At 72.3% G+C, this 54895-nt stretch carries 55 protein-coding genes and 3 pseudogenes (1 of these 58 cut by a window edge); 31 read left to right on the top strand and 27 right to left on the bottom strand.

The window, feature by feature from the left end:
* Positions 1-1734: the 5' portion of a substrate-binding and VWA domain-containing protein gene (locus LN251_RS00290; RefSeq protein WP_458242571.1), read on the bottom strand. It extends 39 nt beyond the left edge of the window; the window shows 1734 of its 1773 coding nt (coding positions 1-1734); its start codon is at positions 1732-1734; the stop codon falls past the left edge of the window.
* A gap of 185 nt (positions 1735-1919) precedes the next feature.
* Between LN251_RS00290 and LN251_RS00285 the strand changes: the two genes are divergently transcribed.
* Positions 1920-2720: a CPBP family intramembrane glutamic endopeptidase gene (locus LN251_RS00285; RefSeq protein ID WP_058926628.1), complete on the top strand. Its 801-nt coding sequence runs from the start codon at positions 1920-1922 to the stop codon at positions 2718-2720.
* A gap of 3 nt (positions 2721-2723) precedes the next feature.
* Here LN251_RS00285 and LN251_RS00280 read toward each other — a convergent pair whose 3' ends face one another.
* Entirely contained in the window at positions 2724-3533 is an 810-nt protein-coding gene (locus LN251_RS00280; protein ID WP_458242570.1) for a PhzF family phenazine biosynthesis protein, read from the bottom strand.
* 151 nt (positions 3534-3684) lie between these two features.
* Between LN251_RS00280 and LN251_RS00275 the strand changes: the two genes are divergently transcribed.
* The 4 genes from LN251_RS00275 (at position 3685) to LN251_RS00260 (ending at position 7255) form a co-directional block, all read left to right on the top strand.
* A complete protein-coding gene (locus LN251_RS00275; RefSeq protein WP_458242569.1) occupies positions 3685-4470 on the top strand; it encodes a cyclase family protein in 786 nt (261 codons plus the stop codon).
* A complete protein-coding gene (locus LN251_RS00270) occupies positions 4467-6107 on the top strand; it encodes a thiamine pyrophosphate-binding protein (RefSeq protein ID WP_458242568.1) in 1641 nt (546 codons plus the stop codon). The genes LN251_RS00275 and LN251_RS00270 overlap by 4 nt, the downstream gene beginning before the upstream one ends.
* Before the next feature lie 83 nt (positions 6108-6190).
* Positions 6191-6517, top strand: a complete 327-nt coding sequence (locus LN251_RS00265) for a hypothetical protein (protein WP_458242567.1) — start codon at positions 6191-6193, stop codon at positions 6515-6517.
* Between the two features lie 99 nt (positions 6518-6616).
* Complete coding sequence (locus LN251_RS00260) at positions 6617-7255, top strand: PadR family transcriptional regulator (RefSeq protein WP_458242566.1); 639 nt, start codon at positions 6617-6619, stop codon at positions 7253-7255.
* Positions 7256-7321: 66 nt separating this feature from the next.
* Here LN251_RS00260 and LN251_RS00255 read toward each other — a convergent pair whose 3' ends face one another.
* Together LN251_RS00255 and LN251_RS00250 are read right to left on the bottom strand one after the other, a co-directional pair.
* Complete coding sequence (locus LN251_RS00255; RefSeq protein WP_458242565.1) at positions 7322-7750, bottom strand: type II toxin-antitoxin system Rv0910 family toxin; 429 nt, start codon at positions 7748-7750, stop codon at positions 7322-7324.
* Between the two features lie 118 nt (positions 7751-7868).
* Positions 7869-8054 (bottom strand): annotated as a pseudogene (locus tag LN251_RS00250) (hypothetical protein); the annotation flags it as partial.
* A gap of 198 nt (positions 8055-8252) precedes the next feature.
* On the opposite strand from LN251_RS00250, the gene LN251_RS00245 reads away from it, so the two are divergent.
* Together LN251_RS00245 and LN251_RS00240 are read left to right on the top strand one after the other, a co-directional pair.
* Positions 8253-8786 carry a Clp protease N-terminal domain-containing protein gene (locus LN251_RS00245; protein WP_458242564.1) on the top strand — a complete coding sequence of 178 codons (534 nt, stop codon included), beginning with the start codon at positions 8253-8255 and terminating at the stop codon, positions 8784-8786.
* A 99-nt stretch (positions 8787-8885) separates the two neighbouring features.
* Positions 8886-9896, top strand: coding sequence for an EamA family transporter (locus tag LN251_RS00240; RefSeq protein WP_458242563.1), 1011 nt, complete (start codon positions 8886-8888; stop codon positions 9894-9896).
* Between the two features lie 82 nt (positions 9897-9978).
* Here LN251_RS00240 and LN251_RS00235 read toward each other — a convergent pair whose 3' ends face one another.
* Both LN251_RS00235 and LN251_RS00230 read right to left on the bottom strand, forming a co-directional pair.
* Positions 9979-10608, bottom strand: a complete 630-nt coding sequence (locus tag LN251_RS00235) for an FMN-binding negative transcriptional regulator (protein WP_458242562.1) — start codon at positions 10606-10608, stop codon at positions 9979-9981.
* Positions 10608-11291: a pyridoxamine 5'-phosphate oxidase family protein gene (locus LN251_RS00230; RefSeq protein WP_458242561.1), complete on the bottom strand. Its 684-nt coding sequence runs from the start codon at positions 11289-11291 to the stop codon at positions 10608-10610. Before LN251_RS00230 ends, LN251_RS00235 begins: the two co-directional genes overlap by 1 nt.
* Before the next feature lie 60 nt (positions 11292-11351).
* Between LN251_RS00230 and LN251_RS00225 the strand changes: the two genes are divergently transcribed.
* Positions 11352-12683: an aminotransferase class I/II-fold pyridoxal phosphate-dependent enzyme gene (locus LN251_RS00225; protein ID WP_458242560.1), complete on the top strand. Its 1332-nt coding sequence runs from the start codon at positions 11352-11354 to the stop codon at positions 12681-12683.
* A 177-nt stretch (positions 12684-12860) separates the two neighbouring features.
* Here the strand turns inward: LN251_RS00225 and LN251_RS00220 are convergent, their stop codons facing one another.
* Positions 12861-13790 (bottom strand): DMT family transporter, encoded by a 930-nt coding sequence (locus LN251_RS00220; protein ID WP_458242559.1) that lies wholly within the window; start codon positions 13788-13790, stop codon positions 12861-12863.
* 74 nt (positions 13791-13864) lie between these two features.
* Between LN251_RS00220 and LN251_RS00215 the strand changes: the two genes are divergently transcribed.
* The gene (locus LN251_RS00215) at positions 13865-14767 is read left to right on the top strand and encodes a LysR family transcriptional regulator (protein WP_458242558.1); all 903 of its coding nucleotides are present in this window, start codon (positions 13865-13867) and stop codon (positions 14765-14767) included.
* Between the two features lie 12 nt (positions 14768-14779).
* On the opposite strand, the gene LN251_RS00210 is transcribed toward LN251_RS00215, so the two are convergent.
* The gene (locus tag LN251_RS00210) at positions 14780-15247 is read right to left on the bottom strand and encodes a pyridoxamine 5'-phosphate oxidase family protein (protein ID WP_058926642.1); all 468 of its coding nucleotides are present in this window, start codon (positions 15245-15247) and stop codon (positions 14780-14782) included.
* 146 nt (positions 15248-15393) lie between these two features.
* Between LN251_RS00210 and LN251_RS00205 the strand changes: the two genes are divergently transcribed.
* Positions 15394-16050: a cysteine hydrolase gene (locus tag LN251_RS00205; RefSeq protein ID WP_458242557.1), complete on the top strand. Its 657-nt coding sequence runs from the start codon at positions 15394-15396 to the stop codon at positions 16048-16050.
* On the opposite strand, the gene LN251_RS00200 is transcribed toward LN251_RS00205, so the two are convergent.
* Positions 16037-16540 carry a Rieske (2Fe-2S) protein gene (locus tag LN251_RS00200; protein WP_458242556.1) on the bottom strand — a complete coding sequence of 168 codons (504 nt, stop codon included), beginning with the start codon at positions 16538-16540 and terminating at the stop codon, positions 16037-16039. The two genes, LN251_RS00205 and LN251_RS00200, sit on opposite strands and share 14 nt — an antisense overlap.
* A 163-nt stretch (positions 16541-16703) precedes the next feature.
* On the opposite strand from LN251_RS00200, the gene LN251_RS00195 reads away from it, so the two are divergent.
* From LN251_RS00195 to LN251_RS00165, 7 genes are all read left to right on the top strand, one after another.
* Positions 16704-17468, top strand: a complete 765-nt coding sequence (locus tag LN251_RS00195) for a HipA family kinase (protein WP_458242555.1) — start codon at positions 16704-16706, stop codon at positions 17466-17468.
* A complete protein-coding gene (locus LN251_RS00190) occupies positions 17465-17914 on the top strand; it encodes a DUF3037 domain-containing protein (protein ID WP_458242554.1) in 450 nt (149 codons plus the stop codon). The genes LN251_RS00195 and LN251_RS00190 overlap by 4 nt, the downstream gene beginning before the upstream one ends.
* Positions 17915-18039: 125 nt before the next feature.
* Positions 18040-18801 carry a 3-oxoacyl-ACP reductase FabG gene (gene fabG / locus LN251_RS00185; RefSeq protein WP_058926647.1) on the top strand — a complete coding sequence of 254 codons (762 nt, stop codon included), beginning with the start codon at positions 18040-18042 and terminating at the stop codon, positions 18799-18801.
* Positions 18802-18815: 14 nt separating this feature from the next.
* On the top strand, positions 18816-19577 hold the full coding sequence (locus LN251_RS00180) for an SDR family oxidoreductase (RefSeq protein ID WP_458242553.1): 762 nt from the start codon (positions 18816-18818) through the stop codon (positions 19575-19577).
* 212 nt (positions 19578-19789) lie between these two features.
* Complete coding sequence (locus LN251_RS00175; protein WP_458242552.1) at positions 19790-21373, top strand: ABC transporter substrate-binding protein; 1584 nt, start codon at positions 19790-19792, stop codon at positions 21371-21373.
* 106 nt (positions 21374-21479) lie between these two features.
* Positions 21480-22163, top strand: coding sequence for a uracil-DNA glycosylase (gene ung / locus LN251_RS00170; RefSeq protein ID WP_058926650.1), 684 nt, complete (start codon positions 21480-21482; stop codon positions 22161-22163).
* A 111-nt stretch (positions 22164-22274) separates the two neighbouring features.
* Positions 22275-22796, top strand: coding sequence for a hypothetical protein (locus tag LN251_RS00165; RefSeq protein WP_458242551.1), 522 nt, complete (start codon positions 22275-22277; stop codon positions 22794-22796).
* Positions 22797-22873: 77 nt separating this feature from the next.
* On the opposite strand, the gene LN251_RS00160 is transcribed toward LN251_RS00165, so the two are convergent.
* The 3 genes from LN251_RS00160 to LN251_RS00150 all read right to left on the bottom strand — a co-directional run bounded on the left by LN251_RS00160 (position 22874) and on the right by LN251_RS00150 (position 24596).
* Positions 22874-23344 (bottom strand): hypothetical protein, encoded by a 471-nt coding sequence (locus LN251_RS00160; RefSeq protein WP_458242550.1) that lies wholly within the window; start codon positions 23342-23344, stop codon positions 22874-22876.
* Positions 23345-23456: 112 nt separating this feature from the next.
* On the bottom strand, positions 23457-23969 hold the full coding sequence (locus LN251_RS00155; protein ID WP_458242549.1) for a DinB family protein: 513 nt from the start codon (positions 23967-23969) through the stop codon (positions 23457-23459).
* A gap of 39 nt (positions 23970-24008) precedes the next feature.
* Positions 24009-24596, bottom strand: a complete 588-nt coding sequence (locus LN251_RS00150; RefSeq protein WP_458242548.1) for a TetR/AcrR family transcriptional regulator — start codon at positions 24594-24596, stop codon at positions 24009-24011.
* 94 nt (positions 24597-24690) lie between these two features.
* Between LN251_RS00150 and LN251_RS00145 the strand changes: the two genes are divergently transcribed.
* Together LN251_RS00145 and LN251_RS00140 are read left to right on the top strand one after the other, a co-directional pair.
* A complete protein-coding gene (locus LN251_RS00145; protein WP_458242547.1) occupies positions 24691-25872 on the top strand; it encodes an FAD-dependent monooxygenase in 1182 nt (393 codons plus the stop codon).
* A gap of 13 nt (positions 25873-25885) precedes the next feature.
* Positions 25886-26791 (top strand): Gfo/Idh/MocA family protein, encoded by a 906-nt coding sequence (locus LN251_RS00140; RefSeq protein ID WP_458242546.1) that lies wholly within the window; start codon positions 25886-25888, stop codon positions 26789-26791.
* Here the strand turns inward: LN251_RS00140 and lnt are convergent.
* Together lnt and LN251_RS00130 are read right to left on the bottom strand one after the other, a co-directional pair.
* A complete protein-coding gene (gene lnt / locus LN251_RS00135; protein ID WP_458242545.1) occupies positions 26715-28280 on the bottom strand; it encodes an apolipoprotein N-acyltransferase in 1566 nt (521 codons plus the stop codon). The two genes, LN251_RS00140 and lnt, sit on opposite strands and share 77 nt — an antisense overlap.
* A gap of 70 nt (positions 28281-28350) precedes the next feature.
* The gene (locus LN251_RS00130) at positions 28351-28827 is read right to left on the bottom strand and encodes a nuclear transport factor 2 family protein (protein ID WP_458242544.1); all 477 of its coding nucleotides are present in this window, start codon (positions 28825-28827) and stop codon (positions 28351-28353) included.
* A 183-nt stretch (positions 28828-29010) separates the two neighbouring features.
* On the opposite strand from LN251_RS00130, the gene LN251_RS00125 reads away from it, so the two are divergent.
* Positions 29011-29985 carry an LLM class flavin-dependent oxidoreductase gene (locus LN251_RS00125; RefSeq protein WP_458242543.1) on the top strand — a complete coding sequence of 325 codons (975 nt, stop codon included), beginning with the start codon at positions 29011-29013 and terminating at the stop codon, positions 29983-29985.
* Between the two features lie 99 nt (positions 29986-30084).
* The gene (locus LN251_RS00120; RefSeq protein WP_458242542.1) at positions 30085-30825 is read left to right on the top strand and encodes an SDR family NAD(P)-dependent oxidoreductase; all 741 of its coding nucleotides are present in this window, start codon (positions 30085-30087) and stop codon (positions 30823-30825) included.
* A 13-nt stretch (positions 30826-30838) separates the two neighbouring features.
* On the opposite strand, the gene LN251_RS00115 is transcribed toward LN251_RS00120, so the two are convergent.
* The 5 genes from LN251_RS00115 to LN251_RS00095 form a co-directional block, all read right to left on the bottom strand.
* A complete protein-coding gene (locus LN251_RS00115) occupies positions 30839-31018 on the bottom strand; it encodes a hypothetical protein (RefSeq protein ID WP_458242541.1) in 180 nt (59 codons plus the stop codon).
* A gap of 191 nt (positions 31019-31209) precedes the next feature.
* Positions 31210-31959, bottom strand: coding sequence for an SDR family NAD(P)-dependent oxidoreductase (locus LN251_RS00110; RefSeq protein WP_458242540.1), 750 nt, complete (start codon positions 31957-31959; stop codon positions 31210-31212).
* A gap of 217 nt (positions 31960-32176) precedes the next feature.
* Positions 32177-33199 carry an LLM class flavin-dependent oxidoreductase gene (locus tag LN251_RS00105; RefSeq protein WP_458242539.1) on the bottom strand — a complete coding sequence of 341 codons (1023 nt, stop codon included), beginning with the start codon at positions 33197-33199 and terminating at the stop codon, positions 32177-32179.
* Positions 33200-33305: 106 nt separating this feature from the next.
* Complete coding sequence (locus LN251_RS00100; protein ID WP_458242538.1) at positions 33306-33767, bottom strand: MarR family winged helix-turn-helix transcriptional regulator; 462 nt, start codon at positions 33765-33767, stop codon at positions 33306-33308.
* 127 nt (positions 33768-33894) lie between these two features.
* On the bottom strand, positions 33895-34770 hold the full coding sequence (locus LN251_RS00095; protein WP_458242537.1) for an undecaprenyl-diphosphate phosphatase: 876 nt from the start codon (positions 34768-34770) through the stop codon (positions 33895-33897).
* Between the two features lie 262 nt (positions 34771-35032).
* Between LN251_RS00095 and LN251_RS00090 the strand changes: the two genes are divergently transcribed.
* Genes LN251_RS00090 through LN251_RS00080 form a run of 3 tightly spaced genes read left to right on the top strand, consistent with a single transcriptional unit; the run spans position 35033 to position 37868 of the window.
* Complete coding sequence (locus LN251_RS00090; protein WP_458242536.1) at positions 35033-36229, top strand: Gfo/Idh/MocA family protein; 1197 nt, start codon at positions 35033-35035, stop codon at positions 36227-36229.
* The gene (locus LN251_RS00085) at positions 36226-37152 is read left to right on the top strand and encodes a DUF6807 domain-containing protein (protein ID WP_458242535.1); all 927 of its coding nucleotides are present in this window, start codon (positions 36226-36228) and stop codon (positions 37150-37152) included. The genes LN251_RS00090 and LN251_RS00085 overlap by 4 nt, the downstream gene beginning before the upstream one ends.
* On the top strand, positions 37146-37868 hold the full coding sequence (locus tag LN251_RS00080) for a cupin domain-containing protein (RefSeq protein WP_458242534.1): 723 nt from the start codon (positions 37146-37148) through the stop codon (positions 37866-37868). Before LN251_RS00085 ends, LN251_RS00080 begins: the two co-directional genes overlap by 7 nt.
* A gap of 12 nt (positions 37869-37880) precedes the next feature.
* On the opposite strand, the gene LN251_RS00075 is transcribed toward LN251_RS00080, so the two are convergent.
* A complete protein-coding gene (locus LN251_RS00075) occupies positions 37881-38351 on the bottom strand; it encodes a winged helix-turn-helix transcriptional regulator (RefSeq protein ID WP_458242533.1) in 471 nt (156 codons plus the stop codon).
* Positions 38352-38492: 141 nt separating this feature from the next.
* Here LN251_RS00075 and LN251_RS00070 point away from each other — a divergent pair, with 141 nt between their 5' ends.
* Entirely contained in the window at positions 38493-39665 is a 1173-nt protein-coding gene (locus tag LN251_RS00070) for a thiolase family protein (RefSeq protein WP_458242532.1), read from the top strand.
* Between the two features lie 16 nt (positions 39666-39681).
* Here the strand turns inward: LN251_RS00070 and LN251_RS00065 are convergent, their stop codons facing one another.
* On the bottom strand, positions 39682-40455 hold the full coding sequence (locus tag LN251_RS00065) for a TVP38/TMEM64 family protein (protein WP_458242531.1): 774 nt from the start codon (positions 40453-40455) through the stop codon (positions 39682-39684).
* Between the two features lie 49 nt (positions 40456-40504).
* Here LN251_RS00065 and LN251_RS00060 point away from each other — a divergent pair, with 49 nt between their 5' ends.
* Entirely contained in the window at positions 40505-41227 is a 723-nt protein-coding gene (locus LN251_RS00060) for a DNA alkylation repair protein (RefSeq protein WP_458242530.1), read from the top strand.
* Positions 41228-41232: 5 nt separating this feature from the next.
* Here the strand turns inward: LN251_RS00060 and LN251_RS00055 are convergent, their stop codons facing one another.
* Positions 41233-41637 (bottom strand): hypothetical protein, encoded by a 405-nt coding sequence (locus tag LN251_RS00055; protein WP_458242529.1) that lies wholly within the window; start codon positions 41635-41637, stop codon positions 41233-41235.
* A gap of 265 nt (positions 41638-41902) precedes the next feature.
* On the opposite strand from LN251_RS00055, the gene tuf reads away from it, so the two are divergent.
* On the top strand, positions 41903-43072 hold the full coding sequence (tuf, locus tag LN251_RS00050) for an elongation factor Tu (RefSeq protein ID WP_458242528.1): 1170 nt from the start codon (positions 41903-41905) through the stop codon (positions 43070-43072).
* Positions 43073-43210: 138 nt separating this feature from the next.
* A complete protein-coding gene (locus LN251_RS00045; RefSeq protein WP_458242527.1) occupies positions 43211-44056 on the top strand; it encodes a spermidine synthase in 846 nt (281 codons plus the stop codon).
* On the opposite strand, the gene LN251_RS00040 is transcribed toward LN251_RS00045, so the two are convergent.
* Entirely contained in the window at positions 44018-45304 is a 1287-nt protein-coding gene (locus LN251_RS00040) for an MFS transporter (RefSeq protein ID WP_458242526.1), read from the bottom strand. The two genes, LN251_RS00045 and LN251_RS00040, sit on opposite strands and share 39 nt — an antisense overlap.
* A 169-nt stretch (positions 45305-45473) precedes the next feature.
* Here LN251_RS00040 and LN251_RS00035 point away from each other — a divergent pair, with 169 nt between their 5' ends.
* Entirely contained in the window at positions 45474-45911 is a 438-nt protein-coding gene (locus tag LN251_RS00035) for a DUF4442 domain-containing protein (RefSeq protein ID WP_458243232.1), read from the top strand.
* A gap of 531 nt (positions 45912-46442) precedes the next feature.
* On the opposite strand, the gene galU is transcribed toward LN251_RS00035, so the two are convergent.
* Positions 46443-47393: a UTP--glucose-1-phosphate uridylyltransferase GalU gene (galU, locus tag LN251_RS00030; protein ID WP_458242525.1), complete on the bottom strand. Its 951-nt coding sequence runs from the start codon at positions 47391-47393 to the stop codon at positions 46443-46445.
* Between the two features lie 375 nt (positions 47394-47768).
* Between galU and LN251_RS00025 the strand changes: the two are divergent.
* Both LN251_RS00025 and LN251_RS00020 read left to right on the top strand, forming a co-directional pair.
* A pseudogene (locus LN251_RS00025) lies at positions 47769-48791 on the top strand (hydrolase); the annotation flags it as partial.
* A gap of 240 nt (positions 48792-49031) precedes the next feature.
* The gene (locus LN251_RS00020; RefSeq protein ID WP_458242524.1) at positions 49032-49679 is read left to right on the top strand and encodes a DedA family protein; all 648 of its coding nucleotides are present in this window, start codon (positions 49032-49034) and stop codon (positions 49677-49679) included.
* Positions 49680-49682: 3 nt separating this feature from the next.
* Here LN251_RS00020 and LN251_RS00015 read toward each other — a convergent pair whose 3' ends face one another.
* The 3 genes and pseudogenes from LN251_RS00015 to LN251_RS00005 all read right to left on the bottom strand — a co-directional run bounded on the left by LN251_RS00015 (position 49683) and on the right by LN251_RS00005 (position 54834).
* Positions 49683-50216, bottom strand: a complete 534-nt coding sequence (locus LN251_RS00015) for a gamma carbonic anhydrase family protein (protein WP_058926678.1) — start codon at positions 50214-50216, stop codon at positions 49683-49685.
* Positions 50217-50339: 123 nt separating this feature from the next.
* The gene (locus LN251_RS00010; RefSeq protein WP_458242523.1) at positions 50340-52148 is read right to left on the bottom strand and encodes a SulP family inorganic anion transporter; all 1809 of its coding nucleotides are present in this window, start codon (positions 52146-52148) and stop codon (positions 50340-50342) included.
* Positions 52149-52175: 27 nt separating this feature from the next.
* Positions 52176-54834, bottom strand: a pseudogene (locus LN251_RS00005) (cation-translocating P-type ATPase).
* Between the last annotated feature and the right edge of the window lie 61 nt (positions 54835-54895).

The raw sequence follows: 54895 nt of genomic DNA, 5'->3' as shown, positions 1-54895 counted from the left end.
CGCCTTCAGCATCACCGACTGGATCTGTGAGGGGTTGTTCACCGACTGGCCCGAGCCGCCGGTCGCGGCGGCGATCTCCGCGGCCTCCTCCTTGTCGGCGTCGGGTCCGACCGCGATCATGATCAGCGGCACCGGGCGCTCGGGGTCCACGAGCTTCTGCAGCTCGCTGATCAGTTCGGCGCGGGAGATGCTGCCGGGGTCCTGGTTGACGCCGTCGGTGAGGACGACGAGCGCGTTGAACTTCCCCTTGGCGTACGACGACGTGGCCGCCCGGTAGGCGGCGAGCGTGGTGTCGTACAGGCCCGTCGCCCCGTTCGCGACCGGCTTCAGCGCGCCGAAGGCGCCCGACAGCCGCTCCCGCTGGGTGCGGCCGCCGCTGCGGTCGCCGAGCCGCGCGGTCGGCACCAGGACCCGGTAGTCCTTGTCGCCGTCCAGCTTGGTGGAGAACTCCCACAGGCCGATCTCGTCCTCCTGCGTGAAGGTGGCCAGCGCCTGCAGCAGCGACGCCTTCGTCACCTCCATGCGGGACTGACCGCCCGTGCCCGGCACCGGCTCGGACATCGAGGAGGAGGCGTCCACGACCGTGGTCAGCCGGGCGCTCTGCACCGTGATCGTCCAGGTGCCGAGGGCCTCCTGCAACGCTTCGTCCGTGGCGGGCTGGACGGCCGGCTCCGTGTACGGCTGCGGGCTGCTGCCGCCCGCCCCGGCGACCACCGCCTCCGGCGCCTCCTCGTCGGAGGTGCGGAAGCCGTACTTCTGCAGCAGCCGCAGCTGGGCCGGCTGGCGCAGATAGTTCATGAACCGCAGTGCGGCCCGGCTCTGGTCGGTCGTGAGCTGCCCGACCATCGCGTAGGGGTGTTCCAGCTGCGGCGAGCCGTCCTTGGGATAGAACATGTCCAGGCCGTCGCCGCCGTCCGCCGAGGTGTTGTACGTGTACGCCGCCTGTTCGCTGAGGATCAGCGCCTGGTTGCGTACCGGGTTGCCCTGCTCGGTACCCGAGGCGTTCCTGGGCAGGGTGTCCAGGACCTGGCCGTCGCTGTCCGAGGTGCGCTGCGACAGCGTCTTCATCATCGCCGCGGCCTGGGTGTCCCCGCCCTTGAGCCCGGCCGCCGCGGTGGTCAGCCGGGTCAGCGCGAGCAGCCCGGTGGCACTGCGCGAGGGGTCGGCCGCGCCGAGCCGGAGCGCGTCGTCCCGCAGGGTCGCGCCGGCCAGCTCGATCCAGCTGTACGTCTTCTTCGGCCAGCCCATCGCCTTGGCCGCCTCGGGCACCATCGCCACGCCGACGGGCGTGGAGGCCACCGCGCCCGCCGGGGTCACCTCGGTGGCGGCGCTGTCGTTCGTGATCCGGTCGACCCACAGATCGGAGTCCGCCACCCACACCTGGACGTCGCTCTTCCGGCCCGCGGCGAGGGTGTCCGCCACCTTGTAGGAGTCCCGGGCGGTCACCGAGACCGCGACACAGCGCCCGTCGGAGGTGATGTTCTCGTGCCGGGCCCGCCCGGCCGCGGCCGTCAGGGCGGGCGCGATGTCCGGCGAGGCGGCCAGCCTCAGCCGCACGGCGTCGTCCTGGCAGGACGATCCGAAGGAGAGCAGCCCGCTCCGCACGGCGACGGCCGTCCCCCCGGCCACCGTCAGGACCAGCACCGTGGCGACGGCCGTCGTGCGGCGGCGTGCGCGGGGGCGGGGGTCGCTGGCGCCCGCCCCATAATGATCGGGCAAGCTGTGACGTCCCATGACGGTGGTGCCCCTCCCTGTCGAACCTCGTGCCGGCAAGCGGCCGTACGGCATGCGGAGGGGAGGTACGCCCCGTACGGCGTCCGTCCCCCCTGACGGCCAAGCGCACGATCTTCGTAAGTTCTTTCGAGACCCTAGCGGGGCGGGGATGGGGATGAGGCGGGATTACTGAATTGGAGTCAGGTGTGCAGGCGGAGACGGGTGCGGTGGCCGATTCTGTTCCTCCCGAGCGGCTCTCGCGGCGGATCCTCCGTGACGAGACGCTGCTGGTTCTGGCGCTTTCGCTCGGTGCGAGCGGAGTGTCCGCCCTGATCAGCTTTGTCGGGTCGGTCACGAAACCGGGAGGGCTCAAGGACCAGGCGGCGACCCTCAACGCCTCTGCCGCGCCGGGCAGGCCATGGCTGGATCTCGCCTGGCAGCTGTTCGGGATCGCGACCGCCCTGGTGCCGGTCGCGCTCGTCGCCCACCTGCTGCTGCGCGAGGGCGGGAGCCTGCGCACCCTCGGCTTCGACCGCACCCGGCCCTGGCCCGACCTCGGCCGCGGCGCCGCCGTCGCGGCCGTGATCGGCAGCACCGGAATCGCCTTCTACCTGGCCGCGCGGGGCTTCGGCGCCAATCTCACGGTGGTGCCCGAGGCCCTGCCCGACGTGTGGTGGAAGTATCCGGTGCTGATCCTCTCGGCGATCCAGAACGCGATCCTCGAAGAGGTCATCGTCGTCGGCTATCTGCTGCGCCGGCTCGGGCAGCTGGGCTGGACCCCGGGGACCGCGCTGGTGGCCAGTTCCGTGCTGCGCGGCAGCTACCACCTCTACCAGGGCATCGGCGGCTTCGTCGGCAACATGGTGATGGGCGTGGTCTTCGTCTGGCTGTACCGGCGCTGGGGACGCGTGGGACCCCTGGTGGTGGCGCATTCCCTCCTCGACATCGGGGCGTTCGTCGGTTACGCGCTGCTCGCCGGGAAGGTGGGCTGGCTGCCGACGGCGTAGGCCCTATGCCAGCAGCTCGCCGTCGATCACCGTCACCGCGTGTCCGCTCAGCAGGGTGCGGTCGCCGCGCAGCTCGGTACGGACCCGGCCGGAGCGCGGTGAGGCCTGCAGCCCGGTCAGGATCGTGCCGCCCAGACGTTCCGACCAGAACGGGGCGAGCGCGGTGTGGGCGCTGCCGGTGACCGGGTCCTCGTCGATGCCCACGTTCGGGAAGAAGCAGCGGGAGACGAAGTCGTAGCCCTGGGCGGGGTCCGCGGCGCGGGCGGTGGCGATGATGCCGCGCCGCGAGTAGGCGCCGAGCGCCCTGAGGTCGGGGGAGAGGGCGTGGACCGTCTTCTCGTCGGCGAGTTCCACCAGCAGGTCGCCGACGTTCGGCCCGGTGTCGAAGGTGCTGCGCGGCTCTGCGCCCAGCGCCTCGGCGACCCCGGCGGGCGCCTCGACCGCGGTGAGCGGCGCGGTCGGGAAGTCCAGGGTGATCGAGCCGTCCTCGCGGGGCGTGGCCACCAGGACGCCGCTGCGGGTGGCGAAGCGCACCGCGCCCTCGTGGGCGCCGGTGGTGTGCAGCACGTGGGCGGTGGCGAGCGTGGCGTGGCCGCACATGGCCACCTCGGCCGCGGGCGTGAACCAGCGCAGTGCCCAGTCCGCCTCCCCGCCCCCGGGCAGCCGGTGCGCGAACGCCGTCTCGGCGTGGTTGACCTCCAGCGCGATCTTCCGCAGCCGGTCGTCGTCGGGGAAGGAGTCGAGGAGCAGCACGCCAGCCGGGTTGCCGGCGAACGCGCGGTCGGTGAAGGCGTCGACGATTCGGATTCGCATGGTCCGACGCTAGAGGGGCGTGGCCTGCGTGACCAAGTCCAATTCGCGGCCGGTGGACCGTTTTCCGGAGCGTGTACCAGGGAGAACCGGTCATCGGCTGACACCCTGTACAGACAGGCGTTGACAGTTCAGCCCCGCCCAGGAGGCCGTCATGTCCCAGCCGTCCGTGCTCGCCGCCCTTCTCGCCGGGCTGCGCAGCGGCGCCGTCGAGGTCGTCGACCTCACCTCGCCGCTCTCCTCGACCACTCCGGTGATCCAGCTGCCGCCCCCCTTCGGCCAGACCCAGACCTTCGAACTGGAGGAGATCAGCCGCTACGACGACCGCGGGCCCGCCTGGTACTGGAACAACTTCCGCAGTGGTGAGCACACCGGCACCCACTTCGACGCCCCCGTCCACTGGGTCACCGGCAAGGACCTCGCCGACGTGGCCTCCGTGCCCGCGGACCACCTCATCGCCCCGGCGGCCGTGCTCGACTTCTCCGAGCAGGCCGCCGAGGACCCCGACTTCCTCGTCGAGGTGGACCACATCAGGGCCTGGGAGACCGCCAACGGGCCACTTCCCGAAGGTGGTTGGCTGTTCGTCCGGACCGGGTGGGACACGCGCTCGCACTCCCAGGAGGAGTTCCTCAACGCCGACGACAGCGGCCCGCACACCCCCGGCCTGTCGCCGGAGTGCGCGCGCTGGGTCGCCGAGGAGTCTCCGGTGATCGGCCTCGGCACGGAGACCGTGGGGACGGACGCGGGCCGCGCCCACTCCTTCGACCCGCCGTTCCCCTGCCACTCCCATCTGTTGGGCGCCGGCAAGTACGGCCTGACCCAGTTGCAGAACCTCGCCGCACTGCCCGCGACCGGCGCCCTCGTCGTCGCCGGGCCCCTGCCCATCGTGTCCGGTTCCGGCGCCCCCGCCCGGGTGCTCGCCCTGGTGGAGCGGTCGTGAAGGTCGCCGAAGCCGTCGGACGGGCGCTTGTCGCGGCCGGGGTCGAACACGTCTTCGGGGTGGTCGGCTCGGGCAACTTCCACCTCACCAACGCCATGGTGGCCGCGGGCGCCCGGTTCGTCGCCGCCCGGCACGAGGGCGGCGCGGCGACCATGGCCGACGCCTACGCCCGCACGAGCGGCACCCTCGCCGCACTCAGCGTCCACCAGGGCCCCGGCCTGACCAACGCCCTGACCGGCATCACCGAGGCCGCCAAGAGCCGTACGCCGCTGCTGGTGCTGGCCGCGGAGGCGACCGCCCAGCGCTCCAACTTCCGGGTCGAGCAGGCCGTGCTGGCCCATTCCGTGGGCGCCGTCACCGCCCGCCTGACCACCGCCCACGACGCGGTCGAGCAGGCCGCGGCGGCCCTGCGCCGGGCCCGGCACGAGCGCCGTACCGTGCTGCTCAACCTTCCGCTGGAGGTGCAGGCCCTGGACGTCCCCGAGGGCGTCCCGCTCGGTGCCCTGCCGCCTGCGGCGCCGGAGCCGGTGGAGCCGTCGCGGCGAGCGGTGACCGATCTCGTACGGGCCCTGGAACGCGCCCGGCGCCCGGTCTTCGTGGCCGGCCGCGGCGCCCGCACCCCCGCCGCCCGGGACGCCCTGACGGCGCTCGCCGAGCGGTACGGCGCCCTGCTGGCGACCTCGGCGGTGGCCCGCGGCCTCTTCCACGCCAGCCCCTGGTCACTGGACGTCTCGGGCGGCTTCGCCTCGCCGCTGGCCACCGAACTGATCCGGGGCGCCGACCTGATCGTGGGCTGGGGCTGCGCGCTGAACATGTGGACCATGCGGCACGGCACCCTCATCGGCCCCGGCGCGGCCGTCGTACAGGTCGACGACGACCCGGAGGCCCTCGGCGCCCATCGTGAGGTGGACCTCGGCGTCGTGGGCGACGTGGCCCGCACGGCCCGGCGCGCCCTGGCGGCCGCCGATGAGGGCCGCGAGGGCTACCGGACGGCGGGCGTCGCCGCCGCCCTCGCCGAGCGGGCGCGCTGGCGGGACGTGCCCTACGAGGACGAGGGCACCCGGGATCGGATCGACCCGCGGACGCTGAGCATCGCGCTCGACGAGATCCTGCCCGCCGAGCGGGTCGTCGGCGTGGACTCGGGCAACTTCATGGGCTACCCGAGCGCGTACCTCTCCGTCCCGGACGAGAACGGCTTCTGTTTCACGCAGGCCTTCCAGTCCATCGGCCTGGGCCTTGCGACCACGATCGGCGCGGCGCTCGCCCGGCCGGACCGGATTCCCGTGGCCGCCCTGGGGGACGGCGGTGCGCTGATGAGCGCCGTGGAGCTGGACACCGTGCGCCGGCTCGGGCTGCCGATGGTGGTGGTCGTCTACAACGACGAGGCCTACGGCGCCGAGGTGCACCACTTCGGCCCGGACGGCTTCCCGCTGGACACGGTCACCTTCCCGGAGACCGACATCGCCGCCGTGGCGCGCGGCTACGGCTTCGAGGCGGTGACCGTGCGCACCCCCGCCGCCCTGAAGGCGGTGGCGGACTGGGTCGCCGGCCCCCGCGCCGCACCCCTGCTCGTCGACGCGAAGGTCACCCGCGACCACGGGGCCTGGTGGCTGGAGGAGGCGTTCCGGGGCCATTGACGCCCGCAAAGGCGGGCCGCGTTCCGCGCGCGGAGCGAGCGGCGGACTGTTCGCGGCCAGGCGTCGAGGGGGAGAAGGGGACCATGACACCACGGTGGCCCGAGGGCCCCGCCGCCGATCCGGAAGCGGCGCGGGAGCGGTACGACTCCGACCTGCGGGCGGCGCGCAGGACGCTGCGCGAGCTGATCAGGGCCGACCTGCCCGCCGCGCACCTCGGCCTGGGCATCGTCGTCGTGGCGAGCGTGCTCGTGGGCCTGTCCGCGGGGCCGGCCACCGGAGCCCTCGTGGCCGGAGCCTTCGCCCTGCTCTTCCTCGCCGCGCTCGCCGTCATGTTCCTTCACGGCCGGCGTGGCCGGGAGGCGGGGCGCCGCGCTTATCTCTTCACCTTCGGCTGGGCCAACTGGCTCTAGCCCCCTGGGCACGGCCTTTCTCCGGGTCTTGTCATCCGAACAGTTCCGATATATCGTTGACGCATCGCGACAGATCAACGATGGAATGGAGTGATGGCGATGCGTTCCCACGGATTCGAACGTGGACACGGTGGACGGGGCTCTCGTGGCCGAGGTGGTCCGGAGGGCCGTCGTGGCGCCTTCGGCCCCTTCGGGCCTGGCGGCCCCGGCGGCCCGGGTGGTCCGGGCTTCGGTTTCGGCGGACCCGGCTTCGGCCCGGGCCCCTGGGGGCCGCGAGGACGCGGCGGACCGAGGGGGAGGGCGCGGCGCGGCGACGTACGGGCATCGATCCTCGCCCTGCTCAGGGACCGGCCGATGCACGGCTACGAGATGATCCAGGAGATCGCCGAGCGCAGTGGCGGGGCGTGGAAGCCCAGTCCCGGCTCGGTGTACCCCACCCTCCAGTTGCTGGAGGACGAGGGTCTGATCACCAGCGCGAGCGAGGGCGGCAAGAAGCTCTTCTCGCTCACCGATTCCGGCCGCACCGCGGCCGACGAGGGCCCGGACGCGCCCTGGGAGGAAGCCTCCCGCGGCATCGACTTCGAGGCGCTCGGTGAGATCCGCCAGGCCGGCTTCGGCCTGATGGAGGCCTTCGGCCAGGTCTGGAAGACGGGCAGCAAGGAGCAGCGCGAGAAGGCGGTGGCCGTCATCAACGAGGCCCGCAAGAAGCTGTACCTGATCCTCGCCGACGAGGACTGAGGGTCGTACGGCGACGAAGGCGCCCCGCGGAGCACTCCGCGGGGCGCCTTCCCGTGTCCGCGCCGGTCAGGACACCAGCCCGGCGAGCTTGCGCAGCGACTCGTTGAGGGCGGCCGTGCCAGAGTCCTTCAGCCTGCCCGCCATCAGCGTGACCGCGGCGCCCGTGAACTCGCCGTCGATACGGACCTTCGTGGCGTCGCCGTCGGGGGCCAGGGTGTAGCGGGTGGCCACGGTCACCGCCATCGGGCCCTTGCCCCTGATGGCGAGGACCCGGGCCGGTTCCAGCTCCGTGACGGTCCACTCGACCTCGGCCGGGAAGCCCATCAGCTTCATGTTCTCCTGGAAGGTCCCGCCCACCTCGAGGGAGGCCGGGCCGCCCTGTGGAAAGCTCGTGTGCGTGGCGTTCCACTCGCCGTAGGCGGGCCAGTCGGTGAGCTGTGCCCAGACCTTCTCGGCCGGCGCCTCGATCCGTGCCTCCGCGCTGATTTCGGGCATGCGACCACCTCTTCGTGTCGGGCTGTGGTGTCGCGGAAAGTAACCGCAGAGGTCGCAACATTCAATACTGATGAACCGTCAGGAATTGTGGAGGGCGACCGCCCGCCCCCGGCGGTCGGCCGACCCGTTCGATCACCGCGGCGTCGAACACGTCGCACGCGCGCGGGAGGGCGCTCTCGTCGTGGCAGTGCCAGGCGTCCCAGAACAGGTCGGCGGGCAGCGCGTCGTCCGGGGCGTACACCCGGTACACGTACTGCTTGCCGGCGACGGCCGGCAGGGCGACCAGCCAGCTCCCGCGCGCCATGCACCTGTCGGACGTGAGAGGGGGCATTCCGGTTGCGTGCCGGGCGCGCGGCGCGAACCGACACGTCCCTCGGGGCACCTCGGCCTGATCTCCTCCGTAAGGAGGAGATTCCCGCGCCCCGGGTCCACTCTGTGTGGGACGCCGAAATGCTTCCCCTCGGGGATGACCGGAGGCGGAGAGGCTGATGGGGTGAGGGGTGTGCAACCCCGTATCCCCCGGCAGCAGGTCGGCGAGCAGCCCGCCGGACCGCGCCCGGACAACGACGCCCGTCTCAGCGCCGAGCTGGCGGCGGTCGTCACCGGTGCCCGCCGCCGGGCGCTGCGCGACGGGGACCGGCAGATCGACACGGCTCACCTGCTGCACTCGCTGCTCGAGCACGACCCCCAGGCGCGCGCCGTCTTCGGCGAGGGGCACGGTCTGGCCCGGCTGCTCGGCTACCTGGTGCAGCGCAGTATCGGCTACGGACTGCGCTGGCAGGGCTCGGTCGAGGACTCCGGGGCCGTGCCCGTGGTGACGGCGGCGGACGGGATGTCACCGCTGGCCGCGGGCGCCATGGCGTACGCCCGCGAGCGCGCCGCCGCCCGGGGTGACGGCGCCGCGCTGGGCACCGACCTGCTGGCCGCGCTCGTCGTCGACCGGCAGGCCCGGGCCGTGGAGGTCCTGGATCGCGCCGGGATCGGCAGCGACCAGATCCTCGCCCGCGTCGAGCGGCCGCCGGCCGACTCCCGGTGACGTCCGGCCGCCGAGTCCCGCCCCCGCGACCGCACGGCACGTCCAGTCGGTGAGACAGGTGTCAACGGGGGTGACGCTCATGTCGCCGCCTGTCATCATGTGCCCGTGCACAGGTCTGAGAACAGTCGGGGAAGCCACGGCAAGGGAGCCGGGCTCGGGCTGGCGCTGGCGTCCGCCGTCGCCTTCGGCGGGTCGGGTGTCGCGGCCAAGCCGCTGATCGAGGCCGGGCTCGACCCGCTGCACGTGGTCTGGCTGCGGGTGGCGGGCGCGGCCCTGGTGATGCTGCCGGTCGCCGTGCGGCACCGCGCCCTGCTGCGCCGCCGTCCGGTCCTGCTCGTGGGCTTCGGTCTGCTGGCGGTGGCCGGTGTGCAGGCCTGCTACTTCGCCGCCCTGTCCCGTATCCCCGTCGGGGTCGCGCTGCTCGTCGAGTACCTCGCGCCCGGCCTGGTGCTGGGCTGGGTGCGGTTCGTGCAGCGGCGTCCGGTCACCCGTGCCGCCGCGCTCGGCGTGGTCCTCGCGGTCGGCGGCCTGGCGTGCGTCGTCGAGATCTGGGCGGGCCTGGGCTTCGACGCGCTGGGCCTGCTGCTGGCGCTCGGTGCCGCCTGCTGCCAGGTCGGCTACTTCGTCCTGTCCGACCAGGGCAGCGACGCGGGCGAGGACGCGCCGGACCCGCTCGGTGTCATCGCGTACGGCCTGCTGATCGGCGCCCTCGTCCTGACCGCCGTGGCCCGTCCGTGGACCATGGACTGGACGGTGCTGACCGGTACCGCCCGCATGGACGGCGACCCGGTCCCCGCCGCTCTGCTGCTGGCCTGGATCGTCCTCGTCGCCACCGTCCTGGCCTACGTCACGGGGGTGCTGTCGGTGCGGCGCCTGTCCCCGCAGGTCGCGGGGGTCGTGGCCTGCCTCGAGGCGGTCATCGCCACCGTCCTGGCCTGGGTGCTGCTCGGCGAGCACCTCTCGGCACCCCAGATCGTCGGCGGCGTGATCGTCCTGGTGGGCGCGTTCATCGCCCAGTCGTCGGCGCCGGCGAAGGGCTCGGGCGCGCCGGTGGCCGGTGGCCGGGCCGCCGCGGAGAGCGGCGTGCCGGCCCGCGAGACCGCCGCCTAGCGAGCCGGGGCGAGGGTCGGAGAGGGACCCTCCCCCGTGAGGTCCCTCTCCTCAGTGATCTGCGTCGGCGAGGCCGTTCGTGTCACACCCCGCGCCGGCGCAGCAGATGCTCGCGTGCGGCGGCGTCCCGCGGGCCGTCCCGCTCGGCCAGCCCCGCCAGCACCCGTTCCTGCACCTGGGGCTTGCGGCCCGCGTACTTGAACTTGGCCCGCACGTCGACGACTTCGAGCCGCAGCCCGCGCAGACCGGACAGCAGCCTGCCGTAGGGCACCTCTCCCACCGCGACCTCCGCCGAGCCGCCCTCCGGCTGGAAGTGCCCGAGCTGACGGTTGAGCAGTGCGGCCTTCTCGGTGGGGTCGTCCACCACGTGGGCGCGGCAGCGGAGTTGCACGGCCGCGTAGTAGCTCGTCGGCGTGCCGTGCTCGGCCGGCTCGTCCGGCGCGACCTGCCAGTACCCGGGTGCGTAGACGTAGTCGTCGACCACGCTCAGCAGCACCTCGGGTCCCGCCTCCAGGACGGCCCACAGCGGGTTGGGCCGGGCGAGATGGGTGAGGACCTCGGCGCGCTCGGCGTCGTAGAGGAAGTGCAGCGGCTGGACGTACGGCGCCTCACCCGGTGGACCGTTCACGGCGAGCTGCCCGAAGTCGTGCACGGCGAGCCACCGTTGCCACTCGGCGTCGTCGTGTGCCGCGTCCCAGGGATGGATGAGCATCACGGCACCGCCAGGTAGTCGGGGAGGCCGATGCCGGGGGCCAGGTCGCCGTCGGCGACGGGGGTCTCGTAGCCCTTGCGCAGCGGGACGACGCCCGCCCAGTGGGGGAGGGCCAGGTCCTCGGGCTCGTCGTTCACCCCGCCGGTGCGGAGCTTGGCGGAGACCTCGTCCAGGTCCAGCCGGATCACGGCGGTCGCGGCCAGCTCCTTCTTGCTCGCGGGCCGGGAGTCCGCCGCCCGCCCGGGCACGACGTGGTCGACCAGCGCGTCCAGCGCCGCCCGCTTCTCCTCGGGGTCGGTCACGTCGTGGGCGATCCCGTGCACCACGACCGAGCGGTAGTTGATCGAGTGGTGGAAGGCGGAACGGGCCAGGATCAGCGCGTCCACGTGCGTGACGGTCAGGCACACCGGCAGCCCCGGGTCGGCCTGGCCGGTCATCCGCAGCGGGCGCGACCCGGTCGAGCCGTGCACGTACAGCCGGTCGCCGACCCGCCCGTACAGCGTCGGCAGCACCACCGGGGCCCCGTCCCGCACGAAGCCCAGATGGCACACGTACCCCTCGTCGAGTATCGCGTGCACCAGTTCCTTGTCGTACGAGGCCCGTTCCGCGGAACGGGTGGGGACGGTGCGGTCGGTCGGCGTGTAGGCGGCGGCCTGCGATGTCGGCTGGGCGGTCCCCTGCATGGCGGTCTCCGTGGTTCCTCGGCTTGCGAAGCGATATTGCACTAGTGCATAATCTCGTTTGTGCTAGGAGGATATCGGATCGAGGGTCGGGGCGCAGCCGGGATTGCGGCGAGCGTCGAGCGCGCGGTGGGCGCGGGGGAGCTGGACCCTGGCGAACTGCTCCCTCCGATGCGGGAGTTGGCAGCGGATCTGGGAGTGAATCCCAATACGGTCGCGGCCGCCTACCGCATCCTGCGCGAGCGCGGGGTGATCGAGACCGCCGGGCGCCGGGGCAGCCGGGTGCGCGCCAAGCCGGCCACCACGGGCCGCGAGTACGTGCGGATGGACGTGCCCGACGGGGTGCGGGACGTGGCGAACGGCAACCCGGATCCGGCCCTGCTGCCACCGCTGGGCAGGGCCTTCGCGGCGGCGGCCGACGAGCACGACCGGCAGCCCGTGCTGTACGGCGAGGCCCTGGTCGACCCGGAGCTGGCAAGAATCGCGCGGGCCCGACTCGACGCCGACGCGGTGCCGGACGGCCCGGTGGCCGTGCTCTCCGGCTCGCTGGACGCCATCGAGCGGGTCCTCGCCGCCCACCTCAAGCCGGGCGACACGGTCGCCGTGGAGGACCCGGGCTGGGGCAGCCTCCTCGACCTGGTCCCCGCCCTCGGCCTGCGCACGGCCCCGGTCGGCGTCGACGACGACGGGCCGCGCCCCGCCGACGTCCGGCGCGCCCTCGACGCCGGCGCCCGGGCGCTCGTCGTCACGGACCGCGCCCAGAACCCGACCGGCGCCGCGGTGACCGCCACGCGCGCGCGTGCCTTGCGCGCCGTCCTTCGTGACCACCCGGAGGTTCTCCTGATCGAGGACGACCACGGCCACGGCATCGTCGACCTCCCCCTGCATCCCCTCGCCGCCGTCACCCGCCACTGGGCGTTCGTCCGCTCGGTCGCCAAGGCCTACGGCCCCGACCTCCGCCTGGCCGTCCTCACCGGCGACGCCACCACGGTCGACCGGGTCACGGGCCGCCACCGTCTGGGCCCCGGCTGGGTCAGCCGCGTCACCCAGCGCGCCGTGGTCGGCCTGTGGAACGACGGCACGTTCGACCCGCGGGCGGTGGCGGCGGCGTACCGCGACCGGCGTGACCTGCTGATCGAGGCGCTGGCGGACCGGGGCGTGGAGGCCCACGGCCGCAGCGGCATGAACGTCTGGATCCCGGTCCCCGACGAGACGGGCGCCGTCGCCCGCCTCCTGCACGCGGGCTGGGCGGTGGCCCCGGGCGCCCGCTTCCGCCTGAACGCCCCACCGGGCATCCGCATCACGATCTCGACCCTGCCCCCCGAAGAGGTCCCCTCACTGGCAGAAGCGGTGGCAAGAGCAGTGAACCCCTCACCCACCCGAAATTACGTATAGGCGGCGACCGTCACCCCCTCAGGGGCGCGGGGAACTGCGCGCCAAGCCCCCTGGCACCCGCACCCGCGTTCCGGCAATTACGTACAGGGGGGCGACCGCCACCCCCTAGGGGCGCGGGGAACTGCGCGACCAGCCCCCTCCCACCCGCACCCGCCAATGCACCCCACCCCCACCTCCCTACGCGCCCCTGCCCCGCACCTGCGTCAACGCCGCCCCCGCCAGCACGATCACCGCCCCCACCGGCGTGGACCACCTCAGCGACTCCCCGAGGATCGCGACCCCCGCCCCCGTGGCGATGACCGGAATGAAGTACGTGACCATCTGAGCCGTCGTCGGTCCGACCTCGGCGACCAGCCCGTACTGGATGAGAACGGCCAACCCGGTGCCCAACGCCCCCAACGCGGCGACGGCGAGCAAGGGCACCACAGCGATCCGCCCCGGCACCGTCGTGAACAAGGGCGTCACCACAGCCAGTTGCACCGTCGCCACCAGCAACTGCGCGCCGGTCAGCGACAGATGCGAGTACCCGGACCCGGCGAGCGTGCGGCGGACGTAGATCCATCCGACCGGATAGCTCAGCGAGGCCAGCAGCGCCATCGCCGTCCCCCTGCCGTCCAGCCCGTGGAACCCCTGCCAGGCACCGAGGACGGTCAGCACCCCCAGGAACCCGATCCCCAGCCCCGCCACCCGCACCCGGGACGGCCGGTCCTCGGACAGTGCGACCAGGGACAGCGCCATGCCCCACAACGGCGAGGTCGCGTTGCAGATCCCCGCCAGCGTGGACGGGATCGTCAGCTCCGAGTACGCGAACAACGAGAACGGCAGCGCGTTCAGCAGGAACGCGGCCACCGCCAGATGCCCCCACGTCCGCAGCCCGCGGGGCAGCCGGGCCCGCTTGACCGCCATCGCCAGCGCGAGCACCCCCGTCCCGAACACCAGCCGGCCCAGCGTGACCTGGAACGGCGCGTACCCGTCCGTCCCGACCTTGATCAGCAGGAAGCTGAAGCCCCAGATCAGGGACAGGGCGCCGAAGCGCAGCCGCCAGTCGAGGGCGGGGCGGCGGACGGGGGCGGGCGCGGAGGTCCGGGCCGTGGTCGCGGTGGTCATGAGCGTAACCATGCGGCACGGCCATCTCGTAGCACAAGCGACATCTGCTCCGGGTATCTCGTAGCATCGCTTACATGTTGAACCTGGAGCGCCTGCGCACCCTCGACGCCCTCGCCCGGCACGGCTCGGTCAGTGGCGCGGCCGAGGGCATGCACGTGACGACGTCGGCCGTCTCGCAGCAACTGTCCAAGCTGGAAAGGGAGGTGGGTCAGCAGCTCGTCGCCAAGAACGGCCGGGGCGTACGGCTCACCGACGCCGGCCGGCTGCTCGCGGAGCACGCGGCCCGCATCCTCTCCCAGGTCGAGCTCGCCCAGTCCGACCTGGAGGCGCACCGCGGGGAGGTGGTCGGCGAACTCCGCCTGGCCGCGTTCCCGACCGCCGCGCGCGGCCTGTTCCCCCTCGCCCTCGCGCAGCTGCGCAAGGCGCACCCGGGCCTGCGCACCACCTCGCGTGAGATGGAGCCCGAGCCGGCCGTGCTCGCCGTGATGCGCGGCGACTTCGACCTCGCCGTCGTCCTGGACTGGTACAACAGGCCGCTGCCGATGCCGGAGGGACTGGTCAAGGCCGTCATCCTCGACGACACCGCCGACGTGGCCATGCCCGCCGGCCACCGGCACGCGGACCGCGCGGAGGTGGACCTGGAGGACTTCGCCGACGACGACTGGGTCACCTGGAACGAGAACGAGTTCTGCCACGAGTGGCTGATCCACACCCTGCGCTCCAAGGGCATCGAACCGCGCGTCGCCCACCGCGCCGAGGAGCACCCCACCCAACTCGCGCTCGTCGGAGCGGGGTTGGGAGTGTGCGTGGCGCCGAGACTGGGGCGCGGACCGGTCCCGGAGGGCGTGCGCACCGTGCCCGTACGGCAGCCGGTACGGCGCCAGATCTACGCCGTCTGGCGCGCGGACGCCGACCGCCGCCCGTCGATCCGGGCGGCGGTGGAGGCGTTGCAGGAGGCGGGACGGACCGTCGGCTAGGCGGACCCTGGGCTAGGCAGGCCCCAGCTTGCGGAAGTCCCAGGAGACGATCTTGTCCGGGGTCAGCCGCACCCAGGCGTGCCGGCCGTCGTGCGGCATCTCCTCCAGGCCGAAGTTCTTGCGCGCGAACAGCGTCTCGGGGACGTCGAGTTCGGCGCACAGCTCGCCGGTGCGCGGGAACTCGCCGACGAACTCGACCGATCCCGACAGCTCGACGCCGCGCAGCTCCTCGTACTCCTCGCCCGTGTCCACCACGATCGCGACCCGCGGGTCGCGGCGCAGGTCGGTCCACCGCTTGCTGCGCACGACGGAGTACAGCCACAGCGACGTGCCGTCCCAGGCGAACCACAGGGTGCTGACGTGCGGAGCACCGTCCTTGGACACGGTGGCGACCCGGCAGGTGCGCTGGCTCACGAGGAACTCGTCCAGCTCGCCGGGCGTCATCATGATCTTCCGGCCCCGACGCTGAGTGACGGTCATGTGTCCCCCTCTTCTCTCACGTCGTGTCAGAGGAACTCGGATGATCCTCTGACATCACGTCAGAAAAGGATGGGTCGTCTTCCGTCCTCGCGCAATGGTGGCTACTCTCGCGCCCGCTGGGAACCCGCAGGCGACCAGGGGGAACCGTGCCGTCGTACGAAAAGCTCAGCCAACTCCTCGACCCCGCCACGACCGTGCTGCTCACCGTGGAGTGCCAGCAGGGTGTCGTCGGCCCCGACAGCGCCTTGCCCGAACTCGCCCGTGAGGCACGCGCGTCCGGCGTCCTCGCCAACATCGCACGCCTGGTCGCCGCGGCGCACGCCGGCGGTGTCCAGGTCCTGCACGCCGTCGCCGAACGGCGTCCGGACGGCCGCGGCGCGAGCCGCAACGCCCGCCTCTTCCGGGCCGCCGAGCGCCTCCCCGTCCAGCAGCTGACCGGCAGCGCGGCGGTCCGGGTGGCCGCCCCGATCGAGGTGGCCGAGGAGGACCTCGTCGTACGACGGCTGCACGGACTGTCCCCGATCCAGGGCACCGACGTCGACGCGCTGCTGCGCAACCTGGGCTGCCGCACGCTCGTCGTCACCGGCGTCTCGGCCAACGTGGCGATCCCCAACGCCGTCTTCGACGCGGTCAACCGCGGCTACACCGCCGTGGTGCCGTCCGACGCCGTCGCGGGGGTCCCCTCCGACTACACCCCCGCGATGATCCGGCACACCCTCGCCCTGGTCGCCACGGTCGCGACCACGGACGAGGTGCTGGACTGCCTGCGACGGCCCGGGCGCGGCCGGGTCAGGACAGCGTGATCGAGTCCCCGCTCACGGTCACCTTCTCGGCCGTCAGCCCCGAGGTCGCCGGGCCCTTCTTCACGCTGCCGTCCTCGACGGAGAACTGACTGCCGTGGCACGGGCAGACGATGACGCCGTTCGCGATGCTGCTCACCGCGCACCCCGCGTGCGGGCACTTGGTGGAGAACGCCTTGAAGGTGCCCGAGGCCGGCTGGGTGACCACCACGGCCTTGTCCTTGAAGATCTTGCCGCCGCCCTCGGGGATGTCGGCGGTCTTCGCCACGGCCTCGCCGCCGCCCGAGCCGGCCGAGGCGCTCGCGCCGGTGTCGCCGGTGGTGCCGCCGGTCGTGTTCGCGCCGGCCTGGGTGTTCGAGCCGGACGAGGCGGAGTCGTCGTCGGAGGAGCCGCACGCGGTCAGCGCGACGGCGAGCCCGGCCGCGCCGACCGCCGCCACGACGGTCCGGCGGCCGGGCGCCGCGGTGGGGGGAAGCGATTCGCTGGTCGTCATGCCGACGTCCCTTCATAGCAAGCTTCGTAGATCTGGACAGGGGTACGGGCCGGAGCCGTTGGTTGTTCAGCCGATGTAGACGATGTCGAGATCTAAACGCGTTCGAGTTCAGGTCGGGGTAAACCTGAGCTGTCGGTTCGCTGTCGGCCAGTAACCTGGGGCGATGCTCAAGGAAGTCATCGCGACCCGGTACATCACGCCCCTGCGCGAGGGCGGCTCGCTGCCGGGGCTCGTCGAGGCGGACGACTTCGGGACGTACGTCATGAAGTTCACCGGCGCCGGACAGGGCCGCAAGACCCTGGTCGCCGAGGTCGTCTGCGGCGAACTGGCCCGTCGGCTGGGCTTCCGGATGCCCCGCCTGGTGACGCTCGACCTCGACCCGGTGGTGGGCCTCGGCGAGCCGGACCAGCAGGTGCAGGAGCTGCTGCGGTCCAGCGGCGGCACCAACCTCGGCATGGACTTCCTCCCGGGCGCCCTCGGCTTCGACCCGCTCGCCTTCGAGGTGAGCCCCGAGGAGGCCGGCCGGGTCCTGTGGTTCGACGCGCTGATCAACAACGTCGACCGCTCCTGGCGCAACCCCAACCTGCTGATGTGGCGCGGCGAGCTGTGGCTCATCGACCACGGCGCCACCATGATCTGGCACCACAACTGGCCCGGGGCCGAGGCCTCCGCCGCCCGCCCGTACGACGCCTCCGACCACGCCCTGAAGCCCTTCGCGCCGGACGTCGCCCGGGCCGCCGCCGAGCTGGCCCCGCAGATCACCGAGGACCTCCTCGCCGAGGTCACCGCCGAGGTCCCGGACGTCTGGCTGGCCGGCGAGCCCGGCTTCGACACGCCGGACGACCTCCGGCGCGCCTACGCCCGGCCGCTGCTGGCCCGGGCCACGTCCGTCCACGAGCGCATCACGGGAATCGAGGCAGGCAAGTGAGCGAGCGCCACATCCACATGGCCGGCTCCGTGGTCGAGCGGCACATCATCCGGGGCAGCGAGGCCAACGACCGGGACGTCTTCGAGTACGCGCTGCTGCGCGTCGTGCCCCGCGCCGAGCGCGGCGAGTGCATCAACGCCGGCGTCCTGCTGTACTGCCGCGCGAAGGCGTACGTCGGCGCCCGCACCCATCTCGACGAGGCGCGGCTGCTCGCCTTGGACCCGCGGGCCGACGTGGCCGGGATCCGGGCGGCGCTGGGCGCCGTCGAGCGGGTCTGCGGCGGGGGAGGAGCGGCCGGGCAAGCCGCCGGAGAGGACGCCGGACGGCGTTTTCGGTGGCTCGTCGCGCCGCGCTCCACGGTCGTGCGGCCCGGACCGGTGCACACTGGGCTCACCGCCGATCCGGCGGCCGAGACGGAGCGACTGCTCGACCTGCTGGTGAGGTAATCGATCACACCGGGCCCGTGTGGCGTTGACACCGCGTGCCAGGGCTTCTAGCGTCACGTGCGACGAAGGTACTAAGCGGTCGCTCACCGCGCCGCAGGTTCTCTCGAGGGCGAGGAGAAGCAGCAATGTCCACCACTGAGCAGCGGGTAGCCGTGGTCACCGGCGGAGCACGCGGCATCGGGGCCGCCACCGCCGTACGACTGGCCGCCGAGGGCCGCGCGGTCGCCGTCATCGACCTCGACGAGGGGGCCTGCAAGGACACCGTCGAGAAGATCACCGCCGCCGGCGGCAAGGCCATCGCGGTCGGTTGCGACGTCTCCGACGAGGCGCAGGTCGAGGCCGCCGTCGCCCGCATCGCCGAGGAACTCGGCGCGCCGACCATCCTGGTCAACAACGCGGGCGTGCTGCGCGACAACCTGCTGTTCAAGATGAGCGTCTCCGACTGGGACACCGTCATGAACGTCCACCTGCGCGGCGCCTTCCTGATGTCGAAGGCCTGCCAGAAGCACATGGTCGACGCGGGCTTCGGCCGCATCGTCAACCTGTCCTCCTCCTCGGCGCTCGGCAACCGCGGCCAGGTCAACTACTCGGCCGCCAAGGCCGGTCTGCAGGGCTTCACCAAGACCCTCGCCAAGGAGCTCGGCAAGTTCGGCGTCACCGCCAACGCCGTCGCCCCCGGCTTCATCGCCACCGAGATGACCAAGGCCACCGCCGACCGCGTCGGCATGGGCTTCGAGGACTTCAAGGCCGCCGCGGCCACCCAGATCCCCGTCGCCCGGGTGGGCGAGCCGGACGACATCGCCAACGCCATCGCCTTCTTCACCGGCGAGGCGGCCGGATTCGTCTCCGGCCAGGTGCTGTACGTCGCCGGCGGACCGCTCGACTAGGAGAACTCCCAGCCATGACTGAACTGCCCGCACTCTCCGGCAAGGTCGCCCTCGTCACGGGCGCCAGCCGCGGCATCGGCTACGGCGTCGCCGAGGCGCTCGTCGCCCGCGGCGACCGCGTGGCCATCACCGGCCGCAACGAGGACGCCCTGAAGGAGGCCGTCGACAAGCTCGGCGCCGACCGCGTCATCGGCATCGCCGGCAAGGCGCACGACCTGGACCACCAGACCGAGGCCGTCGAGCGCACCATGGAGGCCTTCGGCCGCGTCGACTTCCTGGTCAACAACGCCGGTACCAACCCGGTGTTCGGCCCGATCGCCGACCTCGACCTGAACGTGGCGCGCAAGGTCTTCGAGACCAACGTGATCTCCGCGCTCGGCTTCGCGCAGAAGACCTGGCACGCCTGGCAGAAGGACAACGGCGGCGCCATCGTCAACATCGCCTCCGTCGCGGGCCTCGCGCCCTCGCCCTTCATCGCCGCCTACGGCGTCAGCAAGGCCGCGCTGATCAACCTGACGCAGCAGCTGGCGCACGAGTTCGCGCCCAAGGTGCGGGTCAACGCGATCGCCCCGGCCGTCGTCAAGACCAAGTTCGCCCAGGCCCTGTACGAGGGCCGGGAGGCCGAGGCGGCCGCCGCCTACCCGCTGGCCCGGCTCGGCGTACCGTCCGACATCGGCGGCGCCGCGGCGTTCCTCACCTCCGAGCAGTCCGACTGGGTCACCGGCCAGACGCTCGTGGTCGACGGCGGCATCTTCCTGAACGCCGGAGTGGGCTGAGAAACCCGCCCGCGAGGGTAACGATCGGGCACCCGAGGGCGCTGTTTCCTTGACGGAAACGGCGCCCTCGTCGTCGTAGGGAAGGGGTGCGCGGCGATGACAACGTCGTCATAAACAAGCTGATCAAGCCCCTTGTACGCGGCGGGTTCAACCCCCGTTGCCCTGCGGTATGGTCTGCCGACCCTTGGTACGGCAGATCGAGGAGCGAGCGCGTGTTCAACCGGAAGCGACGCCTGCGTCAGGCGGCGGCCATCGCGTCCATATCGTCCCTGGTGACCGGCTGCGGGGTCCTGTCGTCGGACTCCTCCGACAGCAAGGGGCCGATCACCGTCGGCACCACCAGTGCCCCCAGCACACTGGATCCCGCCGCCTCCTGGGACCAGTCCTGGGAGTTGTTCCGGAACATTTACCAAACACTGCTCAGCTACCCGTCGGGCGCGACCACTCCGCAGCCCGACGCGGCGGAGAGCTGCCGCTTCGCGGACAGTTCGAACAGAACGTACAGATGCCGGCTGCGCTCCGGCCTGAAGTTCTCCGACGGGCACACGCTCGACGCCGCGGCAGTGAAGTACTCCATCGACCGCATCAGGAAGATCAACCTCAACGGCGGCCCCGCGGGCCTGCTCGGCAGCCTCGACCGGGTCCAGGTGCTCGGCGACAGCGAGATCGTCTTCCACCTCAACAAGCCGGACGCCACCTTCCCGTTCGTGCTCGCCACGCCCGCGATGTCCATCGTGGACCCGGAGGAGTACCCCGCCTCCTCCCTGCGCAAGGACGACAAGGTCTACGGCTCCGGGCCGTACACCCTGCGCTCCTACGAGGACGGCAAGCGCGCCGAACTCGCCAAGAACGACAGCTACAAGGGCGCCGCCGAGCGCAAGAACGACGCGGTGACCATCCGCTACTACCGGGAGTCGGCCCCCATGGTCGCCGACCTCAAGAAGGGCAGCCTCGACGTCGCCTTCCGCGGCCTCGACGCCGACGACATCGTCGGGCTGCAGAAGCACAACACGGACGGCAGCCTGCAGCTCATCGAGGGCTCCGGCATCGAGATCAACTACCTGGTCTTCAACCCCAAGGACCCCTGGGCCGGGAAGGCCGCGGTGCGCAAGGCCGTCGCCCAGGTCATCGACCGCGGCGCGATCGCGCACAAGGTCTACAAGGACACCGTCGAGCCGCTGTACTCGATGGTCCCCAAGGGCCTGACCGGTCACACGACGGACTTCTTCGACGACTTCGGCAGCCCCAGCGCGGCCAAGGCCCGCAAGATCCTCACCACCGCCGGCATCACCCAGCGCGTCCCGCTCACCCTCTGGTACACCAGCGACCGCTACGGCTCGCAGACCAAGCCGGAGTTCGCCGAGATCAAGCGCCAGCTGGAGGACTCCGGCCTGTTCACGGTGACCCTCAAGGACCGGCCCTGGAAGACGTACGTCACCGGCTACCAGAAGGGCGAGTACCCGGTCTTCGGGCGCGGCTGGTTCCCCGACTTCCCGGACCCCGACAACTTCATCGCGCCCTTCGTGGGCAAGCAGAACGCCCTCGGCACCCCCTACCCGGCGCCCGAGATCACCGGCGTGCTGCTGCCCCGCTCGCGCAGTGTGAGCGACCGCGCCAACGTCGTCTCGGACTTCGAGCAGGCGCAGAAGATCCTCGTCGACGACGCCCGGTTGCTGCCGCTGTGGCAAGGCAAGCAGTTCGTGGCCGCCAGCGACGACATCTCCGGCGCGGAGCAGGCGCTGGACCCGTCGACGATCATGATGATGGGTGAGCTGTCCCGCAAGACCAGCTGGTAGCGGGCGGATCTCGGTGAGCGCGGGGCCGTTGTCAGTGGTCGCCTGTAGGTTCTGAGACCTGGAAGTGACCGCACAGCGTTCCACCGCACACCGTGAGGAAGTTGACGTGACCGACATCGCCATGCTGCCCGAGTCCTGGCGCGGGGTTCTGGGCGACGAGCTGCAGCAGCCCTACTTCAAGGAGCTGACGGAGTTCGTCGAGGAGGAGCGGGCGAAGGGTCCCGTCTATCCGCCGCGCGAGGAGGTCTTCGCCGCGCTGGACGCCACCCCCTACGACCAGGTGAAGGTCCTGATCCTCGGTCAGGACCCGTACCACGGCGAGGGCCAGGGACACGGCCTGTGCTTCTCGGTCCGCCCCGGTGTGAAGATCCCGCCCTCCCTGCGCAACATCTACAAGGAGATGCACGAGGAGCTCGGCACCCCCGTCCCGGACAACGGCTATCTGATGCCGTGGGCCCAGCAGGGCGTCCTGCTGCTGAACGCGGTGCTCACGGTCCGCTCCGGCGAGGCGAACTCGCACAAGGGCAAGGGCTGGGAGAAGTTCACCGACGCGGTGATCCGCGCGGTCGCCGAGCGCCCCGACCCGGCGGTCTTCGTGCTGTGGGGCAACTACGCGCAGAAGAAGCTCCCGCTGATCGACGAGACCCGGCACGCCGTGGTCAAGGGCGCGCACCCCTCGCCGCTGTCCGCGAAGAAGTTCTTCGGCTCCCGTCCGTTCACGCAGATCAACGAGGCGGTGGCGCGGCAGGGCCACGAGCCGATCGACTGGACGGTGCCGAACCTGGGCTGAGCGCTCCCGGGCCGGTTCCGCACCGGACCGGCCCGGTGCCGCCTGACCGCGAATGCCGATCGCTGCGGTTAGCGTCGGTGATCAGTAGCCGACGAGTGGGCGGAGTGCGCGGTGGCCAAGGGACAGGAGCAGACGGCGCCGGACGCCGTGCTGACACGCATCGGACAGGTCGTCATCCTGCACCACGCCGGAGACCGTGAGGAGGCCCGGCACCGCTTCCTCGATCTGTGGGCCGAGATCGGCACGGACGGCGACCCGCTGCACCGCTGCACCCTGGCCCACTACATGGCCGACGCCCAGGACGACCCGTCCGACGAGCTGGCCTGGGACCTGAGGGCACTGACGGCCGCGGAGGAACTGTCCGGGGGGCGCTGCGCCGGGCACGTGAGCGCCCCTGCGGTACGGGCGCTGTACCCCTCCCTGCACCTGAACCTGGCCGCCGACTACCTCAAACTCGGCCGTGACGGTGCCGCCCGCACCCATCTGCGCCGGGCCAAAACCGCCGCCGGCTCGCTCGGCGACGACCGGTACGGCGACGGGGTGCGGGCGGCCATCAGCCGGCTGGAGTCCAGCCTGGGCGAGCGGGGCGCCGACGGGGACGGGTCATGGGGGCCACCGAGACAACGGCCCTGACGGGGCGGGGGGGGGCTTCCGAATATCTCCCGGCGCTGCCCGGCGCTTCCGAATGCTTCCCGGCACCCCGCGGAGGCTCAACGCCCGTACGCCTGCTTGCAGATGACCGACTCCGGGCTGTCCGCACGCCAGTCTCCGTACTGCCGGCCCAGCACGCACAGGTCCTTCGCGTTCTTCGGCACCGACCTGCCCACGTCCGGGACCGCCACGCGCGGCGGCCGATGCTGGTGCCGGTGGTGCGGCTGCGGCGCCCGGGAGCGGGGCGCGGGCGGCCGCTCGGCCGGCGCGGGCGCCTTCGCCACCGGTCCGTGGTGCCGCGGTGTCCTGGGCTCCGCCCGCCGGGACGGGCCGATCATCTCCAGCGCCTCCTTGGCCGGCGCCTGCACGGTCTGCTGCTCGCGCTCACCGTCCGGGCGCGGCGCCGACGGCTGGGACGGTGCCGTCGGCGGCGGGCCGGAGACGTGCGGGCGCTGGACCGTCACACAGCCGGTGAGGGCCGCGACAGCGACGGTGACCAGGAGCGCTGCGGTGGTCGTCGTTCGATGCACCCCGCAACGATGGCGTCTCGGCCCGTCCCGCGGAACAGCGGACGGGCGGAGGATGCCCCGCACGGGTGATCTCCGGCCCCGTACGGAGGGCGCGGGGGCGGCCGGGCTGACGTCAGTCGCCGGTGGCGCCGTCGATCCGCTCGCGGAGCAGGTCGGCGTGGCCGTTGTGGCGGGCGTACTCCTCGATCATGTGGGTGTAGATCCAGCGGAGGTTGAACTGCTCGCCGGTGCGCCGGTGCCGGCCCTTGGAGAGGTCGTCCAGGCCGAACCCGGCCGCGATACGGCGCGCGGCCTCGATCTCGGTCTGCCAGGTGTCCCGCGCCCGCGTCCAGGTGTCCGACTCGGTGAGGTGGAACTCGCCGTCGGGGTCCTCGTCGGTGAAGTGGATCGGTCCCGCGTCCTCGTCCGCGAGGACCCGGCGGAACCAGCCGCGCTCCACGTCCGCCATGTGCCGTACCAGCCCCATGAGCGACAGCGTGGACGGCTCCACGGAGGCGGTCCTCAGCTGGGCGTCGGTCAGACCCTCGCACTTCCAGGCCAGCGTCTGCCGGTGGTACTCCAGCCAGCCCTCCAGCATGGTGCGTTCGTCGGCGGTGGTGGCCGGTTCACGGCGTTCGATCGTCATAGCGGCATCCTCGTTCAACCCGCCGCCCGCCACCACGGGTTATCGGCTGTCCAGCATGCCTTCGAGCAGTTCCCGCAGCCCCGCCCGGACCTGCTCCAGACCGGGCGTCTCGGCGTTGAAGGACCCCGCCACGCAGGAGAACATCAGCCCGTCCGCCCAGGCCGCCAGCGACAGCGCGTGCCGGGCCGGGTCCGTCGAGCCGAGGTCCGTCACCAGTGCCGTGAGCAGGTCGCGGAAGCGGGCGCCGGCCGCGTCGAAGTGGGCGCGCAGTTCGGGGCGGCGGGTGGCCTCCAGCGCCAGTTCGTAGCGGGCGAGGGTCAGCTCGCGGTTGCGGGTCAGGGCCCGGTGCGTGGCGAGGGCGAGGGCGTCGGCCGTCGCGGCCGCCCCGGCCCGCGGGTCGGGCAGTTCGTGCAGGGCCAGCACCCGCGCCTCCCGGTCGGCCAGCCGCCGCACCGTCAGTTCCAGCAGGGCCTGCCGGGTCCGGGCGACATTGGACGTGGAGCCCTGGGGGAGGCCGGCCGTCTCATCGACCGCCCGGTGGGTGAGGCCGCGCATCCCGCGCTCGGCGAGCAGGACGAGAGCGGCGTCGGCGACCCGGTCGGTACGGGAGGCGGTGCGTTCGGGCATGGGGCCCAACCTACCCGGATCACTACGCCTGTAGTACATTCGAGGCCAGGCGTCACTACACCTGTAGTGGCCAGGGTCGGCATCCGGAGGAGTCATGGCTGTGCCGGAACGAGCCGTCGTCATCGGCGGCGGCATAGGCGGACTGACCGCCGCGGCCGCACTGCACCGACGCGGCGTGCAGGTCACCGTGCTGGAGCGGGCCGGCTCGCTGGAACCGGTCGGCGCCGCCGTCTCCCTCGCCCCCAACGCCCTGCGCGCCCTGGACGTCATCGGCGTGGGCGACGAGATCCGCGAGCTCGCCGCCTGGCAGGGCGACGGAGGACTGCGCACCCCGTCCGGCCGCTGGCTCTCCCGCACCAGCGCGGAGGCCGCCGCCCGGCGCTTCGGAGGCCCCCTGGTCCTGCTGCACCGGGCCACCCTCATCGACAGCCTGGCCGCGCTGCTCCCGCCGGGCACCGTCCGCACGGACGCCGCCGCGACCCTCGCCGACCCGGGTGACACCGGCCGCCCGGCCCGCGTGCGCACACGCGACGGCGAACTGGAGGCCGACCTGGTCGTTGCGGCGGACGGCATCCACTCCGCCGTACGCGAGCGTCTCTTCCCCGAGCACCCCGGTCCCGTCTTCTCCGGCTTCACCACCTGGCGGGTGGTCGTCCCGCTCCCCGGCGTCGGGTTCGCCTCGCACGAGACCTGGGGTAGGGGCTGCCTGTGGGGCACGCACCCGCTCAAGGACGGCCGGGTGTACGCCTACGCCGCGGCCGTCGCCCCGGCGGGCGAGCGAGCGCCCGACGAGCGGGCCGAACTCCTGCGGCGCTTCGGCCACTGGCACGACCCGATCCCCGCCGTCATCGCCGCCACCCGCCCCGAGGACGTCCTGCGCCACGACGTCCACCACCTCGCCCCACCACTGCCCGCCTTCCACCACGGCCGGGTCGCACTGCTCGGCGACGCCGCGCACCCCATGCCGCCGACGCTCGGCCAGGGCGGCAACCAGGCCGTCGAGGACGCGATCGTGCTGGCACACCACGCCGACGCGCTCGCCGCCTACACGGAGGCCCGCCTTCCCCGCACGACCGCCATCACCCGCCAGGCGGTCCGGGCGGCCCGGTTCAGCATGAGCACCGACCGCGCCCTGACGGCCGTCCGGGACACGGCCCTCGCCGCACTCTCGCGCGCCGTACCCGGGCTCCTGCTGCGGGGCTTCGCCTCCATAGCCGACTGGCGGCCGCCGCAGCCGCCGTATGCTTCCGGCAGGAGCACGGCAGGCAAGCGCTAGAGGAGAACACCCCGTGAAGGTCGGCTGCATCGGACTCGGCGACATCGCGCAGAAGGCCTACCTTCCGGTGCTCGGCGCCCTGGCCGGGGTCGAGCTGCACCTGCAGACCCGCACGCCCGCCACGCTCGGCCGGGTGGCCGACAGCCTGCACCTCACGGCCGATCGCCGCCACCGCGACCTCGACTCCCTCCTCGCCCAGGACCTCGACGCCGCCTTCGTGCACGCGCCCACCCTCGCGCACCCCGAGATCGTCACGCGGCTGCTGGAAGCAGGGGTGCCGACCTACGTCGACAAGCCGCTCGCCTACGAACTCGCCGACTCCGAACGGCTGGTGGCCCTCGCCGAGGAGCGCGGTGTGTCCCTCGCCGTCGGCTTCAACCGGCGCTACGCACCCGGCTACGCGCAGTGCGCCGACCATCCGCGCGAACTGATCCTCATGCAGAAGAACCGGATCGGACTGCCGGAGGAGCCCCGGTCGATGATCCTCGACGACTTCATCCACGTCGTCGACACACTGCGGTTCCTGGTGCCCGGGCCCGTCGACGACGTGACGGTCCGCGCGCGCGTGCAGGACGGGCTGCTGCACCACGTGGTGCTGCAACTGGCCGGCGACGGCTTCACCGCGCTCGGCGTGATGAACCGGCTCAGCGGCTCGGCGGAGGAGATCCTGGAGGTGTCCGGTCAGGACACCAAGCGTCAGGTGGTCAACCTCGCCGAGATAGTCGACCACAAGGGTCAGCCGACCGTGCGGCGGCGCGGGGACTGGGTGCCGGTGGCCCGCCAGCGCGGTATCGAGCAGGCCGTCCTGGCCTTCCTCGACGCGGTACGCGCGGGCAAGGTGCTCAGCGCCCGGGACGCACTGGCGACTCACGAACTGTGCGAGCGGGTGGTACGTGCGGTCGTGGACCGGGCCGCCTGAGCCGGACCGACCGCACCCCCTGCGTCGCGCACCACACGGCGAGGATCAGGATCGCGCCGTGCACCGGCCAGTCGCCGTAGCGGACGTACGGGGTGATCCCGTGGGCCAGCGGGATCTCGAACACCGCGGACGCGCTGCGGTCCGTCCCCACCCACGAGCCGATCCGCTGCCCGCTCGGACCATAGACGGCCGACACCCCGGTCAGGGTCGCGTGCACCATGGGACGGCCGGTCTCCGCGGCGCGCAGGGCGGCCAGCGAGGCGTGCTGCTCGGGAGCCCAGCTCTGCTGGAACGACGACGTCGCCGACTGCGCGATCAGCAACTCGGCGCCGTCCTGGGCGAGATGGCGGCTCATGTCGGGGAACGCCGACTCGAAGCAGACCATCGGGCCGACGCGCAGCCCGTGCCCGACGTTCATCACGACCTGTTCCGTGCCGCGCCTGCGGTCCTCGCCGGCCGCCTTGCCGACGGAGGTGACCCAGCCGAGCAGCGAGCGGGCCGGTATGTACTCGCCGAAGGGCACCAGGCGCATCTTGTCGTAGCGGTCGCCGGTGAGGCCGTGCGGGCCGACGAGGACGGAACTCTTGTATATGCCGGGCCTGTCGGAGCGCCGCGCGTCCACGTTGACGAGGATGTCGGCCTTCGTCTCCCGGGACAGCGCGGCGATGCGCCGGGCGAGGTCGGGCCGCTGCCCGAGGTCGTAGCCGACGCTGCTCTCGCCCCACACGATGAGGTCGAGGCCGCGCCCGGCGAGTTCGCGGGTCAGCCGCTCCTCGCGGTCGAAGCGCCGGTCGGGGCCGTCGACGACACCGGGCTGCACCACCGCGACCCGCACCCGGCCGTCGACGTCCGGACGCGGCGACCACACCCACGCCACGGAGGTGGCCGCGGCCGTCGCGACGATCCCGGCGACGGCCGGCACCCGCGACTCGCGCACGCACACCAGCACCGCGACGGCCACGTTCACGGCCACCACCAGGAAGCTCAGCAGCCACACCCCGCCGACCGAGGCGAGCCGCAGCGCCGGCTCCACCTGCCACTGACTGGAGCCCAGTACGCCCCAGGGGCCGCCCAGACCCTGCCAGGAGCGCACCAGCTCCACCATCAGCCAGGCCGACGGCAGGACGAGAAGGCCGGCGAGGACCTGCCCCGGCCCGGGCACCCCGCCCAGGAAGCGGCGCACCAGCCAGCCCCACGGCATCCACAGCCCGCCCAGCAGCGCCGCCAGCACGAAGATGAAGACGTTCAGGCTCGGCAGCAGCCAGTGGTGCACCGCCACCATGTACCCGAAACCGCCGCACCAGCCGTCGTACGCCGCCCGTTTCCCGGTCGGCGCGGAACGGACCAGCATGATCCACGGGACGAGGGCGACGTACGCGAACCACCACAGCGACGGCGCGGGAAACGCGAACATCGGCAGGGCGCCGGTCAGCGCGGCGACGGCCGAGCGGCGCCACGGAGAGGCGAGCCATGGACCCAAGGTCTTCATACGGCCCCTCTCTACCCAGCTCTGCCTCCAGTGTGCGTGTTTTCCGTGATCGGGGACAGAGCGGCCGAGATCATTCGGCCATGGACGCGGGCCGCGGGCCGGCCGTGCGCCGCCACTTCTCCTCGACGACGACCTCCGTCAGCCGCCAGCCGTCGTCCGTGCGCAGCAGGGCGAAGGCGTAGCGCCCGCCGCACACGAAGTCGGGCACGGAACCGTCCGGATCGAACCGCATCGGATTGACGTAGTCGGCCCGCACCCGGGCCGTGTCGCCGGTGTCCTGCTCCAGGGTTCCGAACCGCACCCGGCGGTTGACGATGAGGTGCTGCCGCATCGGGAAGAGCAGCATGCTCTCGGCGAGCCAGCCGGCGACGGTCACCGCGTCTCCCTCGATGCCGCCCGCCGAGCGGTAGTCGGCGCGCCCGTCGGGCGCGAACAGTCCCCGGTACCCCTCCCAGTCGCCGTCGTCCACCGCCGTCGCGTAGTCGGTGACCACCTCGTCGACGGCCAGCCGGTCCATCACGGTCGCGAGCTCCACACGCTGCGTCATCGGCTCAGTGTTGGGCATGAGACGGGCCGGGCCAAGGGGCCTGGCGGCACATTCGGCACTCGTCGTTCCGCGCGGCCCGCACGGCCCCCGTAGCCTCTCTCGGCCGAACCGGACCTCAACTCCCTTACCGCAAGGGCCAATTACCAGGTGATGTCGGGACGATCCGCTTCCTATACTGACCGAATGATCACCGTCCCGCTCAGCGCGCTCGAGGTGGCCATGGTCCAGTCGGGCGCCCCGGCCGTCGACACGTTGCGCGACACCACCGCGTTCGCCCGGCGTATCGAGGACCTCGGCTACGACCGGCTCTGGTACGCGGAACACCACCACTCCCCGGCCATCGGGGCGTTCCCGCCGGTCGTCCTGACCGCCCACGCGGCTGCCCTGACCTCGTCCCTCAGGCTCGGTTCCGGCGGAGTCCTCGCGCCGAACCACGCCCCGATCACGCTGGCGGAGCAGTTCGGGACGCTCGCAGCGCTGCACCCGGACCGCATCGACCTGGGCATCGGCCGCGGCCCCGGCACCTTCGACGAGCCCACGGCCAGGGCCCTGCGCCGCGGGGCGGCCCCGACCACGGACACCGAGTACCGCGACGACGTCGCGGCGATCCTGCGGTACCTCGTGGACGGGGTGGCTCTCGGCCCGCTCCCCGAACCCTGGCTGCTGTCCTCCAGCACCGCCGGTGCCGCGCTCGCCGCCGAACTGGGCCTGCCGATCGCCTTCGCCCACCACATCCGCCCCGACAACACAGCGGCCGCGCTCGGCCACTACCGCGATCACTTCACGCCGTCCCGCTGGTGTGCGCGGCCGCGCGTACTGGTGTGCGTGGAGACGGTGTGCGCCGACACGGACGAGGAGGCCGCGCGGCTGGCGGGCCCGATGGAGGTCGTCAAGACCGGTCTGGTGCAGGGGCGCAGCGAGATCCCGTTCCCGACGCCCGAGGAGGCGGCGGCTCACCTCTTCACGGAGCAGGAGGAGGGGATGCTCGCGGCCTTCCGTTCGCAGCAGGCGCACGGATCGCCGGCGTCCGTGGTGAAGCGGCTGGCGGACGTGGTGGAGGCGACGGGGGCGGACGAGCTGATGCTGGTGACGCCGGTCTACGCGCTCGCCGACCGGCTGCGGTCGTACGAGCTCGTGCGGGAGCACGCCCGGGCGTAGATTCCCCGGGGGGAGATACCTCCGGACCGCAGACCGGAGGGCCAGGGACGGCTAGGGTGATCGATGATCGATCATTACGGCTCCGTTGCGGGAGGTCCCATGAAACGCCTCGTCACCGTCGTCACCGGCGGCAGCAGGGGAATCGGTGCCGCCACCTGTCTGCGGCTCGCGTCCGAAGGGCACGACGTGGCGGTCGGGTACGTCCGTGACGCCGAGGGCGCCGAGAAGGTGGCGGACGGAGTGCGCGAGGCGGGGGCCCGCGCGGTCGCGGTGCGGGTGGACACCTCCGTGGAGGCCGACGTCGAGCGGCTCTTCGATACGGCGGAGCGGGAACTGGGGCCGGTGACGGGGCTGGTGAACAACGCCGGGGTGACGGGCCTGCTGGGCCGCCTCGCGGACACGGACACGGCGACCCTGCGCCGGGTCGTCGACGTCAACCTCCTGGGCACGCTGCTGTGTTCGCGCCGTGCGGCACAGCTGATGACGGCACGGGGCGCCGGAGTCATCGTGAACGTGTCATCGGGCGCGGCCACGCTCGGCAGCCCCGGGGAGTACGTGCACTACGCGGCGACCAAGGCCGCGGTCGACGCGCTCACGGTGGGGCTCGCCAAGGAGCTCGGCCCGGACGGCATCCGTGTCAACGCGGTCGCGCCGGGCGCCGTCGAGACCGAGATGCACGCGGCGATGGGGGACCCGGACCGCGCCTGGCGTATGGCGGAGGGCATTCCGCTTCGGCGGCCGGGGCGGGCGGAGGAGATCGCGGCGGCCATCGCGTGGCTGATGTCACCGGACGCGTCGTACACCACGGGAGCGGTGCTGCGGGTGGCCGGCGGGCGGTGAGGGGCGGCCGGCTTCAGGCCGCCTGGATGACGCCTTCTCGGATCGCCGCCGCCCACTCGACCACCAAGAGCTCGTACTCCGTGCGTTCCTGGGCCGACAGCGAGCCGCCCGCACGCGTCCACAGCGCCCGGATCTGCTCGTTCACCTCGGCGGCAGAGCGCACGGAACCAGAGGTAAAGGAATCGGGGGACATGCGGACAAGCCTAGGGGCAAGCACTGACACTGCGCTACCGGTCGGCTACTGATCCCGTATGTCTTTGCTCACGACTTATTTGATCACATGCGGTTGATGCATCATCTATCCTTCGGGTGTTCCAGAGAGGGCAAGGGCGTGACGGGGTCGCGGTGCTTCGCTGCGGCCCCACGCCGGTGAGCGGGAGTGCACTACACCTGCTTCGCGCCGCCGTCGACGAAGACCTCGGTGCCCGTGATGAAGCTGGACTGGTCGGTGGCGAGGAAGAGGGCCAGGGCGGCGACTTCCTCCGGCCGGCCCATGCGGCCCAGCGGCACCATGCCGGCGAGGGTCTCTCGCAGCTGTGCCGCCCCTTCCTCGTCCGCGGCGAGGCCGTTGAGGCCGGGGGTGGTGATCGGTCCGGGCGAGATGGTGTTGACGCGGATGCCGCGCCCGCTGAGTTCGTTGGCCCAGGTGCGCGAGAAGGAGCGGATGGCGGCCTTCGAGGCGCCGTAGACACCGAAGGCCGGGTCGCCGGAGACGCCCGCGACGGAGCCCGTGAGGATCACGGACCCGCCGTCGACCAGGTGGGGAAGCGCCTTCTGGACGGTGAAGAGGGTGCCCTTGACGTTGCTGTCGAAGGTGCTGTCGTAGTGCTCCTCGGTGATCTGGTCGAGGGGGGCGAACTCGCCGCCGCCGGCGTTGGCGAACAGGACGTCGATGCGATGTCCGGCGTCGGCGACGGTGGCGTAGAGCCGGTCGAGGTCGGCCAGGTTCGCGCTGTCGGCCCGGACGGGGGTGATGTTGCCGCCGATGAGTTCGGCGGCCTGGTCGAGAGCTTCCTTGCGGCGCCCCGTGATGTAGACGTGGGCGCCCTCCTCGGTGAAGCGACGGGCCGTGGCCAGCCCGATACCGCTGGTGCCGCCGGTGATGACGACCGTCTTGCCGTCCAGCTGTCCCATGGTGTGTCTCCCGATCTGAGTGACGGCCTGTCCGGTCGCCGATCCGTGCAACTTTCAATGACCTTAGGAAGAGAAGGATGACGTGTCAACTATGTAAGTGAAGCGTCACCCATCCGAACCTGCCACAGTCAGGGGTCGGGCGCGGGCGCCGTCCCGTCGACGGCGTCCGCCCAGGCCGCCAGGCGCCGCCGGGGCGGCGCCTTCCGTGGCCGCGTCCTCAGCGCCAGCCGAGCTCCGGCGCGACGTGCGTCAGGATGCTGTCGAGGACATGGGCGTTGTAGTGGACGCCCAGTTGGTTGGGCACGGTGAGCAGCAGGGTGTCGGCCGCGGCGATGGCCTCGTCCTCGGCCAGCCGCTTGACGAGTACGTCCGGCTCTGCGGCGTACGACCGGCCGAAGATGCTGCGCGTGTTGGCGTCGATGTACCCGATCTGGTCCTTCGAGTCGCGGTCGTGGCCGAAGTACGCCCGGTCCCTCTCGTCGACGAGGGGGAAGATGCTGCGGCTGACCGACACCCTGGGGGTGCGCGTGTGGCCGGCGGCCCGCCACGCCTGGTGGTACGCCTCGATCTGCTTGCGCTGCTGGACATGGAGCGGCTCGCCGCTCTCGTCGTCCTTGAGGGTCGAGCTCTGCAGGTTCATGCCGAGCCCGGCGGCCCAGACCGCGGTGGCGTTCGAGCCGGAGCCCCACCAGATGCGGTCCCGCAGGCCCTCCGAGTGCGGTTCGATGCGCAGCAGTCCCGGCGGGTTGGCGAACATCGGACTGGGGTCGGGCTCCGCGAACCCCTCACCGCGGAGCACGTCGAGCAGTTGCTCGGTGTGCGCACGGGCCAGGTCGGTGTCGGTTCCGCCCTCGGGCGGGCGGTAGCCGAAGTGCCGCCAGCCGTCGACGACCTGCTCCGGTGACCCTCGGCTGAGGCCGAGCTGGAGCCGGCCGCCCGAGATCAGATCGGCCGCGCCCGCGTCCTCCGCCATGTAGAGGGGGTTCTCGTAGTGCATGTCGATCACACCGGTGCCGATCTCGATGCGGCTGGTGCGCGCGCCGATCGCCGCGAGCAGCGGGAACGGGGAGGCGTGTTGCCGGGCGAAGTGGTGGACGCGGAAGTACGCGCCGTCCGCTCCCAGTTCCTCGGCGGCGACCGCGAGGTCGATCGCCTGCAGCAGCGAGTCCGAGGCGGAACGCGTCCGGGAGTGCGGCGACGGCGTCCAGTGCCCGAATGACAGGAACCCGATCTTTTTCATACCGCTTTCAACAAAAGCTGGACGTGTTCATTCCGTCGGTCGCGCGGAGGCGGTGTGCCATCGCCGGGTCAGGGCAGGGGTGGTCCCATAGGGAGCGAGGGAGCCCTCAGCTGATGTCGATCTTCTCGATGACGGTGTCGGTGATCTCCGCCAGCAAAGTGATCTGGCCGGGCGAGAGATGGTCCAGGAAGAGCCGCCGGACGTCCTCGACGTGCTGCGGCGCGGCGGCCTCCAGCGCCTCGCGGCCGGCCGGGGTCACCATCATGTACGCCCCGCGTCCGTCGTCGAGGCACTCCTCCCGGGCGACCAGGCCGCGCTTCACCATGCGGGAGAGGTGGTGCGAGACCCGGCTCTTCTCCCAGCCGAGCACCTTCGCGAGCTCCAGCACGCGCAGCCGGTCGCCGGGCGCGCGGGTCAGCTCGGCGAGCACCGAGTAGTCGGTGGCGGACAGCCCGAAGTCGCTCTGCAGTGTCCGGCCGGCCTGATGGACCAGCAGGTCGTGCATGCGGAGCATGCCGCGCCAGGCGCGTTCCTCGGTGGGGCTCAGCCAGCGGGGTGGTTCCTCCATGGCCCCACGATAGGAGGTGGTCGACCTCTCTCTCGCCTCACCCTGCTGGAGGGCGGCGGTGAGGCGGGCGGGGAGCGATCGGCCCTCGGCCGTGGTCCCGCGCCCGTGGGGCCGGCCTCCGCCCTGGTCAGCCCGCCGACTCCGCCGCGTGCGGGCTCAGCACGCCCGCCGTGACCAGGCCGATGATGACGATGCCCAGCGCGATGCGGTACCAGACGAACGGCATGAAGCTCTTCGTCGAGATGAACTTCATGAACCAGGCGATGACCGCGTACCCGGAGGCGAAGGCGATCACCGTCGCGAACAGCGTCGGCCCCCACGCCACGTGGTCGCTCTCCAGCGCGTCCTTGGTCTCGAACAGGCCGGAGGCCAGCACCGCGGGGATGGCGAGCAGGAAGGAGTAACGGGCCGCGGCCTCGCGCCTGTAGCCCATGAACAGGCCGCCGCTGATGGTGGCGCCGGAGCGGGAGACGCCCGGGATCAGTGCCGCCGACTGGCACAGGCCGTAGACCAGGCCGTCCTTCACGCCGAGGTTCTCGAGCGTCTTGCGCTGCTTGGGTGCTCGGTGCCGGCCGCCGGTCTCGTCGCGCGCCGCCAGCCGGTCGGCCACGCCGATCACGACGCCGACGACGATCAGCATGGTCGCCGTGATCCGCAGATCGCGGAACGGCCCCTCGATCTGGTCCTTGAACAGCAGCCCGAGCACGCCGATCGGTACCGAGCCGACGATCACCAGCCAGCCCATCTGGGCGTCGTGGTCCTTGCGCATCTCCTTGCTGAACAGCGAGCGCGCCCACGCCGAGATGATCCGGCCGATGTCCCTGCGGAAGTAGATCAGCACCGCCGCCTCCGTGCCGATCTGCGTGATCGCCGTGAAGGCCGCACCCGGGTCCTTCCAGCCGGAGAAGGCCGCCGTCAGCCGCAGATGCGCGCTGGAGGAGACAGGGAGGAACTCGGTCAGCCCCTGGACGAGCCCGAGGATGAGGGATTCAAACCAAGACATGAAGTTACGGCGTCCAAGTGCTCGTCGAGGCAGGCGCGACGGAACGTCACGCCGCCGGGCGTGGAGATCACGGGTGTGCAGCGCAGCCTAGCGTCCGGCGATGACGGGACCGTCACAGGGGTTTCACCGTCCCCGCCCCCGCCTTGGCTTTCGGGTGGTTGACCTTGCGCGGGTGCGGAGCTTACGTTGCAGGCAGGAGAAAGCGCTTGCTGCCCGTCCTCCTCGCCAGGCCGCCGTTCCCGGAGGAGTGCTGATCGCGTCCATGTCCACGTCCGAGACCCCGTCCGGGACGTCCCCGACCCCCTCCACCCCGCTCGCCGGCCGCCGCGTCCGGGCCGCCCTCGTCGGCATCGGCGCCATCGGGCGTGGCTCCCACCTGCCCGCCCTGGCCGAGCTCGCCGAGGAGGGCGAGACCGAGGTCGTGGCCGCCGTTGACATCGATGCCACAGCGGTCGGGGAGTTCTGCGCGCAAAGCGGGATCCCGCACGCCTACACCGACCTGGACCGCATGCTGCGCGAGCAGCGGCCGGACCTGGTGGCCATCTGCACCCCGCCCACGCTGCACCGCGACCAGACCGTCGCCGCGTTGCGGGCCGGCGCCTGGGTGTGGTGCGAGAAGCCGCCCATGCCGACCCTCGCCGACTTCGACGCCGTACAGGCCGAGGAGGGCACGGACGGCGGGCCGTACGCCTCGATCGTCTTCCAGCACCGCTTCGGATCAGGCTCGCGGCACGTGCGCCGGCTGCTGGCCGAGCGGGCCATGGGCCGGCCGCTCGTCGCGCACTGCCAGACCACCTGGTACCGCGACACCGCCTACTACGCCGTGCCCTGGCGCGGCCGCTGGGCGACCGAGGGCGGCGGACCCGCCATGGGACACGGCATCCACCAGATGGACCTGCTGCTGGACCTGCTCGGCCCGTGGAGCGAGGTGCGCGCGATGGCCGGGCGTCTGGTGCACGACGTGGAAACCGAGGATGTCTCGACCGCCCTGGTCCGCTTCGAGAACGGAGCCCTGGCCACGGTCGTCAACAGTGTGCTGAGCCCCGACGAGGTCAGCCGCATCCGCATCGACTGCGAGCGGGCCACCGTCGAGCTCACCCACCTCTACGGCCACTCCAACGCGAACTGGAGCATCACCCCCGCCCCGGACGTGCCGGGCGACGAGGCCGACGCCTGGCGCGACTTCGGCGCGGACGTGCCCAGCTCGCACCTCGAGCAGCTGCGGGAACTGGTCGCGAGCATGCGCGCGGGGCGGCGCCCGCGCAGCAGCGGTGCCGACGGGCGCACCAGCCTGGAGCTCATCGCCGCGCTGTACAAGTCGGCGTTCACGGACACCACGGTGCGCGCGGGCGAGATCGGTCCCGGCGACCCGTTCTACACGGCGATGCACGGGGACGTCCCCGGCTGGGCACCCGTCCCTTCCACCGTTCCCGTCGCCGCCGAGGAGGTCTCCGCATGACGGGCCTGCGCCTGGTCCACGCCCACGGCGACCGGATCACGGTCACCGAACCTGCCACCGGCGTCGAGCTGCTCAGCTACGTGTACGCCCCGGAGGCCGCCTGGGAGGCCCCCAAGCCGTACATCCACCCCCTGCGCACGCTGGCCGGCGACGTCGTCACCGACTACCGGCCCAACGACCACCGGTGGCACAAGGGCCTGCAGCTGACGGCCTCGCACCTGTCCGGCGCCAACCTGTGGGGCGGCAACTCCTACGTGCACGGCGAGGGCTACCTCGAACTCCCCGAGCGCGTCGGCTCGATGGCGCACGTCGCCTTCGACGAGGTCGCCGTGCGCGACGACCGTGTGGTCATCGCGGAACGGCTGACCTGGCACCCGTACAGCGGCGAGCTGTGGGCCGAGGAGGAGCGCCAGATCGAGATCCACGACGTGGACCACGCGTCCGGGTCCTGGGCGCTGACCTGGTGCAGCGCGGTCACCAACCGCCGCGACGAGCCGCTGCGCTTCGGCAGCCCCACCACCGCAGGCCGTGAACTGGCGGGCTACACGGGCCTGTTCTGGCGCGGCCCGCGCGGCTTCCGGGGCGGCCGCGTCATCGGCCCCGACGCCGAGGGCCCCGGCCTGATGGGCGAGCAGGCGCCCTGGCTCGCCTTCTCCGGTGAGCACGACGGCGCCGACGGCCACGCCACCCTGCTGTTCGCGCACGCCCCCGAGAACGACCACGACGGCGCCCACGGCACGCATCCCGCCCACTGGTTCGTCCGCAACGAGCCGTTCGCCGCCGTGGCCCCCTCCTGGGCGTTCTACGACGAGCTGGAGCTCGCCCCCGGGGACACGCTCGCCCGCCGCTACCGGATCGTCGTGGCCGACGGGGCGTGGGAGCGGGCGGAGATCGCCAAGTACCTGGAGACGCACCCGTGGTGAGCGGCGCCGGCTTCACCGGTCTGCCGGGCGGCGTCGCCGTCTCGCACCTGTGCGTCTACGACTGGCCCGCCGCCGACGGGGTCCGCGGCGGCACTCCCCATGTGCACCTGACGTGTGCGGAGGCGTACGTCGTCACCGGCGGGCGCGGCGCGGTACAGACCCTCACGACGTCCGGGTACGAGGTCACGCCCCTCGTGCCCGGCACGGTCGCCTGGTTCACCCCGGGCACCGTCCACCGGCTCGTCAACGACGACGACCTGCGTATCACGGTGCTGATGCAGAACAGCGGCCTCCCGGAGGCGGGCGACGCGGTGCTGACGCTGCCGCCGCGGTATCTGGCCGACGCCGAGACGTACGCCGCCGCGACCGCCCTCCCCGTAAACGCGCCGGAGGAGGAGCGGGCCCGGGCGGCCCGGGCCCGCAGGGACCTGGCCCTGGAGGGCTACCGGGCGCTGCGCGACGCGGACGGCCCCGAGGCGCTGGCCGCCTTCCACCGCGCCGCCGCGGCACTGGTACGGCCCCGGCTCGCCGAGTGGCGCGAGCGCTGGCGCCGGGGCGCGGAGGCGGCCGCGGCCGCCACGGGGGAGCAGCTGGACCGCCTCGAGAAGGGCGACGCGGGGTACCTCGCCGACGCGGTCGTCCGCGCGCAACAGCCGTCGGAGCGCGGGAGGTTCGGGATGTGCGGGCGGCTGGACGTGTACCCGGGGCCCGCCTGACAGCCGCGGGTTTCAGGCCGCCGTGGGGCCCGTCACGGTCCAGCCCTCGGCCTGTGGGTGGGCCGTCAGGTCCTCGTGGTGGACCGGTGCGCCGCAGGCCCGGCAGATGACCACCGGGACCATCTCGTTGCCGCAGGTGTGCTCGACGACCATGGGCAGGTCGACGCCGCCGCGCAGATGCCGGTCGCCCCATTCCTTGAGGGTCATCAGGACCGGCTCCAGTTCGAGGCCCGCCGCCGTGGGCCGGTACTCGAAGCGCTGCGGGCGTTCGCTGTAGACGCGCTTGGTCAGGATTCCGGCGTCCACCAGCCGGCGCAGCCGCGTGGCCAGGATGTCGCGCGGGGCGCCGATGTTGCGCACCAGCTGGTCGAAGCGGCCGTTGCCCAGGCACACCTCGCGCAGGACGAGCAGCGAGTACTTCTCGCCGACCAGCGCGAGGGCGTCGGCGATGGAGCAGGGGCGCGGGTCTTTGGGGGCGGCCATGGCGCCAGTCTAGGGGAGGGTTTGATTTTCCAACGCACCCGGTTATGGTGAGTCCGGATTTCCTACTGACCGGTAGGCAGGCCGGTCGTACCCGTGACCCTGTCGACGTCGTCGACCCCGAACGTCCCGGAGGCCCGCACCATGCGTGACGCAGTCATCGTCGAAGCCGTACGCACCCCGATCGGCAAGGGCAAACCGAACGGCGCCCTCGCGCACGTCCACCCCGTGGAACTCCTCGCCCACACCCTGCGCACCCTCGTCGAGCGCTCCGGTGTCGACCCGGCACTGATCGACGACGTCATCGGCGGCACCGTCGACCAGGTCGGCGAACAGGCCATGAACACCACCCGCTACGCCGTGCTGTCGGCGGGCTTCCCGGACACGGTCCCGGCCACCACCGTGGACCGTCAGTGTGGCTCCTCCCAGCAGGCCGTGCACTTCGCGGCGCAGGGTGTGCTCTCCGGGGCGTACGACATGGTCGTCGCCTGCGGAGTCGAGTCCATGAGCCGGGTGCCGATGTGGTCCAACGTGCCGCCCGGCAAGGACCCCTTCGGCCCCGGAGTCGCCGAGCGCTACCCGGAGGGCCTGGTCCCGCAGGGCATCAGCGCCGAGCTGATCGCCGCCAAGTGGTCGATCACCCGCGAGCGGATGGACGACTTCGCCCTCTCCTCGCACCGGAAGGCCGCCGACGCCTGGAACCAGGGCCTGTTCGACGCCGAGGTCGCACCGCTGGAGGGCGTCACACGCGACGAGTGCGTACGGCCGGACAGCACCGCCGAGGTCCTCGCCGGCCTCAAGCCCGCCTACCACGACCCGGACTTCGCCGAGCGCTTCCCGCAGATCGAGTGGAACGTCACCGCGGGCAACGCCAGCCCGATCAACGACGGCGCCTCCGCCGTCCTCATCACGTCCTCGGAGACCGCGGCGCGCCTCGGCCTGCGCCCGCTCGCCCGGCTGCACAGCTTCGCCGTGACCGGCTCCGACCCGCTGCTGATGCTCACCGGCGTCATCCCGGCGACCGAGAAGGTGCTGCGCCGGGCCGGACTGACCCTCGACGACATCGACCTGTTCGAGGTCAACGAGGCCTTCTCCAGCGTCGTCCTGGCCTGGCAGCAGGAGACCGGCGCCGATCTCGCCAAGGTCAACGTGCACGGCGGGGCGATCGCCCTCGGTCATCCGCTCGGCGCCAGCGGCACCCGGCTGACGACCACCCTCGTGCACGCCATGCGCGCGAGGGGTGCCCGCTACGCGCTGCAGACGATGTGCGAGGCGGGCGGCCTGGCCAACGCGATGATCCTGGAGGGCGCAGCGTAGCGAGCCGCAGGGGCGGTCAACGGCCCCGGATGTGGTGCCGCTTGCGCCACGCCACCACCGCGCCCACCAGGGCCGGCGCGGCGATGCAGGCCATCGCGATCAGGAAGGCGGGCGACGTCGGCGCCGAGGCACGGGCGCCCGCGACGACGTACGCGGCGGTGTTCGGGATGGAGCCGAGCGCCGTCGCGACCAGGAAGGGCACCCAGCCCATACGGGAGACGGCGGCACAGTAGTTCGCCGCCCAGAACGGCACCCCGGGGAAGAGCCGGGCCGCCATCATCGAGCGGAAGCCGTGCCGGCTGAGCTGTCCGTCCGCCGCCTTGAGCAGCCGGCCCCGCAGCAGCGGGCGCAGCGCGTCCTGCCCGAGCAGCCGGCCCAGTCCGAAGGCGATACCGGCCCCGAGGACCGTGCCCACCAGGGTCGTGCCGATGCCCAGCTGGGAGCCGAACAGCGCGCCCCCCGCGAGGTTCAGCAGCGGACGCGGCACGAACGCCACGGTGCACAGCCCGTACGCCCCGGCGAACACCACGGCCGCCGAGGCCCCGTTAAGCTGCGGCGGCCAGCCGTGCGCGAGCAGTCTCTGCGGTTCGAACAGCAGCACGCACGTGGCGGCGGCGGCCAGCAGGAGGACGAGCAGCGACAGCCGCGACCAGGGCGAGAGCAGCACGCGTGTGCCGCGCGCGCCCGGGCCGGACGGGGCGGAAGCGGGGACGGCGACGGCGAGCTCCGTCGCGGCGGCCCGGGGAGAGGCCGTGGCGGTGCCCCCAGAGCGGGTGGTGGCATCGAGCATCCGGTGACACTAACCGACCGGTGTGTGTGATCGCCGTATGGTTCGTCGCATGGGCGCCACGGACGAGGTCACGATGGATGTGCCGTTCAGCACACTCGCCGACACGGTGCTGGAGCGGCTCACCGCCGTCTACGCCGCCGCGGCCGACCCCGAGCGGGCCGCGCCCATGCGCGCGTACATGAAGGACGTGGCCCCCTTCCTGGGCCTGAGCACGCCCGTGCGCCGCGCGCTGTCCCGCGTGGTCGTCGACGGTCTGCCGCGCCCCGGCGAGAGCGACTGCGTGGCGATCGCGCTGCGGTGCTGGCGGCTCCCCGAGCGCGAGTACCAGTACTTCGCCGTGGACTACCTGCGCCGCCACACGCGCGTGTGCTCCTCGGCCTTCCTGCCCGTCGCCCGACACCTGGTCGGCACGCGCTCCTGGTGGGACACGGTCGACCTGCTCGCGGCACACGTCGTGGGCGCCCTCGTGGCGGCCGATCCGGCGCTGACGGCGGACATGGACGCCTGGATCGCCGACGAGGACCTGTGGATCGCCCGCACCGCACTGCTGCACCAGCTGCGCTACAAGGAACGCACCGACGCCGAACGCCTCTTCGCCTACTGCCTGCGCCAGTCCGGCCACCCCGACTTCTTCATCCGCAAGGCCATCGGCTGGGCGCTGCGCGAGTACGCCAGGACCGACCCGGAGGCCGTACGGGCCTTTGTGGCCCGGGAGCGCGGACGGTTCGCCCCGCTGACGGTGCGGGAGGCGCTGAAGAACATCGGGGCGTAGCCGGGTCAGAGCGTGGCGATGCCCCAGACCAGGAGCGCGGTGCTGAGGACGGCGGTGACGATCGCACCGCGCAGCGTCGCCCCCAGACCGCCGTAGGGGTCCATCGGGCTGTAGGGGCTGTCCGGGGAGACCAGGACCGTCATGGCGGAGCCGACCCCGGCCGGGCGGCCGAACGACGCGTTGGCGATACCCGCCTCGTAGCGCCGGCCGTCGAGGACGTAGCGGACGACCGGGGTGAGGAAGTACGCACCCCGTCTGCCGCTGCCGGTCGCCCGGTGGTCGACGATCTCGGCCTGCAACTCCCGTGCCGTCGGCCGGACCCGCCGCAGGGTCACGTGGTCGCGCAGTTCGCGCACCACGGTCACGAGCGACGCCACGAGCACGCCGGCGGTCACCAGCACCCACACCATGGGGCCATCTATAGCGCACCGGGGAAAACCATTCGACGCCGGACGGCCCGTCGACGATGATCGACCCCATGTTCCGGCACGCCTTCCTCCTCGCAGCATCCGCAGTCGCGGATGCTCCGAAGGCTGCCGTCCCGATCTTCCTCGCCGCAGCCGACGGCGCCCGAAGCTGACCCTCTCCGGATCGTCCGGCGGACCCCGCAGGGGGAGGGTCGGCGAGTCCTTGGGGTCCCCGCTTTCCTTCGAAGAGGCTTCGAGGTACTCAGCCATGCCCAAGACGGCGTACGTCCGCACCAAACCTCATCTGAACATCGGCACGATGGGCCATGTCGACCACGGCAAGACCACCCTGACCGCCGCCATCACCAAGGTCCTCGCCGACCGCGGCAGCGGCACCTTCGTGCCGTTCGACCGCATCGACCGCGCCCCGGAGGAGGCCGCCCGCGGCATCACCATCAACATCGCGCACGTCGAGTACGAGACCGACACCCGGCACTACGCGCACGTGGACATGCCCGGCCACGCCGACTACGTCAAGAACATGGTCACCGGCGCCGCGCAGCTCGACGGGGCGATCCTGGTCGTCTCCGCCGTCGACGGGATCATGCCGCAGACGGCCGAACACGTCCTGCTCGCCCGGCAGGTGGGCGTCGACCACATCGTCGTCGCCCTCAACAAGGCCGACGCGGGCGACGAGGAGCTCACCGACCTCGTGGAGCTGGAGGTCCGCGAACTGCTCACCGCGCATGGCTACGGCGGCGACGCCGTGCCCGTCGTCCGGGTATCGGGACTGAAGGCCCTGGAGGGCGACCCGCGCTGGACGGCCGCCGTCGAGGCGCTGCTCGACGCCGTGGACACGTATGTGCCCATGCCTGAGCGGTACTTGGACGCGCCGTTCCTGCTGCCGGTGGAGAACGTGCTCACCATCACCGGCCGGGGGACGGTGGTCACGGGCGCGATCGAGCGCGGCACCGTGCGCGTGGGCGACCGGGTCGAGGTGCTCGGCGCCGGAGTCGAGACCGTCGTCACCGGCCTGGAGACCTTCGGCAAGCCCATGGACGAGGCGCAGGCCGGGGACAACGTGGCGCTGCTGCTGCGGGGCGTGCCGCGGGACGCCGTACGGCGCGGGCACGTGGTGGCGGCCCCGGGGAGTGTGGTGCCCGCGCGGCGGTTCTCCGCGCGGGTGTACGTGCTGTCGGCCCGCGAGGGCGGACGCACGACACCGGTGGCGAGCGGGTACCGGCCGCAGTTCTACATCCGTACCGCGGATGTGGTGGGGGACGTCGAGCTCGGTGACGTCGCCGTCGCGCGGCCCGGTGACACGGTCACGATGACCGTCGAGCTCGGGCGCGACACCCCGCTGGAGCCCGGGCTCGGGTTCGCCATCCGTGAGGGCGGGAGGACCGTGGGCGCGGGAACCGTGACCACCGTGGAGTGAGGCCGGGGTGCGTGGGGACCGCGGGGCTGTCATGGCTTGCCGCGCGGTTCCCCGCGCTCCTTGAGGGCGTCGCTCGGCCGCGCAGGGGGAGTGGCTCGGCCGCACGGAGGGGGAGCGGCTCGGCCGCACAATGAGGGAGTGACCGAACCCATCCCCGTCAGCAGGGCCACCGACCTCGGTGTAGCCAAGCTCATGCCCGACGTCGACCGGAAGCGGGCCTGGCTGCTGACCGTCGACGGGGCGCCGCAGTCCTACGTCGACCTCGACGAGCCGGCGTATCTGGAGTTCGAGTACGCGCAACGGCTGGGACACGTGCTGGACGTCGTCGACGAGCCGGGGCGGCCGCTGGACGTGGTGCACCTCGGGGGCGGCGCGCTGACCCTGCCCCGGTACCTCGCCGCGACCCGGCCCGGCTCCCGGCAGGACGTCGTCGAGGCCGACCGCGCGCTGCTGGAGCTGGTCGTCGAGCACCTGCCCCTGCCCGAGGACGCCGGGATCGTCCTGCACGCCGCCGACGCCCGCGCCTGGCTGGAAACCGCCCCTGACGGGTCCGCCGACGTCGTCGTCGCCGACGTCTTCGGCGGCTCTCGTGTCCCGGCCCATCTCACCTCCGTCGCCTACGCCCGTGAGGCCGGCCGGGTGCTGCGTGACACCGGCGTCTACCTGGCCAACCTCGCCGACGCCGCGCCCTTCGCCTTCCTGCGCTCCCAACTCGCCACGTTCGCCACGGTCTTCGAGGAGCTGGTGCTGATCGCGGAACCCGCCGTGCTGCGCGGGCGCCGCTTCGGCAACGCGGTGCTGGCCGCCTCCCACCGGCCCCTCGACACGGCGGCCCTGACCCGGCTCACCGCGTCCGACGCCTTCCCGGCCCGGGTCGAACACGGCCAGGGCGTACGGGACTTCCTACGCGGCGCGCGGCCCGTCCGGGACGAGGACGCCGTCCCGTCACCCGAGCCCCCCGGCGGTGCGTTCGGCATCGGCTGAGCCGGTCCCGACGGCCACCTCCCTGGTACGGCGCCGCAGGTTCCGTACGTCCGGCACGGTCAGCACGGCCGCCGTGACCACCACGACCAGCGCGGAGCAGCCCCACAGCGACGCCGTACGCCCGAAGGCCTCCTCGGCGGGACCGGCCAGGGCGGTGGCGAGCGGTACCAGGGCGATGGACCCGAACCAGTCGTAGGCGGAGATCCGCGAGAGCTTGTCCTCGGGTATCTCCTGGTGCAGCGCGGTCATCCAGGACACCCCGAACACCTCGACGAGCGCACCGGACAGGAACATCACCGCGCACAGCGCGCCGACGGGGAACGGGACGGCGAGCGCGGCCGACGGCAGGGCCAGCGGGAAGACGCACAGCGTGCCCGCGAGGAGCAGGCGGCGCGGCTTCCAGCGGGTCATCAGCAGCGCGCCGGCCACGGTGCCGCCGCCGAAGCAGGCCAGCGCCAGGCCCCACGGTCCCGCCCCGCCCAGCTCGTCCCGGGCGACGAGCGGGCCGTAGACCGCGTCGGCGGCGCCGACCACGGCGTTGGCGATCGAGAACTGCACCACGATGCCCCACAGCCAGGGGCGTCCGACGAACTCCCGCCAGCCCTCGCGCAGATCCGCGAGCATGCCGCCGCCCGCCTCGCGCGGGGGGATGTGGCCGACGTCGAGGAAGGCCCGCAGCGCGCCCGCGACCGCGAAGGCCGCCGCGTCCGCCGCGAGGACCCAGCCCGGCCCGAGCGCGGCGACCATGGCACCGCCGAGCGCGGCTCCGCCCAGGCCGGCCCCCTGCATCGCCATCCGGAACACGGCGAACGCGCGGCCCGCGTGCTCGCCCTGCACCGACGACATCAGCATGCCCTCGGCCGCCGGGCTGAAGAAGGCCTGGCCGGTGCCGCCCAGCGCGGTCAGCAGCATCATCTGCCACAGCTGCGGATGCCCGGCGAGGACCAGCACGGCGAACGCGGCCTGGGACAGGCAGTTCAGGGCGTTCGCCGCGACCATCACGCGATGCCGGGGCAGCCGGTCCGCCATCGCTCCGCCGATCAGCAGGAAGACCACCAGGGGCAGCGTGCGGGAGGCGGCCACCAGGCCCACGTCACCGCCGTCACCGCCCGCGTCCAGCACGGCGAAAGCGGCGGCGATCAGCGCACCGTTGCCACCGAGACTGGTGACGACCGCCGCGGCGGTCAGCAGGCGGTAGTTGCGCCGGGGCGCCAGGAGGCCGGGGGAAGGTGGGGAGGCAGCGGTCACCGGCCGACTATCCCCGCTGGTGGCGCCGCCTGCCAAACCGTTTCCCGGTCGCCCCGGCCCGGACCTCGGGTCGGGGAAGGCGGTGTGTTCGGTACCGCGAACGATCACCGCACGGATCTGGCCACCTGCGGCTACTCATGGGTAACATCCCGGCATGAGTGCAGACCAGATGTCGATCGGCGAGATGCTCGCCGCGACGGTGCCGATGGCCCGGACCCTGAACCTGGAGTTCCTCCAGACCACGCCGGAGAAGGCGGTGGTGGTCCTGCCGGACCAGAGCGAGTACCACAACCACGTCGGCGGCCCGCACGCCGGCGCGATGTTCACCCTCGGGGAGACCGCGAGCGGGACGATCGTGTTGGCCGCCTTCGGCGACCAGCTCTCGCGGGCCGTGCCGCTCGCCGTGAGCGCCGAGATCGCCTACCGGAAGCTGGCGATGGGCCCGGTCACCGCCACCGCGACCCTCGGCCGTCCGGCCGCCGACGTGATCGCCGAACTGGACGCCGGGCAGCGCCCCGAGTTCCCCGTGTCGATCGAACTCCGGCGCGAGGACGGCGCCGTCACCGGCGAGATGACAGTCGTCTGGACACTGCGCCCCAACGGCTGAGACGGCATCGACGCGGGGCCCGGAGTGCGCGTCGCCCCGGGCCCCGCGCCGCGTCGACTTCCGCGTCTGCGCCCCGGGCCCCGCGCCGCGTCGACTTCCGCGTCTGCGGCCCAGGCCCCCCGCCGCGTTGCTTTTGCGTCTGCGGTCCAGGCCCCGCGCCGTGTCGACGTGCGTGGGCGTCTGCGGCCGGGGTTTCGCGCCGTGTCGACGTGCTAGGCGTCCGCCGTCCGGGTTTCACGCCATATCGTCACTCGGGCGTCCGTCGCCCCGACTCCGCGCCGTGTAGTCGCCCATTGCGTACGCCGCCCCGCCCCGCCCCGCGCCGTGCAGCCGCCCGCGGCGTACGTCTCTTCGGTCCCGCATCCCGGCATCGACCGGAGTGCGCTCCCTGTGCCTCCTCAGCCTGCCTGCCGGCGTCCGCCGCCCGGCCCCCCACCGTGCAGCCGCCCACTGCATACGCCTCCCCGGGCCCCGCATCTCTGGCATCAACCCGGCCCGGCGTGCGCTTCACCTGCCCGGCGCCCCGCCTCCTCAAGCCGCCTGTCGGCGTCCGCCGTCAGCGGCTCCGTCCTCCAGGCCCCTGACGAACGCCTTCAGCCAGGCGACGAATTCCGGGCCCAGGTCGTCTCGGGCGCAGGCCAGCCGGACCACGGTGCGCAGGTAGTCGGCCTTGTCGCCGGTGTCGTAGCGCAGGCCGTCGAAGACGACGCCGTGCACCGTGCCGTCCGCGGCCAGTTCCTGGAGGGCGTCGGTCAGCTGGATCTCGCCGCCGCGGCCCGGCGGGGTGCGCTCCAGGGTGTCGAAGACGGCCGGGTCGAGGACGTAGCGGCCGATGACGGCGTAGGTGCTGGGCGCGTCCCGGCGCGAGGGCTTCTCCACCAGGCCGGTGACCCGGACCACGTCGTCCTCGCCGGTCGCCTCCACGGCCGCGCAGCCGTAGAGGTGGATCTGCTCCGGGGCCACCTCCATCAGCGCCACGACACTGCCCGCGTACCGGTCGCGGACGTCCAGCATCCGGCTGAGCAGCGTCTCGCGCGGGTCGATCAGGTCGTCGCCGAGCAGGACGGCGAAGGGCTGGTCGCCCACGTGGCGGCGGGCGCACAGCACGGCGTGGCCGAGACCGAGCGGTTCGCCCTGGCGGATGTGGTGGATGTTGGCCAGCCGGGCCGGGTCGCGCACGGAGTCCAGCCGCAGGGTGTCTCCCTTGGCGGCGAGCGCCTGCTCCAACTCGAAGGCGTTGTCGAAGTGGTCCTCGATGGCCCGCTTGTGCCGTCCGGTGACCATCAGGACGTCGTCCAGGCCGGCAGCGGCCGCCTCCTCGACGACGTACTGGATGGCCGGCTTGTCGACGACCGGCAGCATCTCCTTGGGCGTGGCCTTGGTCGCGGGCAGGAAGCGGGTGCCGAGCCCGGCGGCCGGGACGACGGCCTTGGTGACGGCACGGACGGAGGCGGGAGCGCTCGTGGCATGGGGGGCGATCATGCGGCACATGCTGGCCCACGCGGATGAGAGCGCACCGGGAGAAACCTCTCAGGACGCTGTGGGTCCGGCCGGGCGGGGCCGCGGAATCTGAAGGTTCTGTGCACCCCTCGCCCTTTTCTCCACACAACTCGGCGGCGGTGCAACCGTGCCATCGAAAACCGGTGCGGATACCGCGGGTAACTTATCTGCACTTCCGTGGTCTTGAACTTGGGTCACTCGAACTCCTTGTTTGCCGTGCGTCAATTGTGCGAAAGTGAGCGGCCTTATAGCGGTCCTGGCACTCGACCGCATAGGTACGCACCAATCAGACCCCTCGCTTTTTGGTGGACCCACGAATTCCGTACGTCGTCCTGCGGCTTGGAAGGAATCGGTTCCGTGCAACCCCCTTACCCCCCACGTCCCCCCTACCCGCCGCGCCCCGGATCCGGCCCGGAAGAGTCGGACCGCCATCTCGTCGCACAACTGAACCAGGGTGCCGCGGGCGCTCGGGCGGGAGCGTTGCTGCTGGTCAGGCACTGGCGAGCGGCATACGGCTACGCGGCCGTCTGTCTCGTCGGCGCGGACGACGCGGCGGCCATGGTCACCGCCGCCGCATTCCATCGCGTGCTCGGCCGGCCGGCAGGCGGCGCACTGCGGCCGCAATTTCTGACGGCGGTGCGGGAGACCGTCAAGGAGTGGGCCGCCGACGACCGAATTGCCCTCGTGCTGCCGGAACTCCGCAAACCGAACGGCGGCCGAGGACTACGGGCCGCACGGTCCGTGACACCCGAAAGGCGGCAGCTCGCCGAACGGGCGTTCAGGGCCCTTCCGGGCGCCTCCCAATGCCTTTTGTGGCACACCGAGGTGGAGGCGGAACCCATAACCATACCAGCCGGTCTGCTGGGGGTGGACACGGCCACCGCGACAGCCGCTCTGGAGCAGGCCCGGGAGCAATTCCGGGCCGGCTGCGTACGCGCCCACCGGGAACTCGCACCCGGCCGTGAATGCCGCTACTACAACCGGCTCCTCGACGTCCCGATACGCCGCGGGGGCGCCCTGCTGCCGGACGTCCAGCAGCACCTGGCGGCCTGCCGCTACTGCCGGCACGCGGCCGAGCAGCTCAGTCATTTCGAGGGCGGCCTGGAGGTGCTGCTCGCCGAGACCGTGCTCGGCTGGGGCGCGCGGCGCTACCTGGACTCCCGGCCCGGACGCGGCGGGGACCGGCCGGCGCGGCCGGGCCGCCCGGGCGCCCGGCCCCCGGGCAGCGGTCGCCACCGCCCCGCTCCCTCGGCCAGGCGTACCAAGGTGATCGCCCTGGGCGTCGGGGTGACGGCCCTCGCCCTGCTGGTGACGGTTCTCGTGGCCAAGGGCTGGTCCGCCGACAACGGTGTCCCGGCCCCCCACGCCACCTGGGGAGCGCAGGTCCACTAGGGCCGCGGGACTGCCGGCGATGCCCGCCGGGCCGGGGGTGGTCCTCTCTCTCAGGACCGTGTCGAAAGGTGGCGTCACCTTGAGCACCACGGTTCACGGCGAGCACCAGTGCGACCTCTGGGACCGCCTTGCCGCCGGCTGACCCGGTAGGCTTCCGGGCGTGCGCCCCCGTGCGGCGCACGCCGGGAACACGGCGAACCAAGGGTCACGAACCGGGAGGAACCGGCTTTGCACGTCCAGGAGTGGCTCGACACCGTGCCCGCCGCGGCCGTCTACGCCGTGGTGGCGCTGGTCATCGGTCTGGAGAGCCTGGGCATCCCGCTGCCCGGCGAGATCGTCCTGGTCTCGGCGGCCCTGCTGTCCTCCCAGCACTCCGGCGTCAATCCCGTGGTCCTCGGCGCCTGCGCCACCCTCGGCGCGGTCGTCGGCGACTCCATCGGCTACGCCATCGGCCGCAAGGGCGGCCGCCCGCTGCTGGCCTGGCTGGGCGCGAAGTTCCCGCGGCACTTCAGCGAAGGGCACGTGGCCACGGCCGAGCGGTCCTTCGAGAAGTGGGGCATGTGGGCCGTCTTCTTCGGCCGCTTCATCGCCCTGCTGCGGATCTTCGCCGGCCCGCTCGCCGGTGTGCTGCACATGCCGTACTGGAAGTTCCTGATCGCCAACGTCCTCGGCGGCATCTGCTGGGCGGGCGGCACGACCGCGGTCATCTACTACGTCGGCATCGTCGCCGAGGACTGGCTGAAGCGCTTCTCGTACCTCGGTCTGGTGGCCGCGGTGCTCGTCGGCCTGACGTCGATGCTGGTCATCAGGCGCCGGGCGAAGAAGGCGGCACAGCGGCAGGCGGTCGAGCCGGAGCCCGTCCCGGCCGCCGACTGACGGCTACGGCTTCTCGTACAGCTCGCCGTGGGCCGTCGCGAGCGACGCGTACAGCGTTCCGTTGAGGGTGACTCCCTCGCGCTCCTCGTCCGTCAGCTGCCGCTTGACCTTGGCGGGGACACCGGCGACCAGCGAGCCGGGCGGCACCTGCATCCCCTGCGGCACCAGCGCCTGCGCGGCGACCAGCGAGCCCGCGCCGATCACGGCCCCGTTGAGCACGGTGGCGCCCATTCCGACCAGGCAGTCGTCGCCGACGGTCGCCCCGTGCACCACCGCGTTGTGCCCGACCGACACCCGCTGTCCGATGCTCACCGGGAACCCGGGGTCGGCGTGCAGCGTGCAGTTGTCCTGGATGTTGGCCTGGGCCCCGACGAAGATCCGCTCGACGTCGCCGCGCAGCACCGCCCCGTACCAGACACTCGCGCCGGCTTCGAGCGTGACGTCCCCGATCACCGACGCCGTCGGCGCCACGAACGCCTCTGCGTCGATCTTGGGCTCCCTGCCGCCGATACCCGTGATCAGCGCCTCGTGCGTCATCGATCTCTCCTCCTCGTCGGTACAGGACGCACGGTAGGCGATGAGCCGAGGCGCCGGCGCACCGGGCCACGTGTCACCCGCCGCGGGTGAATCCCGGCCCGACTGCCGGCAGCGGAGGGGGTGTCAGGTTCCGGCCGTGTTCCCCGGGGCCGTGGGGTGGCTCCAGTCGTCGGCCGGGGGCGCCGTGCCGGGGGGCGCGGGGGGCAGGGTCTCGGTGCCGGTCGTCCACTGCGCCCCCGTCTGCTCCCGGTAGGCGGCGACGGCCGCCTCCAGCGTCGGGAAGAAGTGGGCGGGGTCGATGGAGCGGGTCAGTTCGTAGCGCTCGATCTTGCGCCGCACCGGATCCTTGAGCTCGGCGAACACCAGGTGGGTGCCCCGCGCGTTGAGCTCCTCGTCCAGTTCCTCCAGCTCGTCGGCGGCCGTGGTGTCCACGTCGGTGATCGGCTCGGCCGCCAGCAGTACCCACAGGGGCGGCGGTTCCCTGACGGCCAGCCGCGTCACCTCGTGACGGAAGGCCTTGGCGTTGGCGAAGAACAGCGGGCCGTCGAATCGGTGGATGACCAGGCCGGGCAGTTGCTCGGCCTCGGGGTAGGACCGTACGTCGTGGTAGCCGGGCAGCCCCGGCACCCGCCCCAGCACGGTGTTGTACGGCCACCACGCCCTGCGGAAGACGTTGAGGATCGACAGGCCGACGGCGACCGCGATGCCCGGCAGGACCCCGAGCAGTGCTACGCCGAGGAAGGCCGCGATCGACAGCATGAACTCCGCCCTGCGCTGCTTCCACAGCCGCGTGGTCCCGGGAAGGTCGGCCAGCGAGAGCGAGGCGGTGATGACCACCGCGGCCAGCGCCGGCTGGGGCAGGTTGCGGAACAGCCCCGGCAGCAGGACGAGCATGAGGACGATCAGCCCCGCGCCGACGACGCCGGTGAGCTGGCTGCGGGCGCCCGCCCGTTCGGCCACGGCGGTGCGTGATCCGCTGGTGCTGACGGGAAACCCCTGGAACAGCCCGGCGGCGATGTTGGCCGCGCCGATGGCCGTCATCTCCTCGTTGCCTCGCACCTGTTGGCCGGTGCGGGAGGCGAAGGCCGAGGCGTTGGAGATGGTGTCCGCCAGGGACACCACGGCGATGCCCAGGGCTCCGGCGCACAGCGGAGCGAGATCCGACAGCCGGACTCCGGGGAACGTCAGCGGCGGGAACCCCCGGGGCAGTTCCCCGACCAGGCTCACCCCGTGCCCACCGAGGTCGAAGGCCGAGGTGGCCGCGATGGACAGCACCACCATGACCAGCACGGCCGGAACCTTGGGCAGCCACCGTTGCAACACCAGGATCAGCACGATCCCGGCACCCCCCACCGCCGCCGCGGCGGGCACGGCCTTGCCGTCTGCCAGCCCGCGGACGAAGGCGTCGAACTCGCGGATCAGCCCGTCGGCGTCCGTCTTGAAGCCGAACAGTTTGGGCAGCTGGCCGATCAGGATGGTCAGCGCCAGCCCGTTCATGTAGCCGATCATGGTGGGCTTGGAGATGAGGTCCGCGATGAAGCCCAGCCGGCACACCCCGGCCAGGACCGTGAGGGCGCCGACCATCAGCGCGAGCATCGAGGCGAGCGCCACCGCCCGCGCGCTGTCGCCGCCGGAGGCGATCAGGGGCACGAGCGTCGCCGCGATCATCGGGCCCAGGGAGGAGTCCGGGCCGAGCACCAGGATGCGCGAGGGCCCGAAGACGGCGTAGGCCAGCAGACAGAGCACCGAGGTGTACAGCCCGGTGATCGCGGGCAGCCCCGCCAGCTCGGCGTAGGCCATCCCCTGCGGCACCAGCAAGGTGGTCAGCACGACTCCGGCGACGACGTCCTTGACCAGCCAGCCCCGCCGGTACGCCCGGAGGGTGCGCAGCCCCGGCGGGACGAAGCGGTCCCTGGTGCCGTCACCTCGCATGGTGCTCCTCCGCGGGCATGGGGCGGCTCAGGCGGACGGCAGGGCGGTCGCGGGCCCACGCCGCCGGGCGATCCCCTTGGCGGCCTCCCACAGCCCGAGCAGGGCCAGGGCCGGCAGCAGTGCCCAGCCGAACTGCCCCACGGTCAGGGGAGTGGTGCCCAGTATCCGGTTGAAGACGTCCGTCTGGGTCGCCAGCACGGCGAGCACGAACTCGCCGAACATCGCCCGGTTCAGCTGCCGGCTGTCGAAGGTCGACGTCGTCAGCACCGTCTCGGTCTCGCTGCGGCACTCCAGGGCGGCCACGATCAGGCAGAACGCGAACGACGTGAACGCGATCGAGTTGCCGATGGCGGCGCTGTCGAAGCGTGCCTCACCGAGCTTGATCATCGACAGCAGGCCGATCGTGATGGCCAGTCCCGCCAGGCCCACCGTGACCATGAGGCGTCGCGTCATCACCGGTTCTCCGCGCGGCCGCGGGCCTGCGTTCCATCAGGCCGGGACTGACCCGGTCGAAGCCCAGGGCGAAGCCGAAGGCGGCGTTGACGAAGAAGTGGATCCACAGCACCTGGGGCGGCGTGAACGGCTCCCCGCCCGCGATGTTGAGCAGTGTCGCGCCGAGGAAGGTCAGGACGAACACGACCAGCAGCACCAGCACGAAGCGGATGTACTTGGTGAGGTTGTCGTAGATCTTGCGGCCCTGCTCCACCGCGAAGACGATCGTGGCGAAGTTGTCGTCGGACAGGATCATCCGTCCGGCGTTCTTGGCCACCTCGGTGCCCGAGCCCATGGCGATCCCGATGTCGGCGGCCTTGATGGCGGGGGCGTCGTTCACGCCGTCCCCGGTCATCGCCACCACGTCGCCCTTCTTCTTCAGGGTGTCGGCGAGCAGCACCTTGTGCTCGGGGGCGACCCGGCCGATCACACCGATGCGGTCGATGCGTTCCAGCCGTTCCGCCTCGGAGAGGGCGGCGAACTCGGACCCGAGCATGGCCTCGCCGTCGATGCCGATCTGCTCGGCGATGGCGGCGCCGGTGATGACGTCGTCACCGGTCACCATGCGCACCCGGATGTTGGCCGCCTGGGCGCCCGCCACCGCCTGCCGCGACTCCTCGCGCGGCGGGTCCGCCATCCCGACCAGGCTCGCCACCTGGAGGTCTTCCACGTGCGCGAGCAGGTCGTCGGCGGAGAAGTCGGCCGGGTCCAGATCCCGGGTGGCGGCGGCCATCACGCGCCGGCCCGCCCGCTCCATCCGTTCCATCTGCGCGTGCGCCCGCTTGTCGAGGTCGGCGTCCCAGTCGATGGGCGCGCCGTCGGAGAGGGCGGTGGAGGCGCGTCCCAGCACGGCGGGCGCCGCGCCCTTGACGAAGCAGCGGACGACGGGCCGTCCGTCGCCGTCCGTGGCCGCGTTGAAGGTGGCCATCAGCTTGTACGAGGGGTCGAACGGCAGGGTGGCCAGGCGCGGGAACCGCTCGCGCGTCGCCTCGACGTCGAGCCCCGCCTTGTGGCCGAGGACGAGCAGCGCGCCCTCGGTGGGATCGCCCACGACCCGGCCGTCCACCAGCTTGGCGTCGCTCGCGACCAGGTAGGGCAGGATCGCGTCCTCGATGGCGGGCGAGCGGCCGGCGGCGTGGTGCACCCTGCCCTCCAGCCCGTAGCCGGTGCCGGAGACGGTGTAGCGGTCGAAGGCGTCCACGACCTCCACCGCGGTCATCTGGTTCAGCGTCAGCGTGCCGGTCTTGTCGGAGTTGATCGCCGAGGTGAAGCCCAGTGTCTCCACCGACGGCAGGTCCTTCACGATCGCGTGGTGGCGCGCGAGGTCGAGTCCCCCGAGTGACAGGATCGTCTGCGTCACCGTGGGCAGGGCCTCGGGGACGGCCGCGATCGCCAGGGAGACGGCGCTGACGAACAGCGCGTCCCAGGCCTCGCCCCGGCCGCGTCCCAGAACGAACATCACGATCATGGTCAGTCCGGCGGCGCCCGCGATCCACAGTGTCAGCCGGTCGAGCTCCCTGGTCAGCGGCGACGCCTCCCGCGGGGTGGTGGACAGCATCCCGGAGATCTTGCCGAGTTCGGTGCCGGAGCCGGTCGCGGTGACGATCATGGTGCCGCTGCCGTGGGTGACGGGGGTGTTCATGAACGCCGTGTTGGTCCGGTCGCCGGGGCTCAGCCCCTCGCCCCGCACCACCTGGGTGTCCTTGGCGGCGGGTGTGCTCTCGCCGGTCAGCGCCGACTCGTCGATCTGCAGGGCGCTCGCCTCGACCAGCCGCCCGTCGGCGGGCACGTCGTCCCCGGCGGTGATCAGTACGACGTCCCCGGCCACGACCTGCTCGGCGGGGATCTCGCTCTCCGTGCCGTCCCGGCGGACCCGGGCGGTCGCCTGCATCATCGACTTCAGGGCGTTCATGGCGCTGGCCGCCTTGCCCTCCTGGCGCATCCCGATGACCGCGTTGACCACGGTCAGCACCAGCAGGAGCACGGCCGTGGACCACTCCTGGATCAGCAGCGACACGATCGCCGCGGCGACCAGGATGATCTGCATGTAGCTGCGGTACTGGTCGAGCACCCGGCGCCAGCGCGGCGGCGGCTGCTCCTCGGGGAGCGCGTTCGGGCCGTCCCGGGTCAGCCGCTCGGCTGCCTGCGCCGAGGTGAGGCCGACGGCCGGGTCCACGCCGAGCGCCACGGCCACCGCCTCGGGCGACCGTTCGTACCAGGCGAGGGCCGGCCCGGCGTCGTCGCTTCGCCCGCCG

This window comes from Streptomyces sp. MAI_2237 (assembly GCF_054189285.1).
Note: the sequence above shows the minus strand (reverse complement) of the source record. Positions and strands in the feature narration are given on the sequence as shown.

What these genes read in the sequence shown, in the direction of transcription:
- fabG (WP_058926647.1), top strand. Translation starts at nt 18,040, where the DNA reads ATGTCCACCACTGAGCAGCGGGTAGCCGTGGTCACCGGCGGAGCACGC.
- LN251_RS00195 (WP_458242555.1), top strand. Translation starts at nt 16,704, where the DNA reads ATGCTCAAGGAAGTCATCGCGACCCGGTACATCACGCCCCTGCGCGAG.
- LN251_RS00235 (WP_458242562.1), bottom strand. Translation starts at nt 10,608, where the DNA reads ATGCTCATCCATCCCTGGGACGCGGCACACGACGACGCCGAGTGGCAA.
- LN251_RS00010 (WP_458242523.1), bottom strand. Translation starts at nt 52,148, where the DNA reads ATGCGAGGTGACGGCACCAGGGACCGCTTCGTCCCGCCGGGGCTGCGC.
- LN251_RS00265 (WP_458242567.1), top strand. Translation starts at nt 6,191, where the DNA reads ATGACACCACGGTGGCCCGAGGGCCCCGCCGCCGATCCGGAAGCGGCG.
- tuf (WP_458242528.1), top strand. Translation starts at nt 41,903, where the DNA reads ATGCCCAAGACGGCGTACGTCCGCACCAAACCTCATCTGAACATCGGC.
- LN251_RS00065 (WP_458242531.1), bottom strand. Translation starts at nt 40,455, where the DNA reads ATGCTCGATGCCACCACCCGCTCTGGGGGCACCGCCACGGCCTCTCCC.
- LN251_RS00055 (WP_458242529.1), bottom strand. Translation starts at nt 41,637, where the DNA reads ATGGTGTGGGTGCTGGTGACCGCCGGCGTGCTCGTGGCGTCGCTCGTG.
- LN251_RS00255 (WP_458242565.1), bottom strand. Translation starts at nt 7,750, where the DNA reads ATGCCCGAAATCAGCGCGGAGGCACGGATCGAGGCGCCGGCCGAGAAG.
- LN251_RS00155 (WP_458242549.1), bottom strand. Translation starts at nt 23,969, where the DNA reads ATGACGATCGAACGCCGTGAACCGGCCACCACCGCCGACGAACGCACC.
- LN251_RS00180 (WP_458242553.1), top strand. Translation starts at nt 18,816, where the DNA reads ATGACTGAACTGCCCGCACTCTCCGGCAAGGTCGCCCTCGTCACGGGC.
- LN251_RS00090 (WP_458242536.1), top strand. Translation starts at nt 35,033, where the DNA reads ATGTCCACGTCCGAGACCCCGTCCGGGACGTCCCCGACCCCCTCCACC.
- LN251_RS00015 (WP_058926678.1), bottom strand. Translation starts at nt 50,216, where the DNA reads ATGACGCACGAGGCGCTGATCACGGGTATCGGCGGCAGGGAGCCCAAG.
- LN251_RS00130 (WP_458242544.1), bottom strand. Translation starts at nt 28,827, where the DNA reads ATGACGCAGCGTGTGGAGCTCGCGACCGTGATGGACCGGCTGGCCGTC.
- LN251_RS00215 (WP_458242558.1), top strand. Translation starts at nt 13,865, where the DNA reads ATGTTGAACCTGGAGCGCCTGCGCACCCTCGACGCCCTCGCCCGGCAC.
- LN251_RS00095 (WP_458242537.1), bottom strand. Translation starts at nt 34,770, where the DNA reads ATGTCTTGGTTTGAATCCCTCATCCTCGGGCTCGTCCAGGGGCTGACC.
- LN251_RS00110 (WP_458242540.1), bottom strand. Translation starts at nt 31,959, where the DNA reads ATGGGACAGCTGGACGGCAAGACGGTCGTCATCACCGGCGGCACCAGC.
- LN251_RS00070 (WP_458242532.1), top strand. Translation starts at nt 38,493, where the DNA reads ATGCGTGACGCAGTCATCGTCGAAGCCGTACGCACCCCGATCGGCAAG.
- LN251_RS00035 (WP_458243232.1), top strand. Translation starts at nt 45,474, where the DNA reads ATGTCGATCGGCGAGATGCTCGCCGCGACGGTGCCGATGGCCCGGACC.
- LN251_RS00085 (WP_458242535.1), top strand. Translation starts at nt 36,226, where the DNA reads ATGACGGGCCTGCGCCTGGTCCACGCCCACGGCGACCGGATCACGGTC.
- LN251_RS00280 (WP_458242570.1), bottom strand. Translation starts at nt 3,533, where the DNA reads ATGCGAATCCGAATCGTCGACGCCTTCACCGACCGCGCGTTCGCCGGC.
- LN251_RS00220 (WP_458242559.1), bottom strand. Translation starts at nt 13,790, where the DNA reads ATGACCACCGCGACCACGGCCCGGACCTCCGCGCCCGCCCCCGTCCGC.
- LN251_RS00275 (WP_458242569.1), top strand. Translation starts at nt 3,685, where the DNA reads ATGTCCCAGCCGTCCGTGCTCGCCGCCCTTCTCGCCGGGCTGCGCAGC.
- LN251_RS00260 (WP_458242566.1), top strand. Translation starts at nt 6,617, where the DNA reads ATGCGTTCCCACGGATTCGAACGTGGACACGGTGGACGGGGCTCTCGT.
- LN251_RS00060 (WP_458242530.1), top strand. Translation starts at nt 40,505, where the DNA reads ATGGGCGCCACGGACGAGGTCACGATGGATGTGCCGTTCAGCACACTC.
- lnt (WP_458242545.1), bottom strand. Translation starts at nt 28,280, where the DNA reads ATGAAGACCTTGGGTCCATGGCTCGCCTCTCCGTGGCGCCGCTCGGCC.
- LN251_RS00200 (WP_458242556.1), bottom strand. Translation starts at nt 16,540, where the DNA reads ATGACGACCAGCGAATCGCTTCCCCCCACCGCGGCGCCCGGCCGCCGG.
- LN251_RS00145 (WP_458242547.1), top strand. Translation starts at nt 24,691, where the DNA reads ATGGCTGTGCCGGAACGAGCCGTCGTCATCGGCGGCGGCATAGGCGGA.
- galU (WP_458242525.1), bottom strand. Translation starts at nt 47,393, where the DNA reads ATGATCGCCCCCCATGCCACGAGCGCTCCCGCCTCCGTCCGTGCCGTC.
- LN251_RS00115 (WP_458242541.1), bottom strand. Translation starts at nt 31,018, where the DNA reads ATGTCCCCCGATTCCTTTACCTCTGGTTCCGTGCGCTCTGCCGCCGAG.
- LN251_RS00075 (WP_458242533.1), bottom strand. Translation starts at nt 38,351, where the DNA reads ATGGCCGCCCCCAAAGACCCGCGCCCCTGCTCCATCGCCGACGCCCTC.
- LN251_RS00210 (WP_058926642.1), bottom strand. Translation starts at nt 15,247, where the DNA reads ATGACCGTCACTCAGCGTCGGGGCCGGAAGATCATGATGACGCCCGGC.
- LN251_RS00100 (WP_458242538.1), bottom strand. Translation starts at nt 33,767, where the DNA reads ATGGAGGAACCACCCCGCTGGCTGAGCCCCACCGAGGAACGCGCCTGG.
- LN251_RS00125 (WP_458242543.1), top strand. Translation starts at nt 29,011, where the DNA reads ATGATCACCGTCCCGCTCAGCGCGCTCGAGGTGGCCATGGTCCAGTCG.
- LN251_RS00150 (WP_458242548.1), bottom strand. Translation starts at nt 24,596, where the DNA reads ATGCCCGAACGCACCGCCTCCCGTACCGACCGGGTCGCCGACGCCGCT.
- LN251_RS00120 (WP_458242542.1), top strand. Translation starts at nt 30,085, where the DNA reads ATGAAACGCCTCGTCACCGTCGTCACCGGCGGCAGCAGGGGAATCGGT.
- LN251_RS00230 (WP_458242561.1), bottom strand. Translation starts at nt 11,291, where the DNA reads ATGCAGGGGACCGCCCAGCCGACATCGCAGGCCGCCGCCTACACGCCG.
- LN251_RS00105 (WP_458242539.1), bottom strand. Translation starts at nt 33,199, where the DNA reads ATGAAAAAGATCGGGTTCCTGTCATTCGGGCACTGGACGCCGTCGCCG.